The organism is Candidatus Amarolinea dominans (assembly GCF_016704685.1).
Classification (GTDB): domain Bacteria; phylum Chloroflexota; class Anaerolineae; order SSC4; family Amarolineaceae; genus Amarolinea; species Amarolinea dominans.
The window spans coordinates 1-56934 of record NZ_JADIZS010000081.1; the positions used below are offsets into that span (position 1 = coordinate 1).

General features: G+C 65.5%; 55 protein-coding genes (1 of these 55 only partly in view). 38 read left to right on the plus strand and 17 right to left on the minus strand.

From position 1 onward, the window contains the following. The 19 genes from IPF85_RS27360 to IPF85_RS27450 form a co-directional block, all read left to right on the plus strand. A partial coding sequence (locus IPF85_RS27360; RefSeq protein ID WP_343411217.1) for a DapH/DapD/GlmU-related protein occupies nt 1-532 on the plus strand: 532 nt, incomplete at its 5' end. 13 nt (nt 533-545) lie between these two features. Beyond that, nucleotides 546-1607, plus strand: a complete 1062-nt coding sequence (gene wecB / locus IPF85_RS27365) for a UDP-N-acetylglucosamine 2-epimerase (non-hydrolyzing) (RefSeq protein WP_343411218.1) — start codon at nt 546-548, stop codon at nt 1605-1607. After that, entirely contained in the window at nt 1604-2188 is a 585-nt protein-coding gene (locus tag IPF85_RS27370; RefSeq protein ID WP_343411219.1) for a hypothetical protein, read from the plus strand. The genes wecB and IPF85_RS27370 overlap by 4 nt, the downstream gene beginning before the upstream one ends. Further along, nucleotides 2185-2832 (plus strand): hypothetical protein, encoded by a 648-nt coding sequence (locus IPF85_RS27375; RefSeq protein WP_343411220.1) that lies wholly within the window; start codon nt 2185-2187, stop codon nt 2830-2832. Before IPF85_RS27370 ends, IPF85_RS27375 begins: the two co-directional genes overlap by 4 nt. Nucleotides 2833-2874: 42 nt before the next feature. After that, the gene (locus IPF85_RS27380) at nt 2875-3546 is read left to right on the plus strand and encodes a NeuD/PglB/VioB family sugar acetyltransferase (RefSeq protein ID WP_343411221.1); all 672 of its coding nucleotides are present in this window, start codon (nt 2875-2877) and stop codon (nt 3544-3546) included. A gap of 43 nt (nt 3547-3589) precedes the next feature. Then, on the plus strand, nt 3590-4582 hold the full coding sequence (locus tag IPF85_RS27385) for an NAD-dependent epimerase/dehydratase family protein (RefSeq protein ID WP_343411222.1): 993 nt from the start codon (nt 3590-3592) through the stop codon (nt 4580-4582). Between the two features lie 5 nt (nt 4583-4587). Beyond that, nucleotides 4588-5712, plus strand: coding sequence for a DegT/DnrJ/EryC1/StrS family aminotransferase (locus IPF85_RS27390; RefSeq protein WP_343411223.1), 1125 nt, complete (start codon nt 4588-4590; stop codon nt 5710-5712). Then, a complete protein-coding gene (locus tag IPF85_RS27395; RefSeq protein ID WP_343411224.1) occupies nt 5705-7243 on the plus strand; it encodes a lipopolysaccharide biosynthesis protein in 1539 nt (512 codons plus the stop codon). Before IPF85_RS27390 ends, IPF85_RS27395 begins: the two co-directional genes overlap by 8 nt. Nucleotides 7244-7255: 12 nt before the next feature. Beyond that, nucleotides 7256-7939, plus strand: a complete 684-nt coding sequence (locus IPF85_RS27400; RefSeq protein ID WP_343411225.1) for a class I SAM-dependent methyltransferase — start codon at nt 7256-7258, stop codon at nt 7937-7939. Nucleotides 7940-8594: 655 nt separating this feature from the next. Continuing rightward, on the plus strand, nt 8595-9578 hold the full coding sequence (locus IPF85_RS27405; RefSeq protein ID WP_343411226.1) for an SDR family oxidoreductase: 984 nt from the start codon (nt 8595-8597) through the stop codon (nt 9576-9578). A gap of 18 nt (nt 9579-9596) precedes the next feature. After that, complete coding sequence (locus IPF85_RS27410; RefSeq protein ID WP_343411227.1) at nt 9597-10814, plus strand: adenylyltransferase/cytidyltransferase family protein; 1218 nt, start codon at nt 9597-9599, stop codon at nt 10812-10814. Next, entirely contained in the window at nt 10807-11130 is a 324-nt protein-coding gene (locus IPF85_RS27415) for a PfkB family carbohydrate kinase (protein ID WP_343411228.1), read from the plus strand. The genes IPF85_RS27410 and IPF85_RS27415 overlap by 8 nt, the downstream gene beginning before the upstream one ends. A 2-nt stretch (nt 11131-11132) precedes the next feature. Then, on the plus strand, nt 11133-12362 hold the full coding sequence (locus IPF85_RS27420) for a glycosyltransferase (protein WP_343411229.1): 1230 nt from the start codon (nt 11133-11135) through the stop codon (nt 12360-12362). A gap of 3 nt (nt 12363-12365) precedes the next feature. Continuing rightward, nucleotides 12366-14246, plus strand: coding sequence for an asparagine synthase (glutamine-hydrolyzing) (gene asnB / locus IPF85_RS27425; RefSeq protein WP_343411230.1), 1881 nt, complete (start codon nt 12366-12368; stop codon nt 14244-14246). Nucleotides 14247-14249: 3 nt separating this feature from the next. Beyond that, the gene (locus tag IPF85_RS27430) at nt 14250-15548 is read left to right on the plus strand and encodes a glycosyltransferase (protein ID WP_343411231.1); all 1299 of its coding nucleotides are present in this window, start codon (nt 14250-14252) and stop codon (nt 15546-15548) included. Nucleotides 15549-15635: 87 nt separating this feature from the next. Next, nucleotides 15636-16448, plus strand: a complete 813-nt coding sequence (locus IPF85_RS27435; RefSeq protein WP_343411232.1) for a glycosyltransferase family 2 protein — start codon at nt 15636-15638, stop codon at nt 16446-16448. Nucleotides 16449-16461: 13 nt separating this feature from the next. Then, on the plus strand, nt 16462-16908 hold the full coding sequence (locus tag IPF85_RS27440; RefSeq protein WP_343411233.1) for a hypothetical protein: 447 nt from the start codon (nt 16462-16464) through the stop codon (nt 16906-16908). Between the two features lie 35 nt (nt 16909-16943). Then, entirely contained in the window at nt 16944-17612 is a 669-nt protein-coding gene (locus tag IPF85_RS27445) for a glycosyltransferase family 1 protein (RefSeq protein ID WP_343411234.1), read from the plus strand. Nucleotides 17613-17682: 70 nt separating this feature from the next. Further along, nucleotides 17683-18321, plus strand: a complete 639-nt coding sequence (locus tag IPF85_RS27450) for a glycerol-3-phosphate acyltransferase (RefSeq protein ID WP_343411235.1) — start codon at nt 17683-17685, stop codon at nt 18319-18321. Nucleotides 18322-18378: 57 nt separating this feature from the next. Here the strand turns inward: IPF85_RS27450 and IPF85_RS27455 are convergent, their stop codons facing one another. From IPF85_RS27455 to IPF85_RS27480, 6 genes are all read right to left on the minus strand, one after another. Continuing rightward, nucleotides 18379-19095, minus strand: coding sequence for a lysophospholipid acyltransferase family protein (locus IPF85_RS27455; protein WP_343411236.1), 717 nt, complete (start codon nt 19093-19095; stop codon nt 18379-18381). Between the two features lie 94 nt (nt 19096-19189). After that, nucleotides 19190-19882 (minus strand): lysophospholipid acyltransferase family protein, encoded by a 693-nt coding sequence (locus tag IPF85_RS27460; RefSeq protein WP_343411237.1) that lies wholly within the window; start codon nt 19880-19882, stop codon nt 19190-19192. Further along, nucleotides 19882-20607: a (d)CMP kinase gene (gene cmk, locus IPF85_RS27465; protein ID WP_343411238.1), complete on the minus strand. Its 726-nt coding sequence runs from the start codon at nt 20605-20607 to the stop codon at nt 19882-19884. Before cmk ends, IPF85_RS27460 begins: the two co-directional genes overlap by 1 nt. Then, complete coding sequence (locus tag IPF85_RS27470) at nt 20552-22039, minus strand: pseudouridine synthase (RefSeq protein ID WP_343411239.1); 1488 nt, start codon at nt 22037-22039, stop codon at nt 20552-20554. Before IPF85_RS27470 ends, cmk begins: the two co-directional genes overlap by 56 nt. 68 nt (nt 22040-22107) lie before the next feature. Beyond that, complete coding sequence (locus IPF85_RS27475; protein WP_343411240.1) at nt 22108-23271, minus strand: D-alanyl-D-alanine carboxypeptidase family protein; 1164 nt, start codon at nt 23269-23271, stop codon at nt 22108-22110. Between the two features lie 204 nt (nt 23272-23475). After that, a complete protein-coding gene (locus IPF85_RS27480; RefSeq protein WP_343411241.1) occupies nt 23476-23889 on the minus strand; it encodes a hypothetical protein in 414 nt (137 codons plus the stop codon). 529 nt (nt 23890-24418) lie between these two features. Here IPF85_RS27480 and hisZ point away from each other — a divergent pair. From hisZ to hisC, 7 genes are all read left to right on the plus strand, one after another. Beyond that, nucleotides 24419-25681, plus strand: a complete 1263-nt coding sequence (hisZ, locus tag IPF85_RS27485) for an ATP phosphoribosyltransferase regulatory subunit (protein WP_343411242.1) — start codon at nt 24419-24421, stop codon at nt 25679-25681. 35 nt (nt 25682-25716) lie between these two features. Further along, nucleotides 25717-26403: an ATP phosphoribosyltransferase gene (hisG, locus tag IPF85_RS27490; RefSeq protein ID WP_343411286.1), complete on the plus strand. Its 687-nt coding sequence runs from the start codon at nt 25717-25719 to the stop codon at nt 26401-26403. 70 nt (nt 26404-26473) lie between these two features. After that, nucleotides 26474-26911, plus strand: coding sequence for a hypothetical protein (locus IPF85_RS27495; RefSeq protein ID WP_343411243.1), 438 nt, complete (start codon nt 26474-26476; stop codon nt 26909-26911). Nucleotides 26912-26917: 6 nt separating this feature from the next. Continuing rightward, nucleotides 26918-27355 (plus strand): HNH endonuclease signature motif containing protein, encoded by a 438-nt coding sequence (locus tag IPF85_RS27500; protein ID WP_343411244.1) that lies wholly within the window; start codon nt 26918-26920, stop codon nt 27353-27355. A gap of 16 nt (nt 27356-27371) precedes the next feature. Then, complete coding sequence (gene hisD / locus IPF85_RS27505) at nt 27372-28718, plus strand: histidinol dehydrogenase (protein ID WP_343411245.1); 1347 nt, start codon at nt 27372-27374, stop codon at nt 28716-28718. Nucleotides 28719-28720: 2 nt separating this feature from the next. After that, nucleotides 28721-29203, plus strand: a complete 483-nt coding sequence (locus tag IPF85_RS27510; protein WP_343411246.1) for a GNAT family N-acetyltransferase — start codon at nt 28721-28723, stop codon at nt 29201-29203. A 26-nt stretch (nt 29204-29229) separates the two neighbouring features. After that, a complete protein-coding gene (gene hisC, locus IPF85_RS27515; protein WP_343411247.1) occupies nt 29230-30363 on the plus strand; it encodes a histidinol-phosphate transaminase in 1134 nt (377 codons plus the stop codon). 44 nt (nt 30364-30407) lie between these two features. Here hisC and IPF85_RS27520 read toward each other — a convergent pair whose 3' ends face one another. Beyond that, nucleotides 30408-31520 (minus strand): HAD family hydrolase, encoded by a 1113-nt coding sequence (locus IPF85_RS27520; RefSeq protein ID WP_343411248.1) that lies wholly within the window; start codon nt 31518-31520, stop codon nt 30408-30410. A 441-nt stretch (nt 31521-31961) separates the two neighbouring features. Here IPF85_RS27520 and hisB point away from each other — a divergent pair, with 441 nt between their 5' ends. Then, nucleotides 31962-32552 carry an imidazoleglycerol-phosphate dehydratase HisB gene (hisB, locus tag IPF85_RS27525; protein ID WP_343411249.1) on the plus strand — a complete coding sequence of 197 codons (591 nt, stop codon included), beginning with the start codon at nt 31962-31964 and terminating at the stop codon, nt 32550-32552. 31 nt (nt 32553-32583) lie between these two features. On the opposite strand, the gene IPF85_RS27530 is transcribed toward hisB, so the two are convergent. From IPF85_RS27530 to argC, 6 genes are all read right to left on the minus strand, one after another. After that, nucleotides 32584-33192: a LysE family transporter gene (locus IPF85_RS27530; protein ID WP_343411250.1), complete on the minus strand. Its 609-nt coding sequence runs from the start codon at nt 33190-33192 to the stop codon at nt 32584-32586. An 11-nt stretch (nt 33193-33203) separates the two neighbouring features. Continuing rightward, nucleotides 33204-34322 carry a glutamine-hydrolyzing carbamoyl-phosphate synthase small subunit gene (gene carA / locus IPF85_RS27535; RefSeq protein WP_343411287.1) on the minus strand — a complete coding sequence of 373 codons (1119 nt, stop codon included), beginning with the start codon at nt 34320-34322 and terminating at the stop codon, nt 33204-33206. Nucleotides 34323-34366: 44 nt separating this feature from the next. Continuing rightward, nucleotides 34367-34900, minus strand: coding sequence for a GNAT family N-acetyltransferase (locus tag IPF85_RS27540; protein WP_343411251.1), 534 nt, complete (start codon nt 34898-34900; stop codon nt 34367-34369). A gap of 143 nt (nt 34901-35043) precedes the next feature. Continuing rightward, complete coding sequence (locus IPF85_RS27545; protein ID WP_343411252.1) at nt 35044-36225, minus strand: acetylornithine/succinylornithine family transaminase; 1182 nt, start codon at nt 36223-36225, stop codon at nt 35044-35046. A gap of 9 nt (nt 36226-36234) precedes the next feature. Then, nucleotides 36235-36999, minus strand: coding sequence for an acetylglutamate kinase (gene argB / locus IPF85_RS27550; RefSeq protein WP_343411253.1), 765 nt, complete (start codon nt 36997-36999; stop codon nt 36235-36237). 105 nt (nt 37000-37104) lie between these two features. Further along, the gene (argC, locus tag IPF85_RS27555) at nt 37105-38130 is read right to left on the minus strand and encodes an N-acetyl-gamma-glutamyl-phosphate reductase (RefSeq protein ID WP_343411254.1); all 1026 of its coding nucleotides are present in this window, start codon (nt 38128-38130) and stop codon (nt 37105-37107) included. 484 nt (nt 38131-38614) lie between these two features. Between argC and IPF85_RS27560 the strand changes: the two genes are divergently transcribed. The 10 genes from IPF85_RS27560 to IPF85_RS27605 all read left to right on the plus strand — a co-directional run bounded on the left by IPF85_RS27560 (nt 38615) and on the right by IPF85_RS27605 (nt 47364). Then, a complete protein-coding gene (locus IPF85_RS27560; RefSeq protein WP_343411255.1) occupies nt 38615-38905 on the plus strand; it encodes a hypothetical protein in 291 nt (96 codons plus the stop codon). A 124-nt stretch (nt 38906-39029) separates the two neighbouring features. Continuing rightward, the gene (locus IPF85_RS27565; protein ID WP_343411256.1) at nt 39030-39548 is read left to right on the plus strand and encodes an NADH-quinone oxidoreductase subunit B family protein; all 519 of its coding nucleotides are present in this window, start codon (nt 39030-39032) and stop codon (nt 39546-39548) included. 28 nt (nt 39549-39576) lie between these two features. Then, nucleotides 39577-41619: a hydrogenase 4 subunit B gene (hyfB, locus tag IPF85_RS27570; RefSeq protein WP_343411257.1), complete on the plus strand. Its 2043-nt coding sequence runs from the start codon at nt 39577-39579 to the stop codon at nt 41617-41619. After that, a complete protein-coding gene (locus IPF85_RS27575; protein ID WP_343411258.1) occupies nt 41619-42560 on the plus strand; it encodes an NADH-quinone oxidoreductase subunit H in 942 nt (313 codons plus the stop codon). Before hyfB ends, IPF85_RS27575 begins: the two co-directional genes overlap by 1 nt. A 25-nt stretch (nt 42561-42585) precedes the next feature. Next, complete coding sequence (locus IPF85_RS27580; RefSeq protein ID WP_343411259.1) at nt 42586-43245, plus strand: hypothetical protein; 660 nt, start codon at nt 42586-42588, stop codon at nt 43243-43245. Nucleotides 43246-43308: 63 nt separating this feature from the next. Continuing rightward, the gene (locus tag IPF85_RS27585) at nt 43309-44787 is read left to right on the plus strand and encodes a proton-conducting transporter membrane subunit (RefSeq protein WP_343411260.1); all 1479 of its coding nucleotides are present in this window, start codon (nt 43309-43311) and stop codon (nt 44785-44787) included. Nucleotides 44788-44799: 12 nt separating this feature from the next. Beyond that, the gene (locus IPF85_RS27590; RefSeq protein WP_343411261.1) at nt 44800-46380 is read left to right on the plus strand and encodes an NADH-quinone oxidoreductase subunit C; all 1581 of its coding nucleotides are present in this window, start codon (nt 44800-44802) and stop codon (nt 46378-46380) included. A 231-nt stretch (nt 46381-46611) separates the two neighbouring features. Further along, entirely contained in the window at nt 46612-46749 is a 138-nt protein-coding gene (locus tag IPF85_RS27595) for a hypothetical protein (RefSeq protein WP_343411262.1), read from the plus strand. A gap of 223 nt (nt 46750-46972) precedes the next feature. Next, nucleotides 46973-47185 (plus strand): hypothetical protein, encoded by a 213-nt coding sequence (locus tag IPF85_RS27600; protein WP_343411263.1) that lies wholly within the window; start codon nt 46973-46975, stop codon nt 47183-47185. Further along, complete coding sequence (locus IPF85_RS27605; protein ID WP_343411264.1) at nt 47182-47364, plus strand: hypothetical protein; 183 nt, start codon at nt 47182-47184, stop codon at nt 47362-47364. The genes IPF85_RS27600 and IPF85_RS27605 overlap by 4 nt, the downstream gene beginning before the upstream one ends. A 75-nt stretch (nt 47365-47439) precedes the next feature. Here the strand turns inward: IPF85_RS27605 and IPF85_RS27610 are convergent, their stop codons facing one another. Both IPF85_RS27610 and IPF85_RS27615 read right to left on the minus strand, forming a co-directional pair. Beyond that, nucleotides 47440-48906 carry a RecQ family ATP-dependent DNA helicase gene (locus tag IPF85_RS27610; protein WP_343411265.1) on the minus strand — a complete coding sequence of 489 codons (1467 nt, stop codon included), beginning with the start codon at nt 48904-48906 and terminating at the stop codon, nt 47440-47442. 60 nt (nt 48907-48966) lie between these two features. Further along, nucleotides 48967-50010 (minus strand): alpha/beta fold hydrolase, encoded by a 1044-nt coding sequence (locus tag IPF85_RS27615; RefSeq protein ID WP_343411266.1) that lies wholly within the window; start codon nt 50008-50010, stop codon nt 48967-48969. Nucleotides 50011-50315: 305 nt separating this feature from the next. Here IPF85_RS27615 and IPF85_RS27620 point away from each other — a divergent pair, with 305 nt between their 5' ends. Further along, nucleotides 50316-51575: a Glu/Leu/Phe/Val dehydrogenase gene (locus tag IPF85_RS27620; RefSeq protein WP_343411267.1), complete on the plus strand. Its 1260-nt coding sequence runs from the start codon at nt 50316-50318 to the stop codon at nt 51573-51575. A gap of 85 nt (nt 51576-51660) precedes the next feature. On the opposite strand, the gene IPF85_RS27625 is transcribed toward IPF85_RS27620, so the two are convergent. Beyond that, nucleotides 51661-56277 carry an alpha-amylase family glycosyl hydrolase gene (locus tag IPF85_RS27625; protein ID WP_343411268.1) on the minus strand — a complete coding sequence of 1539 codons (4617 nt, stop codon included), beginning with the start codon at nt 56275-56277 and terminating at the stop codon, nt 51661-51663. 118 nt (nt 56278-56395) lie between these two features. Then, on the minus strand, nt 56396-56934 hold the final stretch of the coding sequence (locus IPF85_RS27630; protein ID WP_343411269.1) for an extracellular solute-binding protein. Its footprint extends 787 nt past the window's final position; 539 of the gene's 1326 nt are visible here — the last part of the coding sequence; the start codon falls outside the window, past its right edge; its stop codon occupies nt 56396-56398.

Genomic DNA, 56934 nt, shown 5'->3' on the forward strand with positions numbered 1-56934 from the left:
GACGCCACCCAACCTGCCGCCCCTGCAGATCGGCGCGGACTGCATTATCGGTACGGGCGCGGTCGTCTACAACGGCACCACCATCGGCGAAAAAACCATGATCGGCGACCATGCCTTCGTGCGTGACCGCTGCCAGATCGGGAGCTTCGTCATCGTCGGCAGCCATGTCACCATCGAGAACGAGGTGACGATTGGCGATTACACCAAGCTGCAGACCGGCGTCTATCTCTGTGCCTGGGTGACGATCGAAGATCACTGCTTCATTGCGCCCTGCGTGGTCACCACCAATGACAACTACATGGGCCGCACCGATAAGCGCTTCCAGGAACGGGGCGGCTGCACCATCCGCCGCGGCGCGCGCATCGGCGCCAACGTCACCCTGCTGCCCAACATCGAAGTGGGCGCGGAAGCCTTCGTCGCGGCCGGCTCCATCGTCACGCGGCACGTCCCGCCTGCCACCGTGGTCATGGGATCGCCCGCCAAATACGTCCGTGACGTCAGCGCCGACGAGTTCGCGGAAGAACGATTGTGACAGGTCGAACTCCTTGAAGATCGTCACCATCGTCGGCGCGCGACCGCAGTTCATCAAGGCTGCGCCGGTCAGCCAGGCCCTGGCCGGTCAGCACCAGCAAATCCTCATCCACACCGGCCAGCACTACGACCGCGAGATGTCCGACCTGTTCTTCGACGAACTGCACATCCCGCGGCCTGACTACGAACTGGGCATCGGCTCCGGGCCGCACGGCCGGCAGACCGGGCAGATGCTGCAACGCATCGAAGAAGCGCTGCTGGCCGAAAAACCGGCCTGGGTGCTGGTCTACGGCGACACCAATTCCACGCTGGCCGGCGCGCTGGCCGCGGTCAAGCTGCAAATCCCGGTGGCGCACGTGGAGGCCGGCCTGCGCAGCTTCAACCGCGCCATGCCCGAAGAGCACAACCGCGTGCTCACCGACCACTGCGCCGACCTGCTGCTCTGCCCCACCCAAACCGCCGTCAACCTGCTGGCCGCGGAGGGCATCACCCGCGGGGTCTTCCTGGTGGGCGATGTGATGGTGGACGCCATGCAGCAGCATGGCGCGCTGGCGCGGCAGCATTCCACCCTGGCCGACCGCCTGCATCTGCGCCCGCGGAGTTTTGCGCTTGCCACCATCCACCGCCCCTACAACACCGATGATCCGGCCCGCCTGGCTGTCATCCTGACCGCGCTGGCCGGCCTGGCGATGCCGGTCGTCTTTCCCGTTCATCCCCGCACCCGCGCCGCGCTGGCCCGCGCCGGCCTGACCCTGCCCGCCAACGTGATCGCGCTCGACCCCATCGGCTACCTGGACATGCTGGCGCTGGAGCAAACCGCGGCCTTGATCGTCACCGATTCGGGCGGCGTGCAGAAAGAAGCCTACTGCTTTGCCGTGCCCTGCATCACCGTGCGGCCGGAGACCGAATGGGTGGAAACCGTGGACGCCGGCTGGAACCGCCTGGCCTGGGGCGACGCGGCGCAGGTGATCGAGGCGGCCCGACGCCCCTGGCCCACCACGCCGCCCCCGCCCGTCTTTGGCGATGGTCACGCCGCGGAGAGGATCGTGCGCCTGCTCGAACGAGGCACTCTGTGAGCCAACCGCTGCGCGCCCTGCGCTACGGCCTGCGCCTGGCCGCGGCCGCGGTTCGCTGGCGGCCGCGGCGATTGCTGCGCAGACGCCGCGCCGCGGCGACCGACCGGCCCCTGACCCTTGCCCTGGTCACGCAGCAGGTCACGGCGCGGGAGATCAAGATCGGCCGCGCCCTGCGCCTGGCCGGCCATCGCCCCATCCTGCTGACGCGGTTAGCGACCGCCGGTCAGGCCGCGGATCAGGCCGCTGATCTGCAAGCCGCCTTCGAGCAGGTGCTGACCTTCCACGACTATCGCGACATCCTGGAGCAGGTCGCCGCGCAGCACGCAGACGCCATCCACCTGTTTGTGCATGGCGACAACCTCTTCTTCCTGCCGCTGGCCTGGTTGGCGCCCTGCCCGCTGGTCTATGACCCCTACGATGTCTGGCGCGGCATGTTCAACGCGCCGCGGCCAGCGCGCTTCCTGCGCCTGGAGCTGTGGGCCGAGCGCTGGCTGCTCGAGCACGCGGCCGGCCTGTGTGCGCGCAGCCTGGAGCCGCAGATCCTCAAACGCCAGTTTGGCTATCGCCTGCCGCGGCCATGATCTACTTTCCCGAATACTGCCTGGAACTTCCCGCTCCACGTGCGCCGGCGGCGGCCGCGCAATCAGGGATTCACATAGTCTACTGTGGCGGTGTCTGGCCGGAGGATCGCTTCTCCAGCGCCACGCATGGCTATGCGCAGTACCTGGCGGTTGGCCGGCGCCTGGCTGAGTTTGGCTTTCATCTGCACATCTACCCGGCCAACCGCGACCCCCAGCTGCCGTTCGAGACCTTCTTCGCCGCGTACATCGCCGAAAGCCGGGTGAACGCCTTTTTTCATCTGCATGAACCGCTGCCCTATCCGGCCCTGATGCAGGCCCTGACCCAGTACGATTTCGCGCTGCACATCTTTGGCCCTGGCATCAACGATCAGACTGGACAAAATACGCAGGCAAAAGTACACTACTCGACGGCCAACAAGCTGTTCGACTACATTCAGGCCGGGCTGCCGGTGATTATCCATGAGGGCTTTCATCAACGCGGCCTGGTGCGCCATTACGGCCGCGCCATCAGCGTGCATCACCTGGATGAGCTGGCTAACCTGCTGCCGGCCGCCCGTCAGGCGCCATACCCCGTCCACGTGTCCGCGACGTTGGCCTACCAGGCGCCGCGGCTGGGGCGCTTCTACGAGGCATTGCTGGATTGAGCACTTCCGAGGCCCCCGGAACTTCGGAAGCCTGGAGGAGTGATGAGCGTCGTCATTCTCGGTGCGCGGGCCAACGGCCATGCCAGCGTGGTGCTGGACATCCTCGACGCGCAGAGGATAGAGGTTGCCGGCTTCCTGGACGACGACCCGGCCAAGTGGGGCCAGGTCATTCGCCGGCGCCCGGTTATCGGCGGCGTCGAGCGCCTGGCCGAGCTGCGTGAGCGCCTGGGCGTGACCGGCGCGATCGGCGCGGTGGCGTCCAACGCGCAGCGCCGCGCCTGGGTGCAGATGATTCGGCAGGCCGGCCTGGACCCGATCAACGCCATCCATCCCACGGCCCACCTGGCGCCGGACGTCAGTCTCGGCGCGGGCGTCTGCATCTGCCCTGGCGTGATCGTCATGCCCGGGGCGCGGCTGGGCGACGCGGTCACGCTGTACACAGCCGCGACCGTGGACCATGACTGCGTGCTGGAGGACGGCGTCAACCTGTCGCCGGGCGTGCATACGGCCGGGCGCGTGCATCTGGAGCAGGATGTCTTCGTGGGGATCGGCGCGGTTTTCATCCCGGATGTGCGCGTGGGCGCCGGCGCGATCGTCGGCGCGGGCGCGGTCGTCATTCGCGATGTGGCGGCCGGCGATGTCGTGGCCGGCGTGCCCGCGCATTCGATCAAGAAAGGTAACTGCTCACCCTGCAGGCCGATTTGGACAGGATGAACAGGATGTACAGGATTCTTGTTCTGTGGAAGGAATCATTTTTATGCAGACCGTGTTTGTGACGGGCGGCGCCGGCTATGTCGGCAGCGCCCTGGTCCCCCAGATGCTCAGTCGAGGTTACCGGGTCAAGGTGCTTGACCTGTTCATCTATGGCAGAGAGGTTTTTGACAGCATCAAGCGCGATGCGAACCTGGAACTGATCCAGGGCGACCTGCGCGATCAGGCGCTCCTGCGCCAGGCGCTGCCCGGCTGCGACGCGGTGATCCACCTGGCGTGCATCTCCAACGACCCCAGCTTCGAGTTGAACCCTGACCTGGGCAAGTCCATCAACTTCGACGCGTTCGAGCCGCTGGTGCAGATCAGCCAGGCGGCCGGCGTCAAGCGCTTCATCTACGCCTCTTCCTCCAGCGTCTACGGGGTCAAGGACGAGCCAGATGTCAACGAGGAGATGGCGCTGGAGCCGCTGACCGACTACTCCAAGTACAAGGCGCTGTGTGAAGAAGTGCTGCTGCGCTACCAGGCGCCTGGTTTTACGACCGTGATCATTCGCCCGGCCACCGTCTGCGGCTACGCGCCGCGCCAGCGCCTGGATGTCATCGTCAACATCCTGACCAACCACGCGGTCAACACCGGCAAGATCAAGGTCTTCGGCGGCGAGCAACTGCGGCCCAATATCCACATCCAGGACATGGTGGATCTCTATCTGCTGCTGCTGGAACTGCCCGCGGCGCAGATTGCCGGCAAGGTCTTCAACGCCGGCTTCGAGAATCACCGTGTGCGCGAACTGGCGCAGATGGTGCAGACCATCGTGGGTTTCGACCGGGTGGCGATCGAAACCGTGCCGACCGACGACAACCGCTCCTACCATGTGTCGTCGGCCAAAATTGCACGCGAGCTGGGCTTCGTGCCGCAGCACACGATCGAAGAAGCGGTGCGCGACCTGGTCGCCGCTTTCCGCGCAGGCAAGCTGCCCGATTCGATGACCGCGCCCCGCTATTTCAACATCAAGATGATGCAGGCCATCAACCTCCAATGAGCGCCATGATCGTTCCTTATGTCAATTTACCTTTGCAGCACCAGCCCCTGAAAGCGGCGCTGCTGGACGCGGTGGGCCGCGTGCTCGATCACGGCCAGTTCATCCTGGGACCGGAGGTTGAGCAGTTCGAGGCGCGTTTCGCTGCGCTGTGCGGCGTGCGTTTTGCCATCGGCGTCAATTCCGGCACCGATGCCCTGATCCTGGCGCTCAAGGCGCTGGGCGTCGGCCCCGGCGATGAGGTGATCACCGCGCCCAACTCGTTCGTGGCTTCCGCGTCCTGCATCGGCGTGCTGGGCGCGCGGCCGGTCTTCGTGGATGTCGGGCCTGATTACAACCTGGATCCCAACCGCATCGAAGAGGCCATTACCCCGGCCACGCGCGCCATCCTGCCGGTGCATCTGACCGGCCGGCCGGCCGACATGGATGCCATCCTGGACATTGCGCGGCGCCATGACCTGCGCGTGGTCGAAGATTGCGCGCAAGCGGTGCTGGCGCGCACGCACGATCGGCCCGTCGGGTCGCTGGGCGATGTCGGCTGCTTCAGCCTGCACCCGCTGAAGACGCTCAACGCGTGCGGCGACGGCGGCGTCATCACCACCAACGACGCTGGCCTGGCGCAGCAGTTCAAGATGCTGCGCAACATCGGCCTGCGCTCGCGCGAGGACTGCGCGGTCTGGAGTCACAATTCACGCCTGGACACCCTGCAGGCCGCCATGCTCCTGGTCAAACTCGATCTGCTGCCTGCCTGGACCGAGGCGCGCCGCGCCCACGCCCGCTTCTACCAGGAGCAGCTCGCCGATGTGGTGCAAACGCCGCTGGATCGGCCGTTCGAGTACGCGGTCTATCACACTTTCGTGGTGCAGGCGGAGGCGCGCGATGCCCTGATCGCGCACCTGGCCGCGGCCGGCGTGGGCGCCGCGATTCATTATCCGGCGCCGATTCACGTGCAGGCAGCCGCGGCCGGCCTGGGCTATCGCGCCGCCGACTTTCCGGTCACGATGGCGCAGGCCGGCCGCATCGTCAGCCTGCCGGTCTACCCTGAGCTGACGGCCGCGCAGGCCGCGTATGTCGTGGAACAGGTGCGCAGTTTTTACGATCGTGGGCCGCTGCCAGGAGCAGCCGATGCCTGAGACGCCGCCGGCGATTGCGCCAGAAATCGCGCCGGCCGCAGCCCCCCAGGCCCTGCCAGAATCGGGCCTGGGGCTGCATGTCGTGGCCGGCGCCACGTGGAGCGTGGGCGGCACCCTGCTGCGCCAGGCGATCATCCTGGCCGCGGCCGTCATCGTCGCCCGCCTGCTGACGCCGGCCGATTACGCCATCGGCGGCCTGGCCCTCTCGATGATGGCCCTGTTCAACGTGCTGACCGCGCAAGGCTTTGCCCAGGCCTTGATCCAACGACCGGAGTTGACCGACCTGGCCTGCGATTCGGTCTTCTGGCTGACATCGGCGGCCGGGGTGGTCGTCGCGGGCGGGGTGGCCCTGGCAGCGCCCATCCTGGCCCGTTTTTATCAGCAGCCCGCGCTGCAGACAACCCTGCTTTGGTTGGCGCTGGGACTGGTCATCGGCATGATCGGCACGGTCCCCAATACGCTCCTGCAGCGCGCCATGCGTTTTCGGGCCATCAACCTGGTTGCCCTGGCGGCCGGCGTGATCTCGGCGGGTCTGGGCGTGGCCGCGGCCTGGCTGGGCTATGGCTACTGGGCGCTGATTTTGCCCAGCATCGGCAGCAACCTGGCCGTGGCGTTGGGCGCCTTCTGGTTGACCGCCTACCGGCCCGCGCTGCGCTTTCGCTGGGCGGAGATCCGCCAGATCAGCACCTTTGGCCTGGCGCTGCTCGGTTCCAACCTGGTGCAATACTTCAGTGACAACAGCGATTACCTGATCATGCCGCGTTTCTGGACACCGACCACGTTTGGGCACTACTACTTCGCTTTCGAGCGCGCGCGGCAGCCTTTCAATCTGACGGTCGCGCAGCTCGGCGTGGTCTTCTTCCCCGCATTCAGCCGCTTGCAGGGCGAACGCGAACGCCTGCGCCGCGCCTATCTGCAGAGCACAGAGTTCATCTGCCTGATCGTCTTTCCGCTGCACGTCCTGCTGATCGGCCTGGCCGATCCGCTGGTGCCGTGGCTGTTTGGCGAGCAGTGGCGGCCGGCCGTGCCCGCGTTTCAGCTCTTCGCCGCGTACAGTTTCATGCGCGGCCTGGGCACCCTGGTGTCTCCCGCGCTGTTGGCGATCAACCGGGCGCCGGCCGCGCTGTGGTTCAACCTGTTTCGCCTGGTGCTGACCGTGCCGGCCTTGCTCGTGCTGGGCATGACCGGCGCCGACGTCACCACCGTCGCCCTGGTGCTGCTGGCGGTGTGGATGCTGCAGGCGCCTTTCTACATCGGCTATCTGTATCGCCAGATTGGTCTGCGCTGGCGCGAGACCTGGCGCGGGCTGCGGCGCCTCGTCCTCGCCACCAGCCTGATGGCCGCGATCCTGGTGGGCAGCCGTTGGGGCGCGGCCGCGGCCGGCTGGCCGTTGTGGACCGGCGTCGCGGGCGGCGGCCTGCTCAGCGTGCTCACTTTCCTGACCTTGACCCGGTCACCCATTTTGGAAGGCATGGCCTTTGTACGGCGCGCCCTGCGTCCCGCGACGTCCCCGCCGGCATCATCATCGTAAGAAGGAGTTGTTATGTCCTGGGATCGAACCGCCATGCTGCAGGAGATGGAACTACTCAAAGGCATGGTGCTCAACAATGTGCGCCTGCTGGCGTCGCACAACCGCAAAGACCCGTACTACGCAGAACTGCTGCGCCTGGCCGATCAGCCCTATTTCTTCGAGACCTACCAGGTGATCGTCTGGGCGGGTCTGCGTCTGCAGCCCAAGCGCATCCTGGAAATCGGCACGCGCAATGGCGGCAGCCTGGTGCAGCTTCTGAGCGCCTACCATCGCTTCGACGGCATCAGCGTCGTCTGCTGCGATCTCTGGCGCGAGATCGGCTCACCGCGCGCGGTGCGCGCCAACCTCAAACTGATGGCAATCCCCGATTCCCTGGTAGAATTCGTCAGCGGTGACTCGACGCAAACCGTGCCCGCGTGGCGCCGGCAGCATCCGCAGGCGCAGTTCGATTACGTCCTGGTGGACGGCGGCCACGATGTGCCAACGGCGGGCCGCGACCTGGCGAACGTGGCTGACCTGGTCGCGCCCGGCGGCATCCTGATCTTCGATGACATTGGCCCGGAGAGCTATCGCCTGCTGCCGGTCTGGCGTGAGTTTCAGGCGCAGCATGCGGGCGAGTTCGAGTGGTTCGAGAAGCAATGGCGCAAGGGCGTGGCCTGGGCCATTCGCATCACGGCTGCGGGCGGCGGCGCATGACCCGGCCGGCTGTGGGCAACCTCAGGCGTGAGACGGCGCGCTACGGCGGTCTGCTGAACCTGCTGGCCGCGCGTTTTGCCAGTCAACGGCTGGCGCGGCATCCTAACGTCAGCGCCCCAGCCGGCGGCTTGCCAAGACCCCCAACCAACCGGCCAGGGCCCCGCCCCCCCGGCGGCCCCACCACCACCGCGCCGGGGCCTCGCTCGCCCTGGACCGGCGGGGGGGCGGGGGCTGGGGCGGGGCGGGGGGACGGGGGCGGCGGGGGGGGGGGGGGGCGGGGGGGCGGGGGGGGCCGGGGGGGGGGGGGGGGGGGGCGGGGGCTGCGGCGCCCGCGGGGGGGGCCGGCGGCGTCCCGGGGAAGGGGCGGCGGCGGGGGCGGGGGCCACCTCCTTTTTGCCCACCACCTGAACGGGGGCGGGGAAGCACCGCGGCGGTCCTGGGGGGGAAGCCGCGCGGCGCCGGGGGGGCGGGAACACGCACGAGGGGGGGGCGCCCCCGCGGGGGGGGGGGGGGCAGGGGGGGGGGGGGGGGGGCGGGGGGGGGGGGGGGGGGGGGGTCGCTGGTCAAAGGCGAGGTGCCGCCCCACGCCCTGGTGGCCGGCGTACCGCAGCGTATCCTGCGCAGTGACATCGAATGGCGAGCATGAGGTAAACCTATGAACTGTTTGGTGACAGGCGGCGCCGGCTTCATCGGCAGCCACCTGGTGGATCGTTTACTGGCCGATGGGCATCAGGTGATGGTGCTCGACAACTTCAGCACCGGCCGGCCTGACAACCTGGCCCATTGCAGCGGCTCCCCGCGCCTGAAGCTGCGCCAGGTGGATGTGGCCGACTATGAGGCCATCCGCCCGCTCTTCGACGGGGTGGAGTGGGTCTTTCACCTGGCCGCGCTGGCCGACATCGTGCCTTCGATCCAGCGGCCGCTGGACTATCACCACGCCAACGTGGATGGCGCCGCCAGTGTGTTGGAGGCCGCGCGCCAGGCTGGCGTCAAGCGCTTTGTCTACGCCGCGTCCTCCTCCTGCTACGGCATCCCGGATCACTACCCCACGCCGGAGACCGCGCCGATCCGGCCGCAGTATCCGTATGCGCTGACCAAATACCTGGGCGAGCAGATGGTCATGCACTGGGCGCAGGTCTATCACCTGCCGGCCGTGGCGCTGCGCTTCTTCAACGTCTACGGCCCGCGCTCGCGCACCTCCGGGACGTATGGCGCGGTGTTTGGCGTCTTCCTGGCGCAAAAGCTGGCCGGTCAGCCCTTCACCGTGGTGGGCGACGGCACACAGACGCGTGATTTTACCTTCGTCACCGATGTGGCCGCGGCCTGCGTGGCGGCCGCGGCGTCCGAGCTGACCGGCGCAGCGTTGAACGTCGGCAGCGGCAGCACTTACAGCGTCAACCGCCTGGTGGAGCTGCTGGGCGGCGAGGTGACTTACATCCCCAAGCGGCCAGGCGAACCCGACTGCACCTTTGCCGACATTGGCAAGATTCAGCGGCTGCTGGGCTGGCAGCCGGTTGTGAGCTTCGAAGCCGGGGTGGCCGCCATGCTGCAGGTGATTGACGCCTGGCGCGCGGCGCCGGTGTGGACAGCCGAAGGGATCGAGGCGGCCACGCGCGAGTGGTTTCAGTATCTGGGGTAACAGCGAGAGAGGCGAGCGGTGAGCGTACACACTGACGACAAGATCCGGACCGTGGATGAACTGGCCGCCATCAGCGCGGCGCTCAAGCAGCAGGGCAAGGTGATCGTACACTGCCACGGCGTGTTCGATCTGCTGCATCCCGGTCATTTCCGCCATTTTGCGGCCGCGCGGCGCCTGGGCGATGTGCTGATCGTCACCTTGACCCGCGATGAATTCGTCAACAAGGGGCCAGGGCGGCCGGTCTTCAACCAACGCCTGCGCGCTGAATCCATCGCCGCGCTGGCCAGCGTGGATTATGTCGCCATCAACGAGTGGCCGACCGCGGTCAACACCATTCACCGGCTGCGCCCTGACCTGTATGTCAAAGGCAGCGAGTACGCCCAGCGTGAACAGGACCTGACCGGCAAAATTTACGACGAAGAACAGGCGGTGGAAACGGTCGGAGGCCGCCTGGCCTTTACCGACGACATCACCTTCAGTTCCACGCAGTTGCTCAACAACTACTTCGATGTTTTTTCGGCCGAGGCCGATGCCTTCCTGCGCGACTTCCGCCAGCGCTACAGCGCCGGCCAGGTGATCGAGATGCTCAAGGCGCTGCAGCCGCTGCGGGTGCTGGTCATCGGCGATGCGATCATTGACGAGTACCACTACTGCAAGGCCGTGGGCAAGGCCTCCAAATCGGCCACGCTGACCTCGCGCTTTCTATATGAGGAAACCTACGCCGGCGGTTCGCTGGCCGTCGCCAACCACGTGGCCGGCTTCTGCCATGATGTACACCTGGTCACGGTGCTCGGCGCGCCCAACAGTTATGAGGAGTTCATTCGCGGCCACCTCAAGCCCAATGTGACTGCGCACTTCATCGTGCGCGACGACGCGCCGACGATCGTCAAACGCCGCTTCGTGGACCCCTTCCTGATCTCCAAGATGTTCGAGGTCTGCTACCTGAACGAGTCTTATTTGCCGGCCGCGCAGCAAAGCGACTTGCGCGGCCACCTGCAAGCGGTCATCGCCGATTATGACGTGGTGCTGGTCACCGACTTCGGGCATGGCATGTTGGATCGCGAGACCATCGCGCTGGTGACGGCATCCGCGCGCTTCCTGGCCGTCAACACCCAGGCCAACAGCCTGAACCTGGGTTACAACGTCATCTCCAACTACCCGCGCGCGGACTATGTGTGCATTGACCAGGAGGAGCTGCGCCTGGCCGCGCCGCGACCGCTTGACGCCCGTGCGTGATCTGATTCCGCGCCTTGCCCGGCAGGTGGGCGCGGCAACCGTCAACGTGACCCTGGGCACTCACGGTTCCGTCAGTTACCGCCATGAGGAGGGCATGGCCGACGTGCCGGTCTTCACCAACGAGGTGGTGGATTCCATCGGCGCCGGGGATGCCTACCTGGCCGTGACCGCGCCGTGCGTTGCGGCCGGCCTGCCCGCCGAGGTGATCGGTTTCATCGGCAACTGCGTCGGCGCGCTGGCTGTGCAAATCGTGGGCAACAAGGAGTCGGTGGAACCGACCGCGCTGTTCAAGTTCATCACGACGTTGCTGAAATAGCCATGACCCACATCCTGATGCTGGTCACCAGCGATCTGCTGCACGATAACCGGGTGCGCCGCGAGGCCGAAACCCTGGCCGCCGCGGGCTGCCGCGTGACCGTGGTCAGCGCCATCCGGCCGGCCGACATCCCGGCCCTGGGCTGGGAGGCGTCCGCCGGGCTGACCGCGGTGGCCGCGGCGCCGCCCGCCTGGCAGGCCGCGACCGGCTGGCGTCGCGCGGCCGGTCACGCGGCCGATCTCTGGCGCTGGGGCGGCGGCGGCAGTCTGCTGGCCGCGGCCGCGGATCAGCGCAGCGACGTGGTGCATGCGCATGATCTGGACACGCTGCCCGCAGCCGCGACGCTGGCGCAGCGCTGGCGGGCGCCGCTGGTCTACGATGCGCATGAGCTGTTCGTGGATCAGATGACGCGGGGGCCGGGTGCGGCCAGCATCCCCTGGCCCAACCGCGTCAAACAGACGCTGGCGCAGCGCAACTTCGCCCGCCTGGAACGCCGCCTGATCGGTCGTGCCGCGGCGGTCATTACGGTCAGCCAGTCCATCGCGACCGAACTGGCAACCCGCTACGGCATCGCCACGCCAACCCTGGTGCTCAACACCCCGCGCTACCAGGATATGACGGCCGGCTCGTCCTATCTACGCCAGCGCCTGGGGCTGGCGGCCGAGCAGCGCATCATTCTCCTGCAAGGCGCAGTCCTGCCCGACCGTCACCTGCTGGAACTGGTGCAGGCCATGCCGCTGCTGCCGCCCGCGGTCGTGCTCGTCTTCCTGGGCTTCAACCTGGGCACCTACCAGGAAGCGGTTCGCCAGGAAGTGGCGCGGCTGGGCTTGCAGGCCCGCGTCTTCATGCTCGACGCGCTGCCGGCCGGTCAACTGCTGGCAGCCACGGCCTCGGCCGATGTGGGCATGATCCTGCTGGCCGGGCACAACAAGAACGACCGCTTTGCCATGCCCAACAAGCTGTTCGAGTACATGATGGCCGGCCTGCCCTTCGTGGCAACCGACTGGCCGGAGATCGGCCGCGTGGCGCGCACCACCGGCGCCGGGGTGACGGTGGCGCAGCTCACGCCCGCGGCGCTGGCCGCGGCAGTCAACGACATCCTGCAAGCGCCCGCGCGGCAGGCCGCCATGCGCACGGCCGGGCTGGCGGCCGCACGTGGGGAGTACAACTGGGAGCGGCAGGCGCAGCGTCTGCTCGAACTCTACGCAGCACTGCCAACGGCGAGGAGCTAAAGTATGTGTGGAATTGCCGGCGTCTGCCGCAGCGATCAACAGCCCGTGGCGCAGGCGCAGCTCGAACAGATGGCGCACCTGCTGCGTCACCGCGGCCCGGACGATCAGGGCCTCTACCAGAATGGGCCGACCGGGCTGGCCTTCCGCCGCCTGGCAATTCTTGATCTCTCGCCGGCCGGGCATCAACCGATGACCAACGAGGATGGCACCCTCTGGCTGGTCTTCAACGGCGAAATCTACAACTACCGCAGCCTGGTGAGCGAACTGGAGGCGGCCGGCCACATCTTCCGTTCGCGCAGCGACAGCGAGGCGATCCTGCACGCCTACGAACAGTGGGGCGACGACTGCGTGCTACACTTCGATGGCATGTTCGCGTTTGCGCTCTGGGACGAGGCGCGCCAGCGGCTGTTCGCGGCCCGCGACCGCTTCGGCATCAAGCCCTTCTACTACCATACCAACACGGAGCGCTTCATCTTTGCTTCGGAGATCAAGGCGCTGCTGGCCGACCCGGCCACGCCCCGCCGGCCCAACGATGATCGCCTCTATGATTACCTGGTCTACGGCTACCTCGATCACACGGCCGAAACGATGTTTGCCGACATTCGCCAATTACCGCCCGCCCATCGGCTCGTGGTGCGCCAGGGCCAGATCACCATCCAGCGCTACTGGGACCTGGACCCCGATCAGCGCCTGGACAACCTGAGCGATCAGGCCGCGATCGGCCGCCTGCGCGAGCTGTTCTTCGACTCGGTGCGCCTGCATCTGCAGAGCGATGTGCCCATCGGCACCTGTCTGAGCGGCGGACTCGATTCGTCGGCCATCGTCTGCGCCATCGCCCGCCTGCTCGACGCGGAGGGGGTTGATCGGGCCATGATCGGCGAGCGCCAGCGCACCTTCACCGCCAGCTTCGACGATCCGGCCTTCGATGAGCGCCGCTTTGCGCGTGAGGTCATTGCCCAGACCGGCGCGCAGGCTTCTTTCGCCTTTCCGCGGGCCGAGGAACTGGGCGCGCTGCTGCCCGATCTGATCTGGCGCCAGGAAGAGCCGTTTGGCTCCACCAGCATCGTGGCGCAGTGGTGCGTCATGCAGTTGGCCGGGCATGAGGGCATGAAGGTGATGCTGGACGGCCAGGGCAGCGACGAGATTCTGGGCGGCTATCATCCCTTCTTCTCCGGCCTGTGGGCCAATCTCCTGCGCCGCGCCGATTTCGCCGGGCTGAGCCGTACACTGGCGGGCTTTCGCGGTCGCCATGGCGTGCCGCCGCGCATCCTGCTGACCGGCGCGCTGGGGCTGGCCTTGCCCGCGGCCCTGCGCAGCGCTATCCAGGTGGGCCGCGGCCGCACGCGGCCGGCCTGGCTGGGGCCGGCCCTGGCCGCACACCCGCAGCCCTGGCTGGAGATGCCCGCGCCCTATCGTGATCCGCTGCGCCGCCAGATGTACCAGTATCTCACCACCCTGCATCTGCCCTCACTCCTGCACTACGAGGACCGCAACTCGATGGCCTTCAGCATCGAGGCGCGCGTGCCCTTTCTCGATCATCGGCTGGTCGAATTCGCCTTCGCGCTGCCGGCCCGCTTCATGCTGCGCGACGGCGAGACCAAATGGCTGCTGCGCCGGGCGTTGGCCGATGTGCTGCCGCCCGCGATTACGCAGCGCCAGGATAAGATGGCCTTTGGCACCCCGGAGGCGGCCTGGTTCCGCACGACGCTGCGGCCGCTCATGACCGAGATCTTCGCCAGCGCCCGCTTCCGCCAGCGCCCCTACTGGAACGCGGCCGTCGTTGACCAGGTTTTTCAGGAGCATCAGAGCGGCCAGGCCGACCATCGCCTGCTCCTGTGGCGCTGGTTCAACACCGAACTGTGGCTGCGGCGGTTTATGGAGTAGGGAATGCAACCGGTTTTGATCGTGGTGCATGATTACCCGCCGATTTTATCGGCCGGGGCGGAGCGGATCGTGAAGTTCGCCCATTACTTGCCAGCGTTTGGCTTCCGGCCGCTGATTCTGACCACGGGGCGTTATGGCGGGCAGGCAACGGACGCGGCGCAGGGGGTTTTCCGCGCCCATGACCTGGTGCATACGCTGTTCAGCGGCCTGCGCGGGCGGGCCGCCGCGGACGTGGCGCAGGAGGCGCAGTTCCGCGTGGCGACGCTGAGCAGTCAGAGCCTGCTCGGCCGGCTGCGCGACCAGATCATGACGCCCGACACCAAGCTGGGCTGGCTGCTGCCGGCCGTGCGCCTGGGCAGCCGCGTGATCGCACAGCAGCGCCCGGCGCTCATCTTCAGCACATCGCCGCCCGAAACGGCGCATCTGATCGCCCGGCGGTTGGCGCACCGCCATCACCTGCCCTGGGTGGCCGACCTGCGCGACGGCTGGCTGTTCGAGCCGCCCAACCCGGCCGTGCGCCAGGCCGCCTGGCGACGGGCGGTCGAGCATCGCCTGGAAGCCGGCGTGATCGCATCTGCGCAGGCCATCGTCACTGCCACCGGCCCCATTGCCGATGACCTGCGGACGCGCTACCCGGCCGCGGCCGGGCGCATCCACACCATCACCAACGGCTTCGACGCGGCCGAGTTCCAGGGTCTGCAGCGCCAACGCCAGGCGGACGGCGTCTTTCGCCTGGTCTACACCGGCGCGCTCTCCGCCAGTCGCCAGGGCACCTCGGCCGCGGCCTTCTTTGCGGGCCTGGCGCAGTTCGTGCATGCGCAGCCGGCCATCCCGCTGCAGGTGATCGTGATCGGCGACACCAGCCCGGCTGAACAGGCGGCCGCGGCCAGCCACGGCCTGACGGGCGTCGTCAGCTTCCGGCCGGCCGTGCCGCGGCGTGAGGCGCACCAGGCGCAGCTCGACGCGGACGGGCTGCTGCTCATCACCGCGCCCGGCCAGCGCAGCGTCGCCACGCTCAAGCTGTTCGACTACATCGGCGCGGGCGTCCCCATCCTGGCCCTGGCCGCGGACAACGCCGCGGCCGCCATCGTGACGCAGTACGGCCTGGGTCTCACCGTGGCGCCTGATGATGCAGCCGCCATCCAACGCACGCTACACGAACTCGCGGCCCGTCAGCAGGCCGGCGCGGTGTGGCCGGGGTTTGCCGCCGCGCAGCTGCGGTTTGAGCGCCGCCAGTTGACCGGGCAGTTGGCGGCGGTGTTCAGGGATGTGCTGAAGAAGGGTAGGGGAGCCACCGGCTGAAGAGAAGGGTAGGGGAGCCTCACCTCAACCCCCGGCCCCTTCTCCTCTCCGCGGGGCGGAGAGGAGAAGGGGGGAAGAAAGAAGCGAATGATGCAACAACCAACGCTGTCGGTGATCATCGTCACCTGGAATGTCGGGCCGCTGCTGCTGCGCACGCTGGAGCGGCTGGCGACCGCGTGCGCTGGGCTGACGTGGGAAACGATCGTGGTGGACAACGCGTCCGGCGACGGCAGCCAGCAGGCCGTGCGCGCCGCGTTTCCGGCCGTGACCTATCTCTACAACGATAGCAATCCTGGCTATGCGAAAGCGAACAACCAGGGGCTGGCGCGGGCGCAGGGCGACTTCTTGCTCCTGCTCAACCCGGACACCGAACCGGATACGGGATCGCTGGCAGCGCTGGTGCAATTCCTGCACGCGCATCCGGCGGCCGGCATCGTCGGCCCTGCGCTGGTTCTGGCGGACGGCGCGCCGCAGCCCTACAGCTTCGGCGGCGATCCCACGGTGGCCTACCTGCTGCGCCGCAACCTCAGGCGTCTGCTGCACGCGGGGCCGCTGCACGATTGGGGCGCAGCGCAGGCCGCGCGCGTGGACTGGGTCAGCGGCGCGTGCCTGCTGGCGCGGCGCGCGGTCTTCAGCCAGATCGGCGGCCTGGACGAGGCGATGTTCATGTATTTCGAGGACAACGACTGGTGCCTGCGCAGCCGTCAGGCCGGTTGGGAGGTGTGGCGCGAACCGGCCAGCCGCGTGGTTCACCTGGGTGGGCAGTCGCTCAAGCAGAACCGCCGCGCGCCCGCGGCCTACTACGCCTCTCTGCGCACCTTCTACCAACGGCATTACGGCCCGCTCGACCGCCTGGCCCTGGCGCTGCTGCTGCGCCTGCTGCCGGCCGTCGATGCCTGACAGGATGGATCCCATGACCACGACAACGCCTATCATCGTGCTCGATCTGCGCACCGTGCAGGACCATTTTCCGGGCATCGGCCGCTACACCTTTCACCTGGCCCAGGCCCTGGTTGAGGCCGCGCCCACCTGGCGCTTCACTTTGCTGACGCAGGCCCAGGGGGCGAACACCCGCTTCGACGTGACCGGCCTGGCGCGCCGGCCCAACGTGACCCTGCACGCCGTTTCGCAGGCCATCTTCTCCCCGCAGGAGCAGATCACCCTGCCCCGCGACCTGCCGCCCGGCGACCTGGTTCACTTCCCTACTACATCTTCCCCTATCTCAGCCGGCGCCGGGCGATCGTCACGATCTACGACATCATCTCCCACCTGTACCCGGCCTACCTGCCCTCCGCGCTTCACCGCGTCGTCTTTGAGATCACCACCCGCCTGGCCCTGGCCCGCGCGGCGCACATCCTGACCCTGTCAACCTCGGCCGCGGCCGATTTGCAGCGCGTGTACGGCGTTGATCCCGGCCGCATCACCGTCACGCCGGCCGCGGCCGATGGCCGCTTCCGGCCCGCATCTGCGGACGCCATCCACGCCCTGCGCCGGCGCCTGGGCCTGCCCCCGCGCTACGTGCTTTTCCTGGGCGCCAACAAGCCGCACAAGAACCTGCTGCGCCTGGTGGAGGCCTGGGCCAAACTCAAGGCGCAGGAAGCGGCGCCTTCTGCGGCCGCCGGGGTGAGCCTGGTGCTGGCCGGTCGTGAAGACCCGCGCTACGTCGGCATCCGCGCCGCCATTGCCCAGGCGGGTCTGCAAAACGACATCCTGGTGTTGGGCGCGGTCAGCGAGGCCGATCTGCCGGTCCTGTACAGCGGCGCAGAGGTGTTCATCCTGCCCTCGCTCTACGAAGGCTATGGCCTACCGGTGATCGAGGCGATGGCCTGTGGGGTGGCGGTGGCGTGCAGTAACACCTCAAGCCTGCCGGAGGTGGTGGGCGGCGATGCCGGTGTCCTGTTCGATCCGGCTGACAGCGATGAGATGGCGGCCGTTTTGCGGCGCCTGCTGACCGACGGCGCCCTGCGCACCACGTTGCAACAGACCGGCCTGGCGCGTGCCCGTCAATTCACCTGGCAGCGCACGGCAGAGCTGACGCTGGCGGGATATGAGAAGGAATTCTGACGCCGCAACTCACTTGGGCAAACGGTGTTATGCTGTGGTAGTACAGTAAAATCAAGGATGGAAGAATTCAATGTCAGCAACGATGGTGGCAGCGGCAGCCGTGATTGGCTATCTGCTTGGCTCGATTCCCGTGGGATACCTGGTGGTGCGAGCCATGCGTGGAGTGGATGTGCGTACCGTGGGCAGTGGACGCACCGGCGGCACCAATGCCATGCGCGCTGGTGGTTTGGGCGCCGGTGTCATAACAGCCATCGGCGATATGCTCAAGGGCCTGGCGGCCGTTGCTATCGTGCGGCTGCTCAGCGGCGGCGTACCGGAGATCGAAGCCATCGCCGGCCTGGGCGCCGTGGCCGGTCACAACTGGTCGCTCTTCATGGGCTTCAAGGGCGGCGCCGGTACCTCGCCCAACATCGGCGCCTGTATGGTGTTCTGGCCGCTCTCGGCCCTATGGTTGGTGCCCATGGTGCCGCTTGGCGTCTTCGTCGTCGGTTACGCTTCCGTCACCTCACTGGTGATTGCCGCTGTGATTCCCATCACCTTTGCCCTGCGCGCGGCCGCCGGGCTGACCTCGTGGGTCTACGTCTGGTATGGCATCGCCGCCGCGCTGCTCGTCGTCCTGGCGCTGCGTCCCAACATCAAACGCCTGCTCAACGGCACCGAGCCGCGCGCCCCACGCATCGGACGCCGCACCCCCGACAAGCAGGCTTAACCAGCAATTGCAAATCCTGTTCATCCTGTCAATCCTGTCCAAAAAACTCGCACCGATCTATGCCGCGAGCCGCAGCCACGTCTCCCATTCTGGCTGCGGATCGCGATAGACCCCGCGCATCTCCGGCGGCAGCAGACCGGCCACGCGGCTCATGGCGGCGTCGGTCTGCAGCCGCAGATGCTCACGCGTCAGTTTGCCTTCGGGCCAGCGAAAACGAAACGGCGTTCCGTAGCGCAGATGCACAGGAACGGGCCGCAGGCGCTTGAAGGACGCGGTCAGCGCGGTGGAGCCGGTGATTGCCACCGGCACGATGACCGGATCGCTCTTGCGCGCCACGAAGGCCAACCCCTCCTTGCCCACCTGCAGGCTGGCATCCCTGCTGCGCGTCCCCTCCGGCGCCATCAGCAGCACATGACCGGCCGCCAGCACCGCCTCGCACGCCTTGATGGCCCGCACGTCAACCTCCCCGCGACGGATCGGAATGACCCCAAACCAGCGGATCAGCGCGCCAAAGAGCGGAATGTCGTAGTTTTCGATCTTGGAAATCGGCACGCCATAGCGCGGCAGCAGCGCCACCGTCACGAACGGGTCAATGGCGTGGATGTGGTTGAAAATGAGAATGACCGGCCCCTGCGCCGGCAGGTTGTCCAGCCCCTCGATGGTGGTGCGGCTCAGGGTGCGCACCACCGCGTAGAGAATGGGTTGCACCAGGCGCCGGCCCCAACGCGGTTTCCTGGGGTCCGCAACGGCCAGATAGCGATAGTCTTGATTCATCCTCATCTCCTATCCGCATGATAGCAACCAATTCGTGAAATTCTTGGCAAAAAATGCTCGCATTCTTCTTTCAAGGGATACGGATCAACACGGATCAACACGGAAACGGCCCCCGCTCGTTGGGCGGGAGCAGAGCGGCCAGGTGTTCCATGATGAGGTCGCTGGCGTCGTCCAGGGCCTGGCGCCGGGCCGCGCCGTGGCCGGTGATCGTCAACGGGCCAAAGGGCCGGCCGATGGTCAGCGTGACGGGCGCGCGGCGCAGGCGCTTCCAGCAGCCGAAGACCTCCTGACCGCTGCCGGAGAAGGCCATCGGCAGAATGGGCACGGCCTGCTGCGCAGCCAGGAACGCCGTGCCCGGACGCGGCCGGATCAGCGCGGAGCGAAAGCTGCGGCTCTGCACCCCGCCTTCGGGAAAAATCGCCAGCACGCCGCCCTTTGCCAGCACGGCCGCTGCCATGCGCAGCGCCTTGCGGTCCACCTCCCCACGATGTACGGGGATGCCCGCGTAGCCGCGCACAATCCAGCCCACCCACGGATGCTCGAACATGTTGTGTGCGGCCAGGAATTCCACGTCGTAAGGCAGAAAGACCGGCGCCAGCGCCGGCTCGATCCAACCAAAATGATTGATTACCACGATCAGCGGCCCGCTGCTGGGCAAATTCTCCTGCCCGCGCACCGTCAAGCGCAGCAAGAAGAAGGCGGCCAGGCGCGCGAGGAGAATCAAGAAGCGCCGTTGCAGGCGCCGGCTCCAAGTCATGGCCGGCAACGCGGCAGCTTCCTGCGGCATCAGTCCCTCGCCTCCTGCCAGGCGACAATCAGGCCCATGATCTGCTGCAGGACTTCGGGCGCCGACAGATCAGTCGAGTCCACAACCTGGGCGTCTGGCGCGGCGCGCAGCGGGGCCGTGCGGCGTCCGCTGTCGAAGGCGTCGCGCCGGCGCATCGCGGCCAGAATCTCCTCGTAGCTCACCGGCAGGCCGCGCTCACGGCCTTCTTCACAGCGGCGTCGTGCCCGCTCCGCTGGGGACGCGTCCAGGTAGATTTTCAGATCAGCGTCCGGCATGATGACTGTGCCGATGTCACGGCCCACCATGACCACGCGGCCGGCATGGCCGATGCGCCGCTGATGCATCTTCAGGGCATCGCGCACACGCGGATACGCAGAGACCACCGAGACATTGGCGTCCACCTGCGGCTGGCGCACGGCCCAGGTGACATCTTCGCCCCCGGCCAGGACCGTAGCCAGTCGGCCATCGCATGCATCTGCCGGCGCGACCACATCAATAGGCACCGTCAGGGCCAACTGCGCGACGGCGACCTCATCGCTGATAGGCACCCCGCGGGTTAGCGCCAGCCAGGTCACCGCGCGGTAGACCACGCCGGTATCGAAATAGAGATAGCCCAGGCGCTGGGCCAGGGCATGACCAATGGTGCTCTTGCCCGAGGCGGCCGGGCCGTCAATGGCAATGGTCGCGGGAAGGGCAGCAGAGGGCTGCGGGGCGCCAACGTTCATCAGGTTGATCTCTTGCGGCGCACGCGCGCGATGCGGCCTCCCGCGGACAAGGGGCGCGCCCGGCGCGGCCGGCTGTCGCTACCCGGATAGGGCGAACGGCCGCCAGAATCACGCCGGCCAGGGCCGCGGCTGTCCGCTTGACCAGGGGCCGCGGCGCGGTCGGCGTGCGGTGGGCGGGCTGAGCCGCCGCGGCGAACTGGGCGGGCGCTGGCGTCACGGCGGGGTGCATCCGCGGCATCCGCGCCCTCGGCGCGGCGGGGCGGACGCGCGGTATCTGAACGGCGGCGGCATTCGCAGGGCGCCCTGGGCGGGCGCTGGCGTCACGGCGGGGTGCATCCGCGGCCTCGGCGATCTCGGTGCGCTGCGGCGGACGGGCGGTATCTGAACGGCGCGGCCGGCGGGTGGCATCCGCACGGCGCCCTGGGCGGGCGCTGGCGTCACGGCGCGGTGCATCCGCGGCCTCGGCGCCCTCGGTGTGGCGCGGCGGGCGCGCGGCATCCGCGCTGGCGTCACGCCGCGGTGCATCGGCGGCATCCGCGCTGAGGTCAGTGCGATCCGGCGCCGGGCGGCGGGGCGGGCGTCCGTGGGCAGGGCGGGGCGCCGGCTGTGCGCGACGGGGACCGCTGCGTTGACTGCGGCCAGGAACGACCGCCAAGTGCGTGCCGTGCGCAGCCGGTTTATCTTGCAGCACGCGGCGCAGGTGGCGTAGTTCGGTCAGGGTGGCATCACGCCACGCGCCGGCTTCGAGGTGTACCAGGCGCAGCGGCCCCAGACCCACCCGGATCAGGCGTAGGACGGGGTGACCAACGACCGCGGTCATGTGGCGAATTTCGCGCTTGCGCCCTTCGCGCAGCACCATGCGCAACCAACTGGTGGGCTGTGAGCGGGCATCGCTTGATCGCGCTAAGTAAGGCGGCGGGCCATCAACAATCTCCGCCTCGGCCGGTGCGGTCTTGCCGCCGCTCAGTTCGATGCCCTGACGCAGCTTGCGCAAGGCAATGGGGCCAGGCTTTCCCTCGACCAGCACCAGGTATTCTTTCGGATGCTCGTAGCGCGGATGGGTGAGCCGGTGGGCCAGATTGCCATCGTTGGTCAGCAGCATCAGGCCCTCGCTGTCGAAATCGAGGCGCCCCACCGGATAGAGGCGCTGAGGCACTTTGACCAGGTCAACCAGACACGGGCGGCCGTCGGTGCTCTCCGTATCCGAAAGATAGCCGGCCGGTTTGTAGAGCACGATGTAGCGCAACGCCTCGGAGCCGGTCAGCGGGTGCCCATCGAGCAGCACCGTATCTTTGTCCGGATCCACCCGTGTGCCCAGTTCGGTGACGACCTTGCCATTGACCTTCACGCGGCCATCCACGATTATCTCTTCGCACGCTCGGCGTGAGGCAACCCCCGCATGTGCCATGATTTTCTGCAGACGCTCTTCCATTACAATCTCCTCCCTACGATCTCCCCCGCTACGATCTCCCCGCTCTCCAACAGCGAACTTCCCGCTCGTCAGTACGCGCCCCACAGCAGCGGCTGCGTGCCCAGGTCCTGATCACCTTGCAGGAAATGAACCACGCCGGCCGGAGCGCCCGCCTGATCATTGTCATCAGACAGGCGTTCGCGCAGCGGCTGCACCCAGGGACGCTGCCAGCGCGGGATGAAAACCGTGGACGCTGGCCCAGTGGTCAGGAAACGCCATTCGCCCGCGCGGTCGCGTGCCCGGTTGAGCGCGCTGTCTGGCACGCTCAACGTCATCCAGCCATAAAACGACCGGTAATGCGCCAGCAGATCGTTGGCATCCGCGTAGCGCTGCGTGCTGCCCAGAATCACCACAATCGTGCGATGGCCGTCCTGATTCACCGACCCGATCAGACACTCGCCGGCCTCGTCGGTCGTGCCGGTCTTGACCCCATCCGCATGGGCGTCCAGGGTCAACAGCTCGTTGATATTGGTCAGCGCATAGCCGCCGGCGTTGTGGTTGACCGTGGCGACGATGCGCGCAAACACAGGATAGCGCAGCGCGCTGACTGTGAGCTGGTACAGATCACGCGCGCTGGCGTAATGGCCTGGCGCATCGAGACCGTGCGCATTCATGAAATGAGTCTGCGTCAGTCCCAATTCGGACGCCCGGCGATTCATCAGCGCAACGAACGCATCCTCACTGCCGGCGATGTCCAGGGCAATTGTCACCGCCGCGTCATTGGCCGAAACCAACAGCAGCCCATACAGCAGGTCTTCGACCGTGAGGGTTTCGCCGGCCTGCAGGTACATCGAGCTGCCGCCCACGGTCAGGGCTGCCGCGGGCACGGTTGCCACGCGATCCAAGTCGCCGCGCTCCAACGCCAACAGCGCGGTCATAATTTTGGTCGTGCTGGCCATGGGGCGTGGCACATCGGCCTGTTTTGCCATCAGCACCTGGTTCGTATCCACGTCGGCCACCAGCGCAGACTGCGCCTGCACAACCGGCCATTGGGCAGCCTGGCGTATGCTGGAAACCTGGTGCGGGTACAGCCGCAGCGGCGAACGACTGCCATCACGCTGCACCGGTGGACCGGCGGCCACCGACAGCAAAGCCAGCAGGCTGATCAGACAAGGTAGCAAACGGCTCTGACTGACCGTGCGGCCCTTCTGCATCTTGCGACTCTCTTTGAGATGGCTGCTAAATCGCCGCATGACCAACCTTCGGGTTCGTGAAAACGGTGCGTCCCGTGCTTTTGCGCGTTTTCCCGGCAAAACGCGCCATCTCATTCACTTTCAATCCCTGGGTTGCGTGATGGCCGGGCGCAAAAAGAGCACCTCGGTGTCGAATTTACATCGGCCACCCGTCGGTGCCCTCGTGCCTCAAGGAAATATAGACTTGTTTAGCGGGGGGACAACCTACGGCTCATTGACAGCCACGTCGTAGACGCGGACATTATTCAATGTGTTCGTTTCATCGGCCACGCAACCCACTTCGACGCGCAATTGATAGCGTGATCTGAGCGCGCCAGCCAGGTTGCCTTCGAAGCGAATAATGGCCGTTTCACGCCCGGCAATCACCGACGCATATTCAGTATGATCCAGCACCACAGAATCGGCATCATCACTGAGGATGACACGCACGGGCACATCATACTCCGGCGCATCGCCGCGATTTTCGATGACCACCAGCAGTCCGAGACGACCATCGTTCAGGACGGCCTTTTTGGAATCGAACTCGATGGCAGCCACGCGCACATCGCGCAGCCCCGTGGTGTCGGTACGATAATCGGTGTTGGCGTCAACACTCTTCTCAGCTGGGTTCTCTGTCACACGAACACAACTCGTCAATGACAAGAGAAGGCAGCCCAAGCAAAACCATCTGGTAATTTGCATACGATCCATCTTGAGAGATTATCTACCGGACGCGAGGATGGGTGAATTGGGAGAGCGGAGGAAAGGGGTTGAAGTGTTGATCATGAGATCGTCCGCTATTTTCATATCAAGCTCCTGCCCAAGATCATACTGCGGATGGAGAAGTTTGTCAAGTATGCTGAAATCTGGGAACCTATCCCAAAAAGATAGCTTGACCCCTCGCGGGCGTCCTGGCTGGCATGCGGCCCAATGCTGCGGGCTATTGGGATCGGCTCTGAGCTTGTGATTGCTTTGACTTTTGGATGGGCCTATGCTAAACTGCCGTTCATGATGACCTTGCAAGTAGCTGTTGGACGACCGTACACCTTTCGTGGCGACGACCATCATCATCGCAAACCCGGACAGGTTCAGCCGTAACCGCGCCCGCTGGCGCCTGTCCTCAAGACTAGTTCGCTGAACTAGTCTTTTTTATTGTCAAAGCGAGGCTGTGTTGATACCAGGCCAGATACCCTACGGAGTGGGCGATCTTTTCCTTGAGGATGCCGCACACCAGCGCGCCCTGGAAACGCGGCTGCGCCAAACCTTCGCCGGTTGGGCCTACAGCGAGATCATTCCACCGACGCTCGAATATGCCGAGGTCGTTGCCGGGCCGGCCGGCAGCCAGTTGGCGAACACCATGATCCGCTTCGTAGATCGGGACGGCCAGACCCTGGCCCTGCGCCCTGATCTCACCATCCCCACCGCGCGCGCCGTCGGCACCAAGCTGTACGCGGAACCGCTCCCGCTGCGCCTGTTCTACATCGGCAATGTCTTTCGCTACGAAGAACCGCAGGCCGGCCGCCGCCGTGAGTTCAGCCAGGCCGGCTGTGAGCTGATCGGCGCCAGCACGGTCGCGGCCGATGTCGAAGTCCTCAGCCTGACCATCGCCGCGCTGCGCGCCGCCGGCCTGACCGACTTCCAACTGACGATCGGCCACATTGGGTTCTATCACAGCCTGTTGGCCGCGCTCAAGCTGACGCCAGAGGCCACCCTGACGCTGAGCGAGGCCATTGACCGCAAGCGCCAGGGTGATCTGGCGGCCCTCCTGCCCACGCTGCCGCTGACCTTGCCGGCGCGCCGTGCTCTGCAGACCCTGCCGCGCCTGACCGGCGGCGCCGGGGTCTGCGCCCAAGCCCTGGAAATTTGCCTGACCACTGACATGGCGGCCGCGGTTCATCATCTGCAGGCCATCTATGCGCGCCTGGCCGCGGCCGGATTGGCGCCTCACATCAGCCTGGATCTGGGCGAGATCCGGGGCATGGCCTACTACACCGGCATCACCTTCGAAGGCTTCGCGCCGGGCAGCGGCGCGGCCATTTGCAGCGGCGGGCGCTATGACAACTTGATCGGACATTTCGGCCCTGCGCTGCCGGCAGTTGGCAGCGCCCTGGTCGTGGACCGCGTGCTGCGCATTGCCCGTCAACAGCAGGCGCCCGCACACTCCCTGACGCCCGATTGGCTGATGGGCGTCGCACCTGCCGCGGACGTGACCGCACTGCAAGGCTGGATAGCCGCGCGGCGCGCCGCGGGTCAGGTCGTGGATGTGGATGTGCTCGGCCGCAGCGAAGATGCGCTGCGCACGCTGGCGCAGCAGCACGCCATTCCCCGCCTGCTCTGGCTACATGAAGAGGGCATCCATCTCCTGACCGCCAACAGCGCACAGGCCTGGGCGCTCGCCGACTTCTTGGCCGCACCACCGGAGGCGCTATGATGATCGGCGACGGACCGCGTGCCAACAGCCAGGGTATGGCGCTGCCAACTTCCACCTTCGACGCACGGCAGTTGACCATTGCCCTACCCAAAGGGCGCATGCAGCAGCAGGCCCTGGCCCTGCTGGCGCAGATCGGCTATGGTCGCGACGCCGCCGATCCGAACGATGATGATGCGGCCCGGCGCCTGATCATTGCGGGCGCGGCTGGCCGCGTCAGCTACCTGCTGGCCAAGCCAGGCGATGTTCCGATTTATGTCGAGTATGGCGTGGCCGACCTGGGCGTGGTCGGCGAGGATGTGCTGGCTGAGAGCGGCCGCGATGTCTACGAGCCGCTGCGCCTGCCCTTCGGTCATTGCCGGCTGGTGGTGGCCGGTTGGGCCGAGCGCCCCTCGCGACCGCTGCGCCTGGAGTCGAATCCACGCGTCGCCACCAAGTACCCCAACCTGGCACGCGCCTATTTCCAGGGGCGCGGCATTTCGGCCGAGATCATCGCCCTGAGCGGGTCCGTGGAGCTGGCGCCGGTGGTGGGATTGGCCGACCTGATCGTTGACCTGGTGGAAACCGGCAACACCCTGCGCGCGCACGGCCTGGTGGAACTGCGCACCATCCTGGAATCGCAGGCCTGCCTCATCGCCAACCGCGCCAGCTATCGTCTCAAAGCCACCAGCATGACCGACCTGCTCGAACGCCTGCGCAGCGCGATCCAACCGACGGACCTTTGACACGAAATTTGCCATGCGGTGCTATAATTCACTCATGAGATAAGGTAAACAACCTGGTTGAGGTGAAACCATGACCGTTCAATCTATCACTACCCATTCTATCACTCGCCATGCTATCACTCTGCATCTGTCAGACGCCGTCATGCGCCGGGCGACGCAAGCGGCCTCCATGTTGCAAGCGCCGGTTGAGGAGATTCTGGCTTCGATGCTGGCCGTCACTCTTCCAGACACCGATGATGCACCGGTCTCTATACAAACCGAATTGGCGCGAATGACCTGGCTAAGCGATCAGACCTTGTGGCAGATTGCTCATCAATCGCTGCCGATGGAGCAGGCCGCACGCCTGAAAGAACTGTCTGCTCCACAGGCTGAGCACCCGCTGAGTCCCGCAAATCAGGCAGAACTCGATGCATTACGCCAGGAATACGGCCGCTACACCCTGCGCAAAGCACGCGCCTACGCGCTCTTGAGTCTGCGCGGCGGGCGCCCGCTATTGGTCAACCAATAATCTAACATGGCGCATATTCCGAAAACTCTGCGCCGCCGCGTCATGTCCACAGCCAAGTATCGTTGTGGCTATTGTCTGACTTCTCAATTGCTCAGCGGCGCGCAAATGCATATCGAACATATTATCGCTCAATCTCAAGGCGGTACGTCTGACGAAGCAAACCTTTGGCTCTCATGTGCCTGGTGCAACAGCTACAAGGGAGCGCAGGTAACCGGTGCTGATCCGGCAACAGGCGCCATCATTGCGCTTTTCAACCCGCGTACACAATCATGGCATGACCATTTTGCCTGGAGCGATGACGGCCTGTACATTGTCGGTACAAGCGCAACTGGCCGTGCAACTGTCGAAGCCCTACGCCTGAACAACGAGTTCATTGTACCTGCACGCCGTCAGTGGAAACTTGCCGGCTGGCATCCGCCGTTGGACGAAGAAACAAAACACTGAAAAACCTAGCGGAACCATGACAAGATCACTCATTCCAATCATTACCGACATTGGGCAGGCCCGACAGACGGTGCTGCGGCGGGCGGCCTGGGATGACCAGGAAGTGCCCGATGTCGTGCGCGCCGGCATCCGGCGGCGCTTTGGCGAGGAGCTGACGCCCGCGGCGGCCGTGGCCCGTGTCTTGAGCGATGTGCGTCGCCGCGGCGAGACGGCCGCGCTGGAATGGACGCAGCGCATTGACGGCGTTACCCTGGCGTCGTTGACGGTGAGCCGGGCGGAGCAGCAAGCCGCCCTGGCACGCCTGCCGGCCGCCCTGGTCGAGGCGCTGCAACTGGCAAAAGAACGGATCGAAGCCTTTCACCGCAAACAACCGATGGATTCCTGGGTGGACGCGGGCGCGGATGGCGTCCTGGGCCAACTCGTGCGGCCGCTCGACGCGGTGGGCGTCTATGTGCCAGGCGGCACCGCGCCGCTGCCCTCGTCGCTGTTGATGGCGGCCGTGCCCGCGCGCGTGGCCGGCGTGACGCGCATCGTCGCCGTCACTCCGCCCGACCGCGCCAGCGGCCGCGTGCCCGACGTGATCCTGGCCGCGGCCGCGCTGGCCGGCGTGGATGAGCTGTGGGCCGTGGGCGGCGCGCAGGCCATCGGCCTGCTGGCCTACGGCGGCGCCACCCTGAAGGCGGTGGACAAGATCGTCGGCCCCGGCGGGCTGTTCGTCACCCTGGCCAAGCGCCAGGTCTACGGCGCGGTGGGCATTGACGGTATCCCCGGTCCCACGGAGACGATGGTCATTGCCGACGCCCACGCGCGCCCTGCGCTGGTCGCGGCCGATCTGCTGGCGCAGGCCGAACATGATGTGCTGGCCTCGGCCATCCTGCTGACCCCGTCGGTGGAACTGGCCAGCCAGGTGCAGATCGAAATTGGTCGCCAACTCGAAGATCTGAGCCGGGCCGACATCATCGCGCAATCGCTCAGCGACCGCGGCGGCATCGTCATCACCGCCAGCCTGGCGCAGGCCGTGGAGTTGGCGAACGCGTACGCGCCGGAGCACCTTTGCCTGCTGGTGGCCGATCCATGGGCGCTGGTAGGCCAGGTGCGCCACGCGGGCGGCATTTTCCTGGGTGAAGGCTCGTTCGAAGTGCTGGGCGATTACGTGGCCGGGCCTAGCCACATCATGCCCACGGAAGGCTCCGCCCGCTTCGCCTCGCCGCTGAGCGTGGCCGATTTCGTCAAGCGCATCAGCCTGATCGGGCTGTCGTTGCCGGCCGGTCAACGGCTGAGCGCGGCCGCAGCCATACTGGCCGAGGCGGAAGGGCTGAGCGCACACGCGGCCGCGGCCAGGCAACGCATGAAGGGAGACTGATGATGGATTATCCGAATTACGTACCCGCGGATCCGCCCGACGCGGCGCTGCTGCTGACGCTCAACCAGGCGCTCTTCGCCGAAGATGGTTTGACCGCCTTCCCGCTGGCCGACCGTCAGCGCGCCATCGAGATGCTGCTTGAGGAGCCTGAGCGCTGGGGCGAAGTCTGGCTGATTCGGGACGGCGAGACCGTCGTTGGCTACACCATCCTGACCTGGGGTTTCACGGTGGAGTTGGGCGGCCCCTTCCTCCTGATTGATGAGCTTTATCTGCGGCCTTCGCACCGCGGGCGGGGCTGGGGCAGCACAACGCTCGATTTCATCAGCGACCGGGCGCGCTTTCATCGCGGCGTGGCGCTTCAGCTCGAAGTGGAACACCACAACGCCCAGGCCCGTGCGCTGTACGAGCGTAACGGATTCCAGCCGCACGCCACGCGCACCACGATGGAACTGCGCCTGGATGACGATTCAACGGCTGCGTTCTGAGCCGGCGCCGTGACGCGGAGAGAAGCATGGAAATTACTCAACCGTCCGGCTCGCGCCCTGGCCAGGCTGCGCACAGCTTCGAGCACCTGCTGCGGCCCGATGTGGCGGGACTTGAGGAGTACACGCCCATCCTGCCCTTCGAGGTGCTGAGCGAGCAGTTGGGCCGCCGGCCCGAGGAGATCGTCAAGCTGGACGCCAACGAAAACCCGTATGGCCCCGCGCCGGCTGTGCGCGAGGCGTTGACGGCCTTTCCGTTCTACCACATCTACCCGGATCCGGAGCAGCGTCACCTGCGCGCGGCGCTGAGCGCGTATGTGGGCGCGCCGGCCGAGATGATCCTGGCTGGGCATGGCGCGGATGAGCTGCTGGACTACCTGTGCCGCATTTTTCTGCGCCCCGGCGACGCGATCATCAACTGCCCGCCCACCTTCGGCATGTACAGTTTCGATGCGCAGCTCAGCAGCGGCCGCGTGGTGGAGGTGTGGCGCCGGCCCGACTTCAGCCTGGATGTGGCGGGCATCGAACAGGCCGCGGCCGGCCAGGGCGTCAAACTGCTCTTCCTGACCAGCCCCAACAACCCGGACGGCAGCCTGCTTGATCCGGCCGATCTGCGCCGCCTGCTGCGCCTGCCGCTGATTGTGATCCTGGATGAGGCCTACATTGAATTTGCCGGGCTGGAGCACTCGGCGGTCTCATGGGTGGCCGGCCATGACAACCTGGTGGTCCTGCGCACCTTCAGCAAATGGGCCGGCATCGCGGGGCTGCGCCTGGGCTATGGCATTTTTCCGGTCTGGATCCTGCGCCACCTGTGGAAATTCAAGCAGCCCTACAACGTCAATGTGGCCGCCACCGTGGCCGGGCTGGCCGCGCTGGCGCACCGGGCCGACCTCGCGCCGACCATCGCCGCGCTGATTGCAGAGCGTCAGCGCTTGCAGGTGGAACTGGCGCGCTTCCCCTTCTTGCAGCCCTACCCCAGTCAGGCCAATTTCGTGCTGTGCCGGGTGCAGGGTCGTGAGGCCACGGCGCTCAAACTGGCGTTGGCGCAGGCGGGCGTGCTGGTGCGCCACTATGCCAAGCCAGGCCTGGAGAACTGCATCCGCGTCAGCGCCGGTCGGCCCGCGGACACTGACGCGCTGCTGGCCGCGCTGGCCGGCGTTTGACGGTCCCGGCGCATGGCGCCAACGATGCAAGCCGGAGGCTGGCGTTACGGTGACGGCGCTGTCGGCGGCAGAGTTTGCTTCTCTCGTCCAACGTCGTCCGGCCAGGAGGCCGGACCTACGGGAACGATTGTCGCGCCGGTTCGCAGGTCGTCCACCGAGCGCACGGTGAAATCTGCGCCGGCCGCCAGCAGGTGGGCGGCCAGGGCCTCGCCACCCGTGACGCTGATGCCGATGGCGAGGAAAGAGCGTTCCTTGCGCGCACGTTGTGCGGCCAGCATGTCGTCCGGCGTATCGCCCAGGTAAGCGGCCGCCAGGGAACCGCCGGGATCGAGTTGCGCGCTGGCAGCGAGCAGCGGCCAGGGGGACGGTTTGCCCAGGCGAGCGGGCGCGCCGGCGGCCGCGGCGGCCGCCTCGGCCGCAACCACATCGTCATGCGTGACGCAGACCTCGAAGAAAGAGGCCAGACCCAGCCGGTGCAGCGCGTAGGCGGCTTCGGCACGCGGACGGCCGGTGGCAATGCCCAGGCGATGATCGCGCGCCAGCGCGGCCAGCGTCGCGGGGCTGACCAGCGGCGTTTCCGTCTCAACCAGACCGGCTGTGCGTCGGAAACGGGGCGCGACCGCAAAAAAGTGTGTGAACAGCGTCGGGCCGAAATAAATTTCCTGGAACAGGCGCAGGACGAGGTTGGTTGTCGTCAGGTCGCCGGCGTAGAACACCAGGTGTTGATTGCGGGCGCCCATGACCTGGCGCAGGCCAGGCAGTCCGCCGCCGGCCTGGCGCACCGGGCCAGTCAGGGAATCGAGGCGGTCAGCGGCTGCTTGCAGATGTGCGGCGGCGTTGACTGGAATCGGGATTTGCGCCAGATGGGCCAGGATGGCGTCCAGGTCAGGCAGGGGTGCAGGCGGCTCGGCCAGCGGCGGCAGTTGCGCCAGAAAGTAGCCAATGAGGCCGGCGGTCAAGTCCCAATCGTTGTTGAAGCCGCCCATCAGCTTGCAGGTTTCAACCAGGGCCGGCGTCACCAGACCCGGCGGCAAGTTCAGGCCCAGGCAGTCGCCCAGGTAAAATTGCACGGTTTGGATCACGACGGCGCGATAGGAAGAACGGACGTCCACCAGAACGCCGTCCATGTCGAAGATCAAAAGTGGTGGTAATGGCATAGGGGTAGTGTAATCGCGAAAGTACAAAGTGCAAAGTGCAGAGGGCAAAGCGCAGAGGGCAAAGCGCAGAGGGCAAAGCGCAGAGGGCAAAGCGCAGAGGGCAAAGCGCAGAGGGCAAAGCGCAGAGGGCAAAGCGCAGAGGGCAAAGCGCAGAGGGCAAAGCGCAGAGGGCAAAGCGCAGAGGGCAAAGCGCAGAGGGCAAAGCGCAAAGGCGCAGAGTGCAAGGCGCAGAGTGCAGAGTGCAGGGCGCACGTGAGGACGCCGAACACAGAACGTTGAAGGATCGCCAGCAAGACGGCGTGAACGCCAAGTCACGGTTCGCCTCGATGTTTTGCACTTTGTATTTTGTACTTTGCACTAACTTTTGAGCGCCAGGTCGCGAAGCACGACGATGCTTTGCACTTTACACTTTGTATTTTGCACTTCCTAAGGGAGGTATTCATGCGGACAGGTGAAATCAAGCGCAGGACGAACGAGACGGACGTTGCCTTGAAATTGGAGGTGGACGGCCAGGGTCATTTTGCGGGGCAGACGGGCGTCGGCTTTCTCGATCACATGCTGGCGCTTTTCGCGGGGCACGGGCTGTTCGATCTGACGGTTACGGCGCAGGGTGATCTGCAGGTGGATGAGCATCACACGGTGGAGGATGTTGGCATCTGCCTGGGCAAGGCGCTCGACCAGGCGCTGGGCGATCGGCAGGGGTTGGTGCGCACGGCGCACAGCTTTGTGCCGATGGATGAGGCGCTCGGTTTTGTGGCGATTGACCTGGGGGGGCGCCCCTACTGCGTGGTAGACGCAACCTGGCACACGCCGCGGGTGGGGCAACTGGGCACCGACCTGATCCCCCATTTCTTCGAATCAGTGGCGATTCACGGCCGCTTGAACCTGCACGCCCGCGTGCTCTATGGCCGCAACGATCATCACCAGGTGGAGGCGCTGTTCAAGGCCTTTGGCCGCGCCCTCGACGCAGCCACCCAACTCGACCCGCGGCGGCAGGGGGTGCCGTCAACTAAAGGCACGTTGAGCGCGTGATTTCCGTAGGCCCCCAGAGATGGGGTACACGTCAGCCAAGCCCACGATAAACCTGAAGCAAACCAAAGGCCAAGAGCGCCAGCGCGGAGATGCCGAGAAGGGTACGGTTGATTTGCGGGCCGAGCGGTCGCGCCAGGCCGAAAAGCAGGGTGATTCCCGCCAGCGCGCCAACCAGGGTTGCGTAGAATCCGAACAGGAAGGCAGCACCTGAGATGGGCGCTTCCTGCCAGCCGCTGAGCAGGATGGGGCCGGTGACGAGGCTCCAGTAGATGTACGGGCCGGGGTTGAGCGCGTTCATCAAGGCGGCGTGCCACACGCTCTGCCGCTGGCTGGGGCCAACCCGCTGCCAGCGCGAGGCGTCGAACGAACGCCAGGCCCGCCAGGCGCCCCAGGCCAGGTAGAGGATGAAAAGTCCACCGGCCAGGTAGAGGCCGCGCTGCAGCCAGGCCGGGACGCGGCTGAGCAGCAAGAGCACCAACAGGATGATGGGGCCGTCGCTGATGAGCGGGGCAAAGGCCGCGGGCAGCGTACGCCGCCAGCCATTTTGCATGGTCTGCGACAGCAGGTAGGCCTGGAACGGCCCGGGCTGCGCCGCGGCGGCCAGCCCGAAACCGATGCCCTGAAGCAGATAGAGCCACATGCCGGGCACCGCTAGTGCGCCAGCGCGGTCACGAAGCGGGCGAACAGTTCATCCGCATCGTGCGGGCCGGGGCTGGCTTCGGGGTGATACTGCACCGAAAAAACGGGACGATCCTTGAGGCGCAGCCCCTCAACCGTGCCGTCGTTCAGATTCCAGTGCGTGACTTCGACCTCAGGGGGCAAGCTGTCCGGGGCCACCGCGTAGTTATGATTCTGACTGGTGATCTGCACCCGGCCGCTGACCAGGTCCTTGACCGGCTGATTGCCGCCGTGGTGCCCGAACTTGAGCTTGTAGGTGCGGCCGCCCAACGCCAAACCCAGAATCTGGTGCCCCAGGCAGATGCCGAAGAGCGGGATGTCGGTTGTCAGGAAGCGCCTGACCGCCGCTGCCGCATAGGTCACGGCCGCGGGGTCGCCCGGCCCGTTGGAGAGGAAAATGCCGGTCGGCGCCAGCGCCAGCACCTCGTCGGCCGGCGTATCAGCCGGAACCACCACCACGCGGCAGCCGTAGCTGGTGAGGCGGCGCAGGATGTTCCATTTGCTGCCAAAGTCGTATGCCACGACCAGCGGCGCGCCAACCGCGACCGCATGCGCCTGGGCAAGCTCCCAGGCCGGCGCGGCGCCTTCTTCCCAGGTGTGCGGATGAGCGCAGGTCACCTCTTTGACCAGGTCGCGGCCATCCAGCCCGGCCCAACGCTGCGCCAGTTCCACCAGACGCGCCGCGGGCGTTCCGTCGGTGGCAAGCGCGCCCTTCAGCACCCCGGCCGTGCGCAGGTGACGGGTGAGGCTGCGCGTGTCAATTTCGCTGATGCCGGGAATGCCGTGGCGCGCCAGGTAGGCCGGCAGCGATTCGGTGGCGCGCCAGTTCGATACCAGCGGGCTGATTTCGCGCACGATGAAGCCCTGCACCCACGGCCGGCTCGATTCGACATCCTCCGCGTTGACCCCCACATTGCCGATGTGCGAGGCGGTCATCACGACCATCTGCCCGTGGTACGACGGGTCCGTCAGCACCTCCTGGTAGCCGGTCATGCTCGTGTTGAAAACCACCTCGGCCACGGCCGTGGCGACGGCGCCGAAGCCCTCACCGTGCAGAATCGTTCCATCTTCCAGGGCCAGTATGGCTTTCATAGCTTTCATAGCTTTCATCCTTTCCGTCGGGGCATAACCGGTGCTCAGAAGAATTTCACATTGACCGGCGCCAAGATCAGACGCTTGAGCAGGCCATTGCGGGCCGCCGGGGCTGTGATCACCGGCGCGGCCGCTATTTCGGGCAACGTCAGCAGCATGGCCACTTCGTCGCAGCGATGGAATTTCGGGCAGTAGATGCACTCCTGCCACACCTTGGGCGAGATGCTCCAGCGGTCCACGGCCTCGAAGCCCAAGCGCTCGAAGAAGCGCGGGCGCAGGGTCAGCGCGCAGACCTGGCGAAAACCGCGCGCCAGCGCCAGATCGAGCAGCTTGCCCACCAACAGGCCGCCCAGGCCGTTGCCGTGCTGGCTGGCGTCCACCGCCAGCGAGCGCACCTCCGCCAGGTCAGCCGCCAGCGCGGCCAGTGAACCGCAGCCCACCACCCGCTCGCCCGCGCCATCCGGCCCGACGGTTATCTCAACCGCCACCAGGAAATCAGGCAGAGCGCGCAAAATCTGCGCGGCGCTGCGCGGCAGCATCAGGTTCTGCGCGGCAAACTGCTCGACCAACGCGGACATTGCGGCCGCATCTGCGGCCTGCGCCGGCCGTATGGCCATTCTAACCCCGAATGAATTCGGGGCTAATGGGCGTTCCGCCGCCAGGTCGGCCTGCGCCGACCGATCTCCGCCGAATGAATTCGGGACGAAGGGGCGTTCCGCCGCTACCATGTCTTCAGAATCGCGTCCAGGCGCTCGACCACGGTGTCTAGCTCGGCGTCGGTGATGACCAGCGGCGGCGCCAGACGCAGCACATCCGGCCCGGCGTTGACCAGCACCAGGCCGTGCGCGAAACCGGCCTTGACGACATCGCCGGCCGGGATGTCGAGCTGCAAGCCGAGCAAAAGGCCCCGGCCGCGCACATCCAGCACGTGCGGCGAGTTGATCTCCTCCAGCCGCTCCTTGAGAACCTCACCCTTGCGCCGCACCTCGGCCAGGAAGGCCGGTTGACTGATGCGGCGCACCACCGCCTCGGCCACGGTCGCCACGAACGGCCCGCCGGCAAAGGTGCTGGCATGATCGCCCACGGCCATCACGTCCGCCACGCGCTGGGTCATCAGGATCGCGCCCATGGGCAGGCCGCCAGCCAACGGCTTGGCGCTGGTCAGCAGGTCGGGCGCCACGCCGCTGTCATGCCAGGCCCACAGCGTGCCGGTGCGGCCCAATCCGCACTGCACCTCGTCGAAGATCAGCAGCGCATCGTGCGCGTTGCATAGGTCACGCAGTCCTTGCAGGAATTCAGGCGTCGCGGAATGAATGCCGCCCTCCCCTTGCAGCGGCTCCACGATCACCGCGCACACGTCATCCTGAATGGCCGCGGCCGCGCTGGCAAGGTTGTTGAACTCGGCCACGCGCACGCCGGGCATCAGCGGCTCGAAGGCCTGCTGATACTTGGGGCGGGGCGTGGCGGCCAATGAGCCGAACAGGCGGCCGTGGAACGCGTTGCTGAAGGAGACGATGTGAAACTTGCCCTCGCCATGCCGCGTGCGCGCAACCTTGCGGGCAAACTTGAACGCGCCTTCGTTGGCGCTGGCGCCGCACAGGCTGAAATGCACGCGCTGCGCAAAACCACTGGTTTCGACCAACAGCTTCGCCAGGCGTGCGACCGGCGCGGTGTGATACAGGTTGCTGACATGCCACAGCCCGCCCGCGGCCTGCTGCGCCACCGCGGTCAGTTCCGGGTCCGCATAGCCCAGCGCGTTGACCGCAATGCCCGCCACGCAGTCCAGGTACGCGTTGCCGCGGCTGTCGTAGAGCGTGGAGCCTTGTCCGCCCGTGAAAACGATGTCGGGCCGGGCATAAACCTGCAACAAATAATCGTGTTCGGTCTGAATGATGTCGTCCATGAAACCCCCTCATTTCACAATCGCGGTGCCGCCGGTCCGGGCCAGGCCATCCAGGTCGGTGATGACGGCCTGATAGACGCCGGCGACGACGGCTTCGGCGGCGCTGCGCACTTTGGGGATCATGCCGCCGGTGATGATGCCTTCGCCAATCATTTCCTCGACCTGACCGATGGTCAACACCCGCACGACACGTCCGGCCACCAGTACGCCGGGCACGTTGGTCACGAAGACCAGCCGGCTGGCCTGCAGGCCGTGCGCCAGCGCCGCCGCCACATGATCCGCGTTGACGTTGTAGGTCTGGCCGTCTTCGCCCAGGGAAACTGGAGAAATGACCGGCACGAAGCCCTGGGCCAGCAGGCGCTGCAGGGGCGCGACGCGCACGGCCGTCACCTTGCCCACGTAGCCCAAGTCCAGGCCGTCCGGCTGCCAGCGCGTCACCTGCACCAGGCCCGCATCCACGCCGGTCAGGCCGATGGCCTCGACCCCGCGGTTGACCAGCCAGCGCACGACGCGCGTGTTGACCAGGCCGCTCAGCACCATTTCCACCAGGCGCAGACTCTCCGCGCTGGTCACGCGCACCCCCTGCACCATCTCGAACGGCACCTGCAGGCGCTGATGCAGGTCTGCAATCTCCTTGCCGCCGCCATGCACGATCACCGGCTGGCAGTCCGCCTGCACCGCTTGCACCGCGGCGACGAACCGGCCCAGGAACGCCGCATCGTCAATCTCATTGCCGCCGATCTTGATGACCACCACCGGCTTTTGTGTACTCATGAGCCGCCCCTCTCCCAAAAAAGTTCGAACACTGAACGGCCAGTGCAAAGTGCAAAATACAAAGCATATCGGCGCACTTTGCACTTTGTATTCTGCACTTTGCACTTACAGTAGCGCCGTTGTCTCCGGCAGGCCCCACATGGCATTCATGTTTTGCACCGCCTGGCCGCTGGCGCCCTTGAGCAGGTTGTCAATACTGCTGGTCACAATCAGCAGATTGTCGGCCTGCGGGCTGAGGCCAAGCGCGCAGCGGTTGCTGTTGACGGTGTGGCGCAGGGTCGCCACCTGGTTCAAGCCCAGCAGGTGGATGAACGGCTCGCCCTGGTACGTGTCGCGATAAAGGCCGAGCAGCGCCTCGCCGCTGATCTTTTCCGGCAGTTCCACGTACATCGTGCTCAGAATGCCTCGATTGACCGGCAGCAGGTGCGGCGAAAAGATCACCTGGAACGCGGCCGCAGCCGGGCGAGCTTGCACCGTCAGTTGCTCCTCCATTTCGGGCAGATGGCGATGCTGGCGGCCGATGCTGTAGGGCGCAAAATTCTCGTTGGCTTCCACAAAATGGCTGCTCAAGCGCAGCCCGCGTCCCGCGCCGCTGACGCCCGACTTGCAGTCCGCGATCACCCGCCCGGTCAACAGGCCCGCGCGCGCCAGGGGTGCGAGGGCCAGGATCACGCTGGTAGGATAACAGCCGGGATTGGCGACCAGTCGCGCCGCGGCCACCGCGTCCCGGTAGAGTTCCGGCAGGCCGTAGACCGCCTCGGCCAGGAGCTGCGCCTGGGTGTGGGGATGGGCGTACCAGCGCTGGTACACGGCCGCGTCCTGCAGGCGAAAATCGGCGCTCAGGTCAATGGCCTTGACGCCCGCGGCAATCACCTGCGCCACCGCCTCCATCGAAGCCGCGTGGGGCAGGCACAAGAACACCACATCCACCTCGTCGAGTCGCTGGCGCAGCGCCTGCTCCAGCGGCAGCAGTTCATCGTCCCACGGGCAGGGGAAGACGCTGCTCAGGCGGCCGCCCGCGCTCGACTCCGACGTCAGCCACGCCAACTGCACCTGCGGATGGCGGCGCAAAATCTGCACCAACTCGTATCCTGTATAGCCGGTCGCACCGGCAATGCCCACTCGAATCATCCTGGCCTTGTCCTTACGCTCACTCGCTTGTCATACCCCTGGTTTTGGGCAACAAAAAAGCTCTCCGCCTGGAGAGCTCTCGTTTGACCGTGACACACTGTTGATCCCCACCCTGGGAGTGGCCCAAAACGCGCTGACCCAGACTTTAACGTCCGGCTACAACCTCTGTGGGCTCCTAGGGGAGGGAATCTGAAGCATCATGCGCGTCTCAATCCTTTGCTCGATTTGCCTGCATCGCCCTTGCGTTTTGCAGTGAGTCAAGTTTAGCACAGGTATACCCGCTTGTCAATTGCGAAAACTGCCCTATGCTCCCGGCAGTCGGCGTCAGTTGACAACCGATTAGGATGAGAGTAGACTGCGGGCAGTGACGGGGACATGATTCGAGTTGCATTCTCGGATACAGCAGGCAACTCGGTTGACGGTTGACCGTGTCAATGCAGACCTGTCACAGCGGAGGAGTCGAGAGGAGTCGAGAGAAATCAAAATGAAGTGGCAAGAGATTCGTGATTACTACCCACATCAGTGGCTGCTCGTCGAAGCGATCAAGGCTCATTCAGAGGCAAATAGGCGCATCTTGGACCAGTTGGCGGTTATCAGCGCGTTTCCTGATTCGCCAGCAGCGCTGCGAAGCTATCTCCAACTGCATCGTGAAGCCCCACAGCGCGAGTTGTATGTCTTCCATACCAATCGGGCCGTACTTGATATCCCAGAACGTCACTGGCTTGGAATTCGGAGAGCGGTTGAGTTTTTTGATCCAAGTTGGAGCAGTCATTGATCTTGTGCAGCTAGAGGTGCGGTTATCAGCTTGACACAATCAAATCTGTACATAGAATGCAACAATCACCTGATTGACACCCGTTCCATGTTGGAACAGTTGGGAGAAGAGGCGTAAGTCAGTCATGCCCAGTCTTTTTCGTAAGATCTTTCAGACAGGAATCGTCACGGAGCCGCTTGGCCCTGATGCAGACGAAGTCGTGCAATTGGTCAAGGCCGTCAGCGTCCAGGCGCAGCGGCTGTTCGGCCGTGCGCTGGCGGTGCGCGAGGTGGATGCCGGCTCGTGCAACGGCTGCGAAATCGAAATCAGCGGCCTGACCAGTCCGGTGTATGACAGCGAGCGCTTTGGGATTCACTTCGTGGCCTCTCCGCGCCACGCCGACCTGCTGCTGGTCACGGGTCCGGTCACCCGCAACATGGAAGTGCCCCTGCGCAAGACCTACGAGGCCACGCCTGACCCCAAGCTGGTCGTGGCCGTGGGCGACTGCAGCCAGACCTGCGGCGTCTTTGCCGGCAGCTACGCGGTGACCGGCAGCGTGGACCAGGTGATCCCTGTGAATGTCTTCGTGCCCGGTTGTCCGCCCGAACCCGCCGACATCCTGGCCGGCATCTTGACCGCGCTGAACCGGATGCCGCCGCGTTGATTTCTACCTCTCACTCCTTGGGCAAACCATGATGCAAACCTTTTTCTTTCTCATGCTGGGTGGGTACGCGTTCGGCGCGCTGAGCGCCGCGGTCAGTGGTCGCAGCGCAAGTGGGCGCTGGCTCACCGCGTTGGGAGCCATGATCGGCGGGGGTGCGGGCATCGCCCTGGGCGGCCAAGTGCTGCTGAGCGGAACGTCGTTTACGCAGGTGTTTCCCAATCTGCTGCCGCTGGCCGGCGGGCTGGCGCTGCGCCTCGATCCCCTGGGCGCCGTCTTCCTGCTGGTGATCGGCCTGGGCGCCGTGCCGGCCGCGCTCTACGGCGTGGGCTACACGGCCATCTACGCGGATGGCCGCGCCTCCCTGCCCGGCCTGGGCGTCATGTTCAACCTGTTCCTGCTGACCATGAGCCTGGTCACCCTGGCCGACAACATCCTCACTTTCCTCTTCATGTGGGAAGGCATGTCGCTCACCTCCTACTTCCTGGTGCTGACCGAAGCCAATGCGCCCGCTGCCGACGGCAGCACCGCGCAGGCCGGGGTGTGGTACGCGGTCATGACCCATACCGGGCTGGCGCTGCTGCTGGCCGCGTTCGTCCTGCTGGGAGCGGGCGGCAGCGGCTCATTTGCCGAACTGCGCAGCGCCGCGGCCGCCCTGCCGGCCACCACGCGCAACGTGATCTTCCTGCTGGCCTTGCTCGGCTTTGGCTCCAAGGCTGGCGTCATTCCCCTGCACGTCTGGCTGCCGCGCGCCCACCCCGCTGCGCCCAGCCATGTGTCGGCGCTGATGTCGGGCGTCATGATCAAACTGGGCATCTACGGCCTGCTGCGCATGGCGCTCGATCTGTTGGGCGGCGGGCCGGCCTGGTGGGGCGCGCTCGTCCTGGCGCTCGGCGCAATCTCCGCGCTGCTCGGCGTGCTCTACGCGCTGATGGAGCACGACCTGAAACGCCTCCTGGCCTACCACTCGGTCGAAAACATCGGCATCATCCTGATCGGCGTCGGCGCCGGGCTGGTCTTTCACAGCTACGGCATGATGACCCTGGCCGTGCTGGGATTCATCGGCGGGCTGTACCACACGATCAATCACGCCAGCTTCAAAGGGCTGCTCTTCCTGGGCGCAGGCGCGGTGCTGCACGCCACCCACACGCGCAACATGGAAGAAATGGGCGGTCTCATCAAGCGCATGCCCTGGACCGCCCTCTTTTTCCTGATCGGCGCGGTCGCCATCTCCGCGCTGCCGCCCCTCAACGGCTTTGTCTCGGAGTGGCTGGTCTTCCAGGCGCTGCTGGGCGGTTTCAACCTCCCCGTGCCCGAAGTGGCGGCGCTGGTTCCTGTGACCGTCGGCATGTTGGCGCTGACGAGCGGCCTGGCCGCGGCCTGCTTCGTCAAGGCGTTCGGCATCAGCTTCCTGGCGATCCCGCGTTCGCAGGAAGCCGAACATGCGCATGAAGCCCCGGCCACCATGCTGGCCGGCATGGCGATCCTGGCCGTTGCCTGCATTGCCCTGGGCCTGGCGCCCTTTGCTGTAGTGCCCCTGCTGGGACGCGCCCTGACCGGCCTGGCCGGCCTGCCCGCGACCGAAACAACCTTCACCCTCGGCCTGACCGTACAGGCGCCTGGCGGCTTCGGCAGCGTCTCTCCCACCCTGCTGGCGTTAGGGCTGCTGGTCATCCTGGGGCTGACGCCGCTTCTGCTGCGCCTCCTGCGCGTCAACGGCCGGCTGCGCCTGGCCGACACCTGGGGCTGCGGCCGCATCGGCCAGACGCCGCGCATGGAATACACCGCCACCGCCTTTGCCGAACCGCTGCGCCGCGTCTTCGCGGAGCTGTATCGCCCCACCAGGGAACTGACCATTGACACCCATCCGGAGTCGAAGTATTTCGTGCAGGCCATCGCCTACCGGAGCGACATCACCCCGCTCTTCGAGCAGTGGCTGTACGACCCGCTGCTGCGCCTGATCCGCGGCCTCGCCCGCCAGGTGCGCAAGCTGCAAGCCGGGTCGCTGCATCTCTACCTGGCCTACATCGCCGTCGTGCTCATGGTCCTGCTGCTGGCCGTTAGGTGGTTCTGATGACCGCATATCTCTTGGAAGGATTTCAAGTGCTCCTGGCGCTGCTGCTGGCGCCTGGGTTGGTGGGCTTCGTGCGCTGGCTGAAAGCGCGGCTGCAAAACCGCCGCGGGGCAGCGCCCTGGCAGCCCTACTTCGAGCTGAGGAAACTCTTTGGCAAAGAAGTGGTCATGTCGCACAACGCCTCGTGGCTCTTTCGCTTTGCGCCGTACATCGTCTTTGGCAGCACCGTGGCTGTGACCTGCCTGATTCCGCTCATCGCGGCGCCGCTACCCTTCGACGCGCTGGGCGACCTGCTCGTGGTGGTCTACCTGCTGCTGCTGGGCACCTTCTTCCTGGCGCTGGCCGGTCTCGATCCGGGCACCGCGTTTGGCGGCATGGGCGCCAGCCGTGAAATGACCGTCGCGGCCATTGCCGAACCGACCATTGCCCTCTCGATCTTCGGCCTGGCCCTGGGCGCCGGTTCCACCAACCTGGGGCGCATCGTCACCGAGACCCTGGCCCATCCCGACGTCGCCATCAGCCCCGGCCATCTGCTGGCCTTCACCGCGCTCTTCATCGTCACCCTGGCCGAGACCGGACGGCTGCCGGTGGACAACCCCGCCACCCACCTGGAACTGACGATGATTCACGAGGCCATGATCCTGGAGTATTCGGGCCGCTACCTGGCGCTGATCGAGTGGGCATCGTGGCTCAAACTGACGGTCTTCTTTGCCCTGCTGGCTAATCTCTTTGTCCCCTGGGGCGTCGCCACCACGCTCACCCCGGCCGCGCTGGCGATTGCGCTCGTGACCCTGTTGGTCAAGCTCGCGATCCTGGGCGCGGTCGTGGCCGTCGTCGAAACACGGGTCGCCAAGCTGCGCCTGTTCCGCGTGCCAGAGCTGCTCAGCATGTCATTCGTGCTGGCGCTGCTGGCCGTCACCTCATCATTCCTGTTGAAATGAGCTGCCTGCCCATGAAAGACGAACTATGAACGCTGCCTTAGTGACTCAAGTGACAACCCTGGGTTCGAGCGTGGCCCTGCTCTTTGGCATCATGCTCCTGTGGCGGCGCAGCCTGCAAGCCTACGTCTCTGCCTTTCGCTGGCAGTCGGCTGTGCTGGCAGCCATCTTCGTCGCGATCGGCGTTTTCGACGGTGATCCCGAGTTGATCTTCGTGGCCGCGTTCTTCGTGGTCCTCAAAGTCATCGTCCTGCCGCTCTACCTGGGGCGTTTGCAGCAGCGGTTCGGCGCGGAAGGGGAGAATCAGCCTTACATCAACGTGGCAACGTCGCTGATCCTGGCCGGCATCCTGGTGCTGCTGGCCTATGCCATCACGCGGCCCCTCGTCGCGGTCAGCACACTGCCCACGCGCGGGGCCATGCCCCTGGCCATGGGCCTGATCTTCGTCGGCCTGTTCGTGGTCGTCACCCGCAAAAAGGCCCTCACCCAAATCGTCGGCTTCCTGGTGCTGGAGAATGGCATCGCGCTGCTGGCTGCGCTGGGCACCTATGGCATCCCCCTGATTGTCGAGCTGGGCGTGTTCCTGGATGTGCTGATGGGCTTCCTGGTGATGCAGGTCTTCGTCTATCACATTCACGGCACCTTCGACTCGATTGACGTGGACCAATTGAGCGAACTCAGACACTGAGTTGACAGACTTCTGAGGCCCTGAAGACTGCGGAAGTTTCCTTTGCACGACAAGAGATTGCACATGACCTTCTTTTTGCTCTTGCTTCCACCCTTGCTGGCCGCCCTGCTGGCCGCGGTTGTTCGCCCCTATCGCTCGTGGGTCGGATGGGTCAATGCCTGCCTGTCGTTATTGCCCCTGGCCGCGGCGCTCATCTTCGCCAGCCAGGCCATTGCCGGTCACGAGGCGCCGGTGTGGGGCATCGCTCTCGGCCCGCTCGCGCTGGCTGAAGTGCTGCGCGCGGATAGCCTGGCGGCCCTGATTATGGTGTGCGTCGCCGCCGTTGCCGCGCTGACGCTCTGGCTCAGTCCTGGCGTGGGCGGCGCCGCGCGCTTCGACGACGCTCAGTTGCGTCGTTATCAGATCTTCGTCAACCTGTTCATTGCCATGATGCTGCTGGCGGTCGCGGCCAACAACGTAGGGGTGATGTGGATTGCCATCGAGGCCACCACCATCTTCTCCGCGTTCCTCATCCCGCTCAGGTTGAGCAAGGCGTCGGTCGAAGCCTCGTGGAAATATATCCTGCTCAGCTCGGTGGGCATTGCGCTGGCCTTTGCCGGCACGGTGCTGGCCTATTTCGATTTCGTGGCCCTCTCCGGGCGCATCGAAAATGCCCTCAACTGGGATGTGCTGCTCACGATGGCGCCGGTCCTGCACCGTGAAGTGATGCAGATCGCCTTCGTCTTCCTGCTCGTAGGCTACGGCGCCAAGGCCGGCATTGCCCCCATGCACACCTGGAAGCCAGACGCCTACGGCGAAGCGCCCCCGCCCCTCACCGCCCTGATGTCCTCGGCGCTCTTCGCCGTCGCCATGCTGGCGATTGTGCGCTGGAAGGCTGTGGCCGACATCACCCTGGGCAGCGGCTTCACCGACAACCTGCTCATCGCGCTCGGCGTGCTCTCCCTGCTGATCGCAGCTTTCAGCGTCGTGCTGACCACCAATTACAAACGTATGCTGGCCTATTCGAGCATCGAACACACCGGCTTGATCTGCCTGGGCCTGGGATTGGGGCCGTTGGGCGCCTGGGCAGCCCTGCTGCACCTGGTCAACCACACCGCGGCAAAATCGCTCATGTTCCTGCTCGTGGACACCATCGAACAAAGATTCGTTTCGCCCCTGATCGCCAACACGCACGGCCTGCTCAAAGCGCTGCCCTGGACCGGCGCGCTCTTTGCCGCCGGCCTGCTGATTCTGATCGGACTGCCGCCCGGCGGCATCTTCATCAGTGAATACGCGCTGATACGCGCCGGCTTTGCCCAGGGTCAGCCCTGGCTGATGGGCGGCGTCCTGGCGCTGCTGGCCATCATCTTTGCCTCGTTCATCTCCCACCTCAACCGCATGCTCTACGGCGCGCCGCCCGCCGCGGTCAGCCTGGGAGAGCGCGCCAGTTGGCGCACCGCGCTGCTGGTGCTCAGCGTGATCTTCCTGGTCACGCTCGGCCTGACGCTGCCCGCGCCCCTGGCAACGCTGCTCAAGCAAAGCGTGCAAATTATTGCGCCCTGATCGGTGAATCCTATGACTGATTTTGCTCGTCTTCAATCTGTTCTGACCGCGGCGTTCGCTGAGCGGGTCATCGCCCTGCACATCCGGCGGGGCAATGAACTCCACTGTCAGATCGAGCGCGGCGCGGCCCCGTCCCTGGCCCAACTGCTGCGCGCCGATTTTCAGACCGAACTGGCGCTGATGGTTGCCAACGACCGCAGCGCCGACCTGGACAAGCTGGAAGTACATTACCTGTTTGTCAACGACCGTCACAACTGGTTCTTGCACGCCACCACGCGGCTGCCGCCAGACGATCCCACCATCCCCTCCCTGGCAACCTTCTACTATCCGGCCTCACGCTTCGAGCGCGAGATCAAAGACCTCTTCGGCATCGAGGCGGTCGGTCAACCGGACCGCCGGCCCCTGGTGCGGCACGGATTTTGGCCGGAGAGCTATCACCCCCTGCGCAAGGACGCGACGCCGCCGGCCGACTTTCACGATGATGGCGCCGGCTTTCCCTTCCTGCCGGTGGGCGGCGAAGGGGTCTACGAGATTCCGGTGGGGCCTGTGCATGCCGGCATCATCGAACCGGGCCATTTTCGCTTCAGCGTGGTGGGCGAAACGGTGATTGACCTGAAGATCCGCCTCTATTTCACGCACAAGGGTACGGAAAAACTCTTCGAGGGTCGCACGCCGGAACAGGGCGTGGAACTGGCCGAGCGCATCTCCGGCGACACGACCATCGGCCACTCGCTGGCCTATTGTCAGGCCGTGGAGGCGCTGGCTGGCTGTGAGGCGCCGCCGCGCGCCCGTTACCTGCGTGTGGTCCTGCTGGAAATGGAGCGGCTCTACAACCATGTGGCCGATTTTGGCGCCATCTGTAACGACACCGGCTTCGCCTTTGCCCATTCCCAGTGCTTCCGCATCCGCGAGCGGCTGCTGCGGCTGAACAAGCGGCTGACCGGCAATCGCCTGCTGCGCGGGGGCATCGTGCCCGGCGGCGTCGGTCACGACCTGCCCGCCGATCTGAATCTGGCGGCCGAACTGGCTGCTGTCCTGGCCGATTTCAACGAGGTGGTTGCCATCAGCCTGGACAATTCGATGGTGCGCGACCGGCTGGACGGCGCCGGGCGTCTGACCCAGGCCACCGCCGCGGACCACGGCGTCCTGGGCTATGTCGCACGCGCCTCCAACCTGGACATAGACGCGCGGCGCGATCATCCCTTCGCCGCCTACGGTGAACTCAGCTTCGCGGCGCCGGTCTATACTGCGGGGGATGTGCATGCGCGCACGATGGCGCGCGTGGAAGAGGTGCGAGCGGCCGTACGGCTCATCCAGCAGGCGCTGACCGCGCTCCCGCCCGGGCCGCTGACCGCGCCGCTCGGCGCGCTGCCCGCGTGGGAGCCGGCCTTCGGCCTGGTGGAGGGTTGGCGCGGCGCCATCCTGCATTGGGTCATGGCCGACGCCGGCGGCAAGCTCTACCGCGTCAAAGTCAGGGACCCCTCCTTCGTCAACTGGCCCGCGCTCTCCTTCGCCCTGCTCAACAACATCGTGCCCGACTTCCCCCTCTGCAACAAATCGTTCAACCAGTCCTATTCAGGCAACGACCTGTAAGCGCGGGCGAAGCACCTCACGCGGCGCCGCTCCATTCGTGTCCTTCCGCAGTACGGATGACTTTAGCCACGAATGACACGAATTTACACGAATGGCAGAGCCTTTCAGTGCTGTTTCTTGACCGATGCCCTCGCTAGTGCACAGACTTCAGGGGCCGCGCAGGTCCCACGCGGCGGCATCCCCCTGCCCGACTCCGGCGAGATCCTGCCCAGCTCAGAGAGGAGCGCAGCGATGAGCCGGTTGATCTGCGTTGACGCAAGCTTCGTGCTCAAACTGCTGCTCGATGAAGCGGACAGCGACTCGAAGGTCGGCCGCTGGCCGGTCACTGCATGGCGCGGGCGGCCCAGGCGGCGGCGTTGGCCAGGGTGACGCGGCGGCAACGGCTCAGCAACATCAATGTTTGTCAAAACGTGACATAGTGCGTAGAATAGACTTCATGTACGAGATTGACTTCACCCAGGCTGCCTTGGATAAGTGGTGATGATTGTGCGAATTGAACGCATCGGTGACAAACCGAATAGAGGTCCATTCGCATCAGATGCTTGCCCAGGCTGGTGTCTTTGCAGACTCCTTCTGAGCGCAGAATCAAGTAATGAGCAACGTCTATTCTTCCGAAACCTTCGATGAACGGGATGACTACCCCCAGATCACGCAGGCTGACCTGGATCGGGCCACATTCCGCGTCGGCCTCAAGCCTGCGCCGCGCAAACGCAACACCCTGGAAGAAGCGCTGCGCCGCATCATCCGCGAGGAACCAGGCCGTGAGGATGCGGCGGTGGGCACAAGGAGTGAATCACCGCCATGACCAACAAGACAACCATTCCCAGCCTGCAAGACATTCACCGCAAACGCCAGCAGTCCGATTTCACCGGCCGGGCGCAGCAGGTGGCCGACTTCCGCGCCAACCTGCGCTACGAAGTGACCGACGCGGAAAATTACCAGCGCAAATCCGAATATCCTGTCAATCCTGTGCATCCTGTCTGAATTCCGGGCCGCGTCATCCGCGAGGAACTGCACCGTGAGGAGGCGGTTGGCGCTTGAAGGTCGGCCGCGAGCCGGTCACTGCATGGCGCGGGCGGCCCAGGCGACTGCATTGGCCGGGGTGACGCGATTGCAGGCGTCGCAGCAGACGCGGGTGGGCGTGATGCGCCGCGGTTCTTCGAAGACCCAGGCCAGCACGCGCCGCGCCGCGGAGACCGGCGCGGCCGGCAGCGCAGCGTCCGGCCGGAAGTAGGCCAGCAGCCCCTGGCGAAAGCAGCGCTGGCGCTGACTGACCAGCGCACGCAAATCCTCGATGGCTTCCAGCTTGATCTGCAGCGCCTCGCCGGCCGCCTGTTCGTCCAACCCAGCCTGTTCCACGGTTTTCTCCGCCATGAAGCGCAGCAGACCGATCTCCCGCGGCCGCGTGAAGAGCACGGCCACGGCCGGTTTGCCGTCGCGGCCGGCGCGGCCAAATTCCTGCACGTAATCCTCAACCGAGGCCGGATGCTGCCAATGGATGACCAGGCGCACATCGGGCAGATCCAACCCCAGGCCAAAGGCGTTGGTGCAGATGACGGCCGGCGCCGCGGGCTGTTCACGGCCCATGAAGCGCGCCAGCAGGTGCGCACGTTCCTCCCCGCTGCCCATGCGCGCATGGTAGAACGGCAGATCGAGGCCCACCGCCTGCAAACCAGCCTGTACGAGTTGCCCCACCTTGATCGTCGGCACAAAAATCATCGCCCGGCCGCCCGGCATCTGGCGCAGCAGGCTGGCGGCCAGGCGCAGGCGGTCCCCATCGGCCTCCAGCGGCAGGCGCAGCAGGCTGATGTTGGGCCGGTCCACGCCCGTCACCACGACGCGGGCCTGGGGCACACCCAGCGAGGCGAGGATGCGCCGCTGGGCTTTGACCCCGGCCGTGGCGGTGAAGGCCAGCACGGGCGGCGCGCCCAGGCGCCGGCGCACGTCGTTCAGGCGGCTGTACGCGGGCCGAAAATCGCGACCCCAGCGGTCAATGCAGTGCGCCTCGTCCACCACCAGGAAGGCGGGGCGACCAGCCAGCGCCTGGGACGCCTCACGGTCGCCCACCACGCTGGCATCGAAGCGCTCCGGGGTGGCGAAGAAGAACTTGATCTGCTGATCGTGCAGGGCCTGGTAGCGCTGGCGCTTCTCGGCCGACGTCAGGTCGCTGTTGATGAAGGTCGCCGCGATCTGGCGCCGCGCCAGGTCCGCGGCCTGTTCGCTCATGAGGGCGCGCAGGGGCGAGATGACGTAGGCCATGCCGGGCGTGAGCAACGTGGGGACCTGGAAACAGAGGGTTTTGCCAGAACCGGTGGGGCTGACCATCAGCACCGACTCGCGGCGCAGCGCGGCCAGGATGACTTCGAGCTGACCTTCGCGCAAGGAGCGCACCCCCAGGCGGCGCATGGCCCAGCCCAGGTAACGCGTCACAGCCGGCGCCTCGCCGCTGGCGTCCAACCAACGGGCCAGGCGCACCGCCAGGCGTTCCAGCGCAGGCAGCCGCGGCGCGGCAGACGGCGCGTTCATCGGCACGCTGCGGGCAACGGCCAGGCGCGCCGCGTCAACCGGCTGGCGTCACGGTCCGCGCTACTCGCGCGGTGTACGCAGCAGATCCGCCGGCAAGGGTTGGTAGTTTTTGACATACTGATCGAAGAAGGCGAGCGAGCGCTGCATCGCCACACGGAAATTGGCGGAGATGTTGTGATTGTCGCCCTGGTACTGATAGAAGGCGGTTGGCACCCCGGCCTTTTGCAGCGCAGCGTAGAGGCTGGCGGAAAATTCCAGCGGCACCGATTCGTCCTCGGTGCCGTGGTGCAACTGAATGGGGCCGGAAGAGTCGGCCACGTAGCTGATGGGCGAAATCGAATCCCAGAAGGCGGCGTTCTCCTGCGGCGTGCCAAAGCGTTCGATCAGGTCCTGGCGCCAACGCCGCGCGCGCTGAGGCACCGTGACCGGCACCGGCCGCCGCCAGTTGTTCATCAGGTCATCGTACGACGCCACCACGCCGGCCCAGATGACGCCGGCGCGAATGTCGCCCGTCGTCACCATGGCGCGCAGGGTGATGTGTCCACCCATCGAATGGCCCCACATGCCGATGCGCTCGGCATCAACGCCAGGGTAACGTTTGAGCGAGCTGACCGCGTTGAGCACATCCACCGTGTAGTCGGGCGAGCCGTAGCCGCCGGTGGCGGCGCCTTCGGAGCTGCCATGCCCGCGGTAGTCAGGTCGAAAAACGATGTAGCCGGCGCGGGCGAAGTAGTCTACGTAGGCCACATAGCGTTCGGTGGTGCGATACTCTTCCGGGGGAATGTAGCCGTGGTTGAAGACGATCACCGGCCAGCCGTCGGCCGGCCGTGTGCCGCGCGGAACGGTCAGCAGCGCGTAGATTTTCAGCCCTTCCGAGCGATACGCGGCGATGTAGCGGTTGTAGTTGCTGCCAGGCGCCAGGGTCTGCTCGATGAGGATGTCGCTGCCGGGATACCGACGCGCGCGCATCACTTCGATCATCAGCGGGCTGCGAGCCGCCAGCGGAGGCGGCAGCTCTGTTGCAACCGTCTCTTGCGCACTGGCCCTGACGGCTGCGGGGTCGGCAGCCTGGGCCAATGACGGCAGCACCAGGAGCAGAAGCACGGCGAGGGCCGTTGTTGTTTGATGTAAGAGGGTCGCTATTGTTTTATGTAAACTAAATTGTCTGATCATTTTTTTCCCCATCGTTCCCACTATCGCATTTTGCATCTACAAATCTGTGAACTACCTTCCGTTTGACGACTATTCACCTCTGGATTAGAATCACCGTTGCCCAATCGCTGTCAACGCGGATAGCCGGCCGATGCGTGATCGCATCGAAGTATTTCATTGAAATGTCTCAATGGAAATGTCTCAATGGAAATGTCTCAATGGATCTCGACATATCTCAAAGAAGAGGAGTGACACTCATGAATGGACATCCCCGGCGCAGTGCCTACGAGGTGGCTCTCGCCCAGTTCGACGAAGCAACAAGCAAAATGCCTCATCTCTCGCCCAATACGATCAAGTTCATGCGGGTATCCAAACGTGAACTGATCGTCAATTTCCCGGTTGAAATGGACGACGGTCGTATCGAAATGTACACCGGCTACCGGGTACACCACAGTACCGTGCGCGGCCCCACCAAGGGCGGCATTCGCTATCACCCCGATCTTACCCTGGACGAGACACGCGCCCTGGCCATGTGGATGACCTGGAAGTGCGCGCTGATGAACCTACCCTTTGGCGGCGCCAAGGGCGGCGTCATCGTGGATCCACGCAAGCTGTCACAGCGGGAACTGCGCCGGTTGACCCGCCGCTATGCCACTGAAATCTCGATCATGATGGGGCCTGAGGGCGACATTCCGGCGCCCGATGTCGGCACCAACCCCCAGGTGATGGCCTGGATCATGGATACCTACTCGATGCACCGCGGCTACTCGGTGCCGGCGGTGGTCACCGGCAAGCCAATCCAGATTGGCGGCTCGCAAGGCCGCTTCGATGCCACCGGCATGGGCGTCATGTTCATGGCGCGCGAGGCGCTCAAGCACCTGCGCATCTCAGCCGAAGGCGCGACGGCGGTCGTGCAGGGGTTTGGCAACGTGGGCGCGATTGCGGCCCGCTACATGCAGATGCTGGGCGCCAAGGTCATTGCGGTCAGCGATGTCAACGGCGGCATTCACAATCCCAAAGGACTGGACATTCCTTCGTTGCAGCAGCATGTGCGTGAAACCGGCAGCGTGCTGGACTTTGGCGGCGCAGACACGGTGAGCAATACGGAGCTGCTCGAACTGCCCTGCACGGTGCTGATTCCGGCGGCGCTGGAAGGTCAAATCACCGAAGACAATGCAGACAAGATCCGCTGCAAGGTGTTGGCCGAAGGCGCCAACGGCCCCACGACGCCCGGCGCCGACAAGATTCTCATGGGAAACGGCACTTTCATTGTGCCCGACATTCTGTGCAATGCCGGCGGCGTGACTGTTTCCTATTTCGAGTGGGTGCAGAGTCTGCAGGCGTTCTTCTGGAGCGAGGCCGATGTCAAGCGTCAATTGGAGCGGCTGATGGTGGATTCGTTCAATTCGGTGCTCAACGAATCGCGCGAGAAGAGTCTGCCCACCCGCATGGCCGCTTATACCCTGGCCATCAACCGCGTCGCGGATGCCTTGGAGCTGCGCGGGGTGTATCCGTAGGCCTCACCTCACCCCCGGCCCCTCTCCTCTCCGCACAGCGGAGAGGAGAGGGGAGGTAGGGGGGTGAGGTGAGGTGAGGCGTCATTTACTCAAGGCGGGCGCGGCGGCGGGCGCCGGTCACGGCGATCAGCAGGAGGACGGCCAGCAGGGCGGACGCGGCCCACAGCCACGGGGTGATGCCCGTCGCGGTCAGGCCGCTCAGGCGCACGGCCGTCGGCTGTTCGGCGATGGTCCACACGTAAGGCGCCATCATGCCCACGTTGTCGTTCTCCGAGCCGCGCAGGTTGCCGGGGTTGACCGTGACGACGAAGGTGCCAGGGCCGAACGGCTGCACCGGCGTGAACGTGAAGGTGGTGGTGGCGTCATCGTAGGCCGTGGCGCCCGGAATCAACTGACCGCCGGTTGTCATGACGGTGATGGTGTCCGCGGCCACGGTGGCCGGGCTGACCGGCCGGTTCATGCGCGCCCACACCGACGTGAAGAAGTCGGGGCTGTTGGGCCGTGCGCTCGTGTGTCCGGTCTCCACCACCAGTAGGTCGCGCCAATTCTCCAGGTCAACCAGGTTGACCGTCTGCACGCCGCCCTGGCTGAAGACCACGTCCATTTGGCGATTGGCAACGCCAACCAGGGTGCCCCAACGTTCCACAGTGTCCCAAGAGCCACGCGTGAACTTGTACTGCAGGTGCATCCCTTCCAAACCGGGCCGTGTGATGGTCCAGTGCGTGTCATCCACGCGCGTCAGAGGCAGATAACCAGGGTTCCATTGCGTGCCAAAGACGCTGGACGTATCGCCGGCGATGTAGATCGTATCGGTCGGCGGGGTGAAGGCCGGAAGGGTCAGGTTCCAGGTGATCTGCACCGTGCGCTGTTCCGCGGTGATGTCCACGCTATTCGAAAAGCCCGACTCGTTGAAGCTGGTGTCAATGGCCGTCACCGTGTAGCGATAAGTATGACCAGTCGCGACATCGGTGTCGGTGTATTCGGTGGTGGGCGCCAGCACATAGGCAATCAACACCGCGCTGGTCGGCGCATCCGCGGTCAGCATTTCGCGGTAGACGCCATAGGCAGCAGTGTCAGGATCAGGCGAGGCATCCCAGGCAATGATGATCTCGGCCGCGGAGCGCGAGACCTCGTGCAGGTTCAACGGCGCCGCGGGCGGGGTCGTGTCGCCGGAGCTGATGACATGCAGCAGGCCGGCCTGGTTTGGATCGTAACCGTTACCGGTGCCGTCGCGATCAGCGTACAGCCAGTCACGGCCGTTGGTCGTGGTGTAGCGCACCGCGTAGGCGTAGTCGCCGATGGGGTGCGGCAGCATGTCGCCCATGAACTCATCGTTGCTACCCGCATCCACGTTGAAGGTCATCGGGAACCAATTCCAACCCGTGGCGGGGTCCGATCCCACCGGCCCGTAGCCGACTTCGGCCATCAGGCTTGGGGTGGGGCCGGGCTGCCCGGTAGCGCCATCAATCCACGCCTGACCGTAAACGGTGTCGGTGCGATCGCTGAAGCTGATGACGTGCGTCATCTCCGGCGGCCATTGCAGGTTGGCCCAGCCAATGGTGTAGTGCGGAATGGCCATGGCCGGCGCCGAGGCCTGGCTCTTGAGGCCCGCCGGCGTTACCGCCTTGACGTTGTAGTAGTATTGCAGGCCGTTGTGTACGGTGTTATCGGTGTAGGTGGTGCCCAGCACCAGCGCCGCGCTGATCTGCTCATAGCCGCCGTCCACCACGCTGCGATAGACATGATAGCCGGCTACAACGGCATCGGCGGGCGCGTCCCAGTTCAGGATCACGCTGCCGGAGCCTTCGCTGGCGGTCAGGCCGGTGGGTGCGGAGGGTCGCGTCATGTCCAGGCCAGGCCGGCTGACCCAGACGCGTGCGCCCATGCCGCTCACGTTGAAGGTCATCGTGCGAGCTGCGCCGACGGTCAGGCTGGTACCCGGCTCCAGGCCGTCGTCCAGCACGGCGCCTTCGGGCACGTAACCGTCCACATCGAGGGTGACATCATGGGCCACGGTGTCGCGGTTGATGGCAATCACAGCCACGCCGGTGTTGTCGCGGCGGCCATAGACCAACACCTTGTTGGCGTCGTCGGTCTCGAGCGTGTTCCAGGAACCGGTGCGCAAGAAGCTGTGGCTGTTACGCAGGCTGGTCAGCGTGCGATAGTGCTGCAGCAGGTCGGTGTCCGCCTGACGCCAGGCGGGCAGTGTGCCATAGCCGGCCTCATCGGACCACGGGTAGGGTTGGCGGTTGTACGGGTCATCGCGCGGGATGTCGCTGCCGTAGCCGGCCAGGCCGACTTCATCGCCGTAGTAGATCGTCGGCGCGCCCGGTACCGTCATCTGCACCACGGCCAACAGGGCCAGGCGCTCGCGGCCGTCCTGGAAGCCGTTGACCGGCTGACCGCCCGCGATGCCGTCATGGTCGAGCACGCGCACCGGCCGGTTGGTGTCATGACTGCCCAACAGGTTCATGGCCGACTCGAAGGCGGGCGCGGGGTAGTCTTCCTGGATGGTGCGCATCATGTTGTCGAACTGCGTGGGCGACAGCGGGTTGATCGTGTTGTCGCCGTTGTTGTCGTTATCGCTCCAGACCGTGTCGCGCATGAAGCCGAGCATGGCCTTGCGGAAGCGATAATTCATGGTGGAGTCGAACTCATCACCCAGCAGGCGGAACTTGGCGTCATCTTCGCCCCAGGTTTCGGAGAAGAGCATCGCGTCGGGGTAGCTGGTCTTGACGACCGTGCGGAAGGTCTCGAAGAACGTCGGGTTGACGCCGACGATGTCGGGCACCACGTCAATGCGCCAACCGTCCGCGCCGCGGGCGAGCCAGTAGGTGGCGACGCCGTTGGGGCCAAACCAGTAGTTCAACACATCGGGGTGTGCGGTGTTGATCTGCGGCAGGGTCTGCACGCCAAACCAACCGGTGTAGTTGGTGTCACCCGCGCAGACGCCGCTGCCAGGCGGGTTGGCGGGCTGGAAGAAGAACCAGGTGCGATAGGGGCTGTTGAGATCTTCGCAGGCGCCCACTTCAGGGTGGCGGCCAAAACGATCGAAGAAGGGGCTGTCCGAAGAGACATGGTTGGGCACGCCGTCGAGCACGATATACATGTCACGGTTGTGCGCCTGCGTCGTCAACTGCTCGAAGAGGGCCAGGGTGGCCGTGTCATCGCCCAGCACGCCCATCGTCGGATCAATACGCAGGTAGCTGCGGCCGTCGTACTTGTGGTTGGATGGTGAATCGAAGATAGGATTGAGATAGACGGTCGTCACGCCCAGGTTTTGCAGATAGCCCAGCTTGCTGATCAGGCCCTGCAGGTCGCCGCCATAGGAGGTGCTGCTGTAGGTGCCGTACCAGTCGGGGTTGGCCGTTGGGTCATTAGGCTCAGGGTCCGGCACGATGGTGTTCCAGGGCGTGATCGGGAAACGATGACCGCGCTCCTGCGGATAGAACCAATCCACGGCCGTTGGGTCGTTGCTGGCGTCGCCATTGCGGAAGCGATCGGGAAAAACCTGGTAGATGATCGCATTCCTGGCCCAGGCCGGTGTGTCGAAGCCTGGCTCGTAGACGTAGATGTTCCACGAGACGTCCGGCGAACTGTTGTAGGGCTGGCCCCAACCGCCATCGCGCGCGGCGTCATCCTCATAATAGACCACCGCCGTCCCATCTTCGATGATGAAGCGGTAGTAGAGGATGCTCAAATTCGCACCGACGTTGAGGGTCGTTTCCCAGTATTCGTAGCCGAAAAGGTTGGCATCCGGGTCCGTGGCTACTTTAGCCATGTTGTAGACGGTCTGGCCCTGCTGCGCGCTGTCCCACACACGCGCCTTGACGCGCTGCACGTCGTTGGCGTAGGTGCGGAAGCGCAGCGTCACATTGCTGTTCTTCGTCACCGCGCCAAAGGGGTCGCGGTAGAGGCCGCTGCGGCTGTCGTGACCCAGGCCGTCCCACCAGATGTTGTCATCGCCCACCTGGGGAGCGGGCGGGTTGTTGATGCTGTCCCGAATCTGGTGCGTGGTGTCGTTGTAGCCAAAGGTGACGACCGTGCGCGTGCCTTCAGCTCCCGGCACCACCAGGCCAATGTTCGGGCCGCCGGGCACACCGCCTGCGCCGTAGTTCTCATCCCACGACTCATTGAGCGCCACCTTGTATTCGTAGCTGCCGGCCGGTATGTCGAACGACGTCTCGAACCAACCGTCGCTGTCGCGGTCTTTCAGCCAGCCGACGAGGTTGTCTGGCGCCCAGTCCTGGCCGCCGAGCACGCCCATCAGGCTGCCGACGATCACAGGGATGCGGTAGTTGGGACGGCTGGCCACCATGTTGCCATCGCGGCGGTCATAGTAGAAATGAACGGTCTCCCCGCCCACGGTGGTGAAGGGGACGTTCGGACCGCCGGGTACGCCGTTCAGGCCGTAGTTCTCATCCCAGGTGCCGCCTACCGTGGCCTTGAACTCATAGGAGCCGGCCGGGATGGCGTTGGTGGTGAACTTCCAGACCTGGTCGCTATTGCCATCGCTGGCCTGCGTGTTGGTGTTACTGGGATCCCAGTCGTTGCCGAGGCCGGCCGCGCTGACGTAGCCGCCGGGAAATGTCACCAGCAGGTTGGGCGTGGCCGCCGGCGCCACCGAGGCAGAGCCGACGGGCGCCAGGCCCAGGAGCATGGTGAGGACTACAAGCAGAGAGACGAAACGAAATGCTTTCATGACGAATCCTCCATCGTAAGAACGAGCTGCCGATCAGGAGACCGGCAGTACCTCAGGGTTTCGATGGCATCTCCTGACAGGTGAAGATGCCCCCACTCAACGGGGGGATTGATGCAGATTACTTCATCTGCCTGATCTTGTTCTCGATCGCCGCTTGCGCCGCCTTCATGGCAGCGGCCGGCGTCTGAGAACCGTTCCAGATCGCGGTCGTAACATCACCCACCGCGTCCCACTGGGCCTCCGCGAACGGCGTGTTGGCATTCGGTACGCCGAGTGCCAGCGCGGCCGCGAAGCCCTGAATCGTGGTCGCGGTTGCCAACTCAACCGAGCTGAGGGCTGCGGAAGCCGCGGGCACGGTCTTGTTGATCAGCGCGAGGCCCTTCTGGACGTCTGCACTGGTGAAGTACCTCATGACGTCCAGCGCGGCTGCGGCATGCTCACGCTCAACCGCATTCGGCGTGAGCATCAGGGTCCTGATGCCCACGAACGGGCGACCGAACGCCTTCAGACCGTAGTCCAGCCCGGCAGCTTCCACGTCAGCAATGGCCCACCGGTCAGTCCACCACGCGGCCGCCTGGCCTTCCAACAGCATGTACCTGCAAATGTCGTGGCTGGTTTCTTTCGGCGCGTACGCGCTGAAGGCCTTGATCCACTCTG

Bases quoted from the DNA above. Each gene is read 5' to 3' on its own strand.
- IPF85_RS27375 (WP_343411220.1), top strand. From the start codon at position 2,185: ATGATCTACTTTCCCGAATACTGCCTGGAACTTCCCGCTCCACGTGCG.
- IPF85_RS27380 (WP_343411221.1), top strand. From the start codon at position 2,875: ATGAGCGTCGTCATTCTCGGTGCGCGGGCCAACGGCCATGCCAGCGTG.
- IPF85_RS27385 (WP_343411222.1), top strand. From the start codon at position 3,590: ATGCAGACCGTGTTTGTGACGGGCGGCGCCGGCTATGTCGGCAGCGCC.
- IPF85_RS27390 (WP_343411223.1), top strand. From the start codon at position 4,588: ATGATCGTTCCTTATGTCAATTTACCTTTGCAGCACCAGCCCCTGAAA.
- IPF85_RS27395 (WP_343411224.1), top strand. From the start codon at position 5,705: ATGCCTGAGACGCCGCCGGCGATTGCGCCAGAAATCGCGCCGGCCGCA.
- IPF85_RS27400 (WP_343411225.1), top strand. From the start codon at position 7,256: ATGTCCTGGGATCGAACCGCCATGCTGCAGGAGATGGAACTACTCAAA.
- IPF85_RS27405 (WP_343411226.1), top strand. From the start codon at position 8,595: ATGAACTGTTTGGTGACAGGCGGCGCCGGCTTCATCGGCAGCCACCTG.
- IPF85_RS27420 (WP_343411229.1), top strand. From the start codon at position 11,133: ATGACCCACATCCTGATGCTGGTCACCAGCGATCTGCTGCACGATAAC.
- asnB (WP_343411230.1), top strand. From the start codon at position 12,366: ATGTGTGGAATTGCCGGCGTCTGCCGCAGCGATCAACAGCCCGTGGCG.
- IPF85_RS27430 (WP_343411231.1), top strand. From the start codon at position 14,250: ATGCAACCGGTTTTGATCGTGGTGCATGATTACCCGCCGATTTTATCG.
- IPF85_RS27435 (WP_343411232.1), top strand. From the start codon at position 15,636: ATGATGCAACAACCAACGCTGTCGGTGATCATCGTCACCTGGAATGTC.
- IPF85_RS27440 (WP_343411233.1), top strand. From the start codon at position 16,462: ATGACCACGACAACGCCTATCATCGTGCTCGATCTGCGCACCGTGCAG.
- IPF85_RS27450 (WP_343411235.1), top strand. From the start codon at position 17,683: ATGTCAGCAACGATGGTGGCAGCGGCAGCCGTGATTGGCTATCTGCTT.
- IPF85_RS27455 (WP_343411236.1), bottom strand. From the start codon at position 19,095: ATGAATCAAGACTATCGCTATCTGGCCGTTGCGGACCCCAGGAAACCG.
- IPF85_RS27460 (WP_343411237.1), bottom strand. From the start codon at position 19,882: ATGCCGCAGGAAGCTGCCGCGTTGCCGGCCATGACTTGGAGCCGGCGC.
- cmk (WP_343411238.1), bottom strand. From the start codon at position 20,607: ATGAACGTTGGCGCCCCGCAGCCCTCTGCTGCCCTTCCCGCGACCATT.
- IPF85_RS27470 (WP_343411239.1), bottom strand. From the start codon at position 22,039: ATGGAAGAGCGTCTGCAGAAAATCATGGCACATGCGGGGGTTGCCTCA.
- IPF85_RS27475 (WP_343411240.1), bottom strand. From the start codon at position 23,271: ATGCGGCGATTTAGCAGCCATCTCAAAGAGAGTCGCAAGATGCAGAAG.
- hisG (WP_343411286.1), top strand. From the start codon at position 25,717: ATGGCGCTGCCAACTTCCACCTTCGACGCACGGCAGTTGACCATTGCC.
- IPF85_RS27495 (WP_343411243.1), top strand. From the start codon at position 26,474: ATGACCGTTCAATCTATCACTACCCATTCTATCACTCGCCATGCTATC.
- IPF85_RS27500 (WP_343411244.1), top strand. From the start codon at position 26,918: ATGGCGCATATTCCGAAAACTCTGCGCCGCCGCGTCATGTCCACAGCC.
- hisD (WP_343411245.1), top strand. From the start codon at position 27,372: ATGACAAGATCACTCATTCCAATCATTACCGACATTGGGCAGGCCCGA.
- IPF85_RS27510 (WP_343411246.1), top strand. From the start codon at position 28,721: ATGGATTATCCGAATTACGTACCCGCGGATCCGCCCGACGCGGCGCTG.
- hisC (WP_343411247.1), top strand. From the start codon at position 29,230: ATGGAAATTACTCAACCGTCCGGCTCGCGCCCTGGCCAGGCTGCGCAC.
- IPF85_RS27520 (WP_343411248.1), bottom strand. From the start codon at position 31,520: ATGCCATTACCACCACTTTTGATCTTCGACATGGACGGCGTTCTGGTG.
- hisB (WP_343411249.1), top strand. From the start codon at position 31,962: ATGCGGACAGGTGAAATCAAGCGCAGGACGAACGAGACGGACGTTGCC.
- IPF85_RS27530 (WP_343411250.1), bottom strand. From the start codon at position 33,192: ATGTGGCTCTATCTGCTTCAGGGCATCGGTTTCGGGCTGGCCGCCGCG.
- carA (WP_343411287.1), bottom strand. From the start codon at position 34,322: ATGAAAGCCATACTGGCCCTGGAAGATGGAACGATTCTGCACGGTGAG.
- IPF85_RS27540 (WP_343411251.1), bottom strand. From the start codon at position 34,900: ATGTCCGCGTTGGTCGAGCAGTTTGCCGCGCAGAACCTGATGCTGCCG.
- IPF85_RS27545 (WP_343411252.1), bottom strand. From the start codon at position 36,225: ATGGACGACATCATTCAGACCGAACACGATTATTTGTTGCAGGTTTAT.
- argB (WP_343411253.1), bottom strand. From the start codon at position 36,999: ATGAGTACACAAAAGCCGGTGGTGGTCATCAAGATCGGCGGCAATGAG.
- argC (WP_343411254.1), bottom strand. From the start codon at position 38,130: ATGATTCGAGTGGGCATTGCCGGTGCGACCGGCTATACAGGATACGAG.
- IPF85_RS27560 (WP_343411255.1), top strand. From the start codon at position 38,615: ATGAAGTGGCAAGAGATTCGTGATTACTACCCACATCAGTGGCTGCTC.
- IPF85_RS27565 (WP_343411256.1), top strand. From the start codon at position 39,030: ATGCCCAGTCTTTTTCGTAAGATCTTTCAGACAGGAATCGTCACGGAG.
- hyfB (WP_343411257.1), top strand. From the start codon at position 39,577: ATGATGCAAACCTTTTTCTTTCTCATGCTGGGTGGGTACGCGTTCGGC.
- IPF85_RS27575 (WP_343411258.1), top strand. From the start codon at position 41,619: ATGACCGCATATCTCTTGGAAGGATTTCAAGTGCTCCTGGCGCTGCTG.
- IPF85_RS27580 (WP_343411259.1), top strand. From the start codon at position 42,586: ATGAACGCTGCCTTAGTGACTCAAGTGACAACCCTGGGTTCGAGCGTG.
- IPF85_RS27585 (WP_343411260.1), top strand. From the start codon at position 43,309: ATGACCTTCTTTTTGCTCTTGCTTCCACCCTTGCTGGCCGCCCTGCTG.
- IPF85_RS27590 (WP_343411261.1), top strand. From the start codon at position 44,800: ATGACTGATTTTGCTCGTCTTCAATCTGTTCTGACCGCGGCGTTCGCT.
- IPF85_RS27595 (WP_343411262.1), top strand. From the start codon at position 46,612: ATGAGCCGGTTGATCTGCGTTGACGCAAGCTTCGTGCTCAAACTGCTG.
- IPF85_RS27600 (WP_343411263.1), top strand. From the start codon at position 46,973: ATGAGCAACGTCTATTCTTCCGAAACCTTCGATGAACGGGATGACTAC.
- IPF85_RS27605 (WP_343411264.1), top strand. From the start codon at position 47,182: ATGACCAACAAGACAACCATTCCCAGCCTGCAAGACATTCACCGCAAA.
- IPF85_RS27610 (WP_343411265.1), bottom strand. From the start codon at position 48,906: ATGAACGCGCCGTCTGCCGCGCCGCGGCTGCCTGCGCTGGAACGCCTG.
- IPF85_RS27620 (WP_343411267.1), top strand. From the start codon at position 50,316: ATGAATGGACATCCCCGGCGCAGTGCCTACGAGGTGGCTCTCGCCCAG.
- IPF85_RS27625 (WP_343411268.1), bottom strand. From the start codon at position 56,277: ATGAAAGCATTTCGTTTCGTCTCTCTGCTTGTAGTCCTCACCATGCTC.